Source organism: Nostoc sp., from assembly GCF_036917655.1.
Taxonomy (GTDB): domain Bacteria; phylum Cyanobacteriota; class Cyanobacteriia; order Cyanobacteriales; family Nostocaceae; genus Nostoc.
Genome location: NZ_JBALCY010000065.1, coordinates 57,672 through 115,342, shown reverse-complemented (window position 1 = coordinate 115,342; position 57,671 = coordinate 57,672). Strand labels below are relative to the sequence as shown.

48 protein-coding genes, 1 tRNA gene and 2 pseudogenes are annotated in these 57,671 nt (G+C 42.1%); 26 read left to right on the top strand and 25 right to left on the bottom strand.

What is annotated here, in order from left to right; genetic code table 11:
• The first annotated feature begins 700 nt into the window (after positions 1 to 700).
• The 6 genes from V7K30_RS22480 (at position 701) to V7K30_RS22455 (ending at position 6,412) form a co-directional block, all read left to right on the top strand.
• On the top strand, positions 701 to 865 hold the full coding sequence (locus tag V7K30_RS22480) for a hypothetical protein (protein ID WP_335003027.1): 165 nt from the start codon (positions 701 to 703) through the stop codon (positions 863 to 865).
• Positions 866 to 1,100: 235 nt separating this feature from the next.
• Positions 1,101 to 1,448 (top strand): PepSY-associated TM helix domain-containing protein, encoded by a 348-nt coding sequence (locus V7K30_RS22475; RefSeq protein ID WP_335003025.1) that lies wholly within the window; start codon positions 1,101 to 1,103, stop codon positions 1,446 to 1,448.
• Between the two features lie 115 nt (positions 1,449 to 1,563).
• The gene (locus V7K30_RS22470) at positions 1,564 to 2,862 is read left to right on the top strand and encodes an MFS transporter (RefSeq protein ID WP_335003023.1); all 1,299 of its coding nucleotides are present in this window, start codon (positions 1,564 to 1,566) and stop codon (positions 2,860 to 2,862) included.
• A gap of 56 nt (positions 2,863 to 2,918) precedes the next feature.
• The gene (locus tag V7K30_RS22465) at positions 2,919 to 3,920 is read left to right on the top strand and encodes a sucrase ferredoxin (protein WP_335003021.1); all 1,002 of its coding nucleotides are present in this window, start codon (positions 2,919 to 2,921) and stop codon (positions 3,918 to 3,920) included.
• A gap of 118 nt (positions 3,921 to 4,038) precedes the next feature.
• Positions 4,039 to 5,403: a glycosyltransferase gene (locus V7K30_RS22460; protein WP_335003019.1), complete on the top strand. Its 1,365-nt coding sequence runs from the start codon at positions 4,039 to 4,041 to the stop codon at positions 5,401 to 5,403.
• A 55-nt stretch (positions 5,404 to 5,458) separates the two neighbouring features.
• Complete coding sequence (locus tag V7K30_RS22455; protein ID WP_335003017.1) at positions 5,459 to 6,412, top strand: class I SAM-dependent methyltransferase; 954 nt, start codon at positions 5,459 to 5,461, stop codon at positions 6,410 to 6,412.
• Between the two features lie 198 nt (positions 6,413 to 6,610).
• Here the strand turns inward: V7K30_RS22455 and V7K30_RS22450 are convergent.
• The 4 genes and pseudogenes from V7K30_RS22450 to V7K30_RS22435 all read right to left on the bottom strand — a co-directional run.
• Positions 6,611 to 6,799, bottom strand: a pseudogene (locus V7K30_RS22450) (ISNCY family transposase); the annotation flags it as partial.
• 153 nt (positions 6,800 to 6,952) lie between these two features.
• The gene (locus V7K30_RS22445) at positions 6,953 to 7,180 is read right to left on the bottom strand and encodes an MbtH family protein (protein WP_335003015.1); all 228 of its coding nucleotides are present in this window, start codon (positions 7,178 to 7,180) and stop codon (positions 6,953 to 6,955) included.
• Between the two features lie 156 nt (positions 7,181 to 7,336).
• Entirely contained in the window at positions 7,337 to 7,663 is a 327-nt protein-coding gene (locus V7K30_RS22440; RefSeq protein WP_335003014.1) for an MbtH domain protein, read from the bottom strand.
• A gap of 43 nt (positions 7,664 to 7,706) precedes the next feature.
• Positions 7,707 to 8,057, bottom strand: coding sequence for a hypothetical protein (locus tag V7K30_RS22435; RefSeq protein WP_335003012.1), 351 nt, complete (start codon positions 8,055 to 8,057; stop codon positions 7,707 to 7,709).
• 400 nt (positions 8,058 to 8,457) lie between these two features.
• Between V7K30_RS22435 and V7K30_RS22430 the strand changes: the two genes are divergently transcribed.
• The 3 genes from V7K30_RS22430 (at position 8,458) to V7K30_RS22420 (ending at position 12,023) form a co-directional block, all read left to right on the top strand.
• A complete protein-coding gene (locus V7K30_RS22430) occupies positions 8,458 to 8,685 on the top strand; it encodes a hypothetical protein (RefSeq protein ID WP_335003010.1) in 228 nt (75 codons plus the stop codon).
• Between the two features lie 716 nt (positions 8,686 to 9,401).
• Entirely contained in the window at positions 9,402 to 11,507 is a 2,106-nt protein-coding gene (locus V7K30_RS22425; RefSeq protein ID WP_335003276.1) for an acylase, read from the top strand.
• 288 nt (positions 11,508 to 11,795) lie between these two features.
• Entirely contained in the window at positions 11,796 to 12,023 is a 228-nt protein-coding gene (locus V7K30_RS22420; RefSeq protein WP_335003008.1) for a hypothetical protein, read from the top strand.
• A 22-nt stretch (positions 12,024 to 12,045) separates the two neighbouring features.
• Here V7K30_RS22420 and V7K30_RS22415 read toward each other — a convergent pair whose 3' ends face one another.
• From V7K30_RS22415 to V7K30_RS22355, 14 genes and pseudogenes are all read right to left on the bottom strand, one after another.
• Positions 12,046 to 13,089, bottom strand: a complete 1,044-nt coding sequence (locus V7K30_RS22415; protein WP_335003006.1) for an aliphatic sulfonate ABC transporter substrate-binding protein — start codon at positions 13,087 to 13,089, stop codon at positions 12,046 to 12,048.
• A gap of 577 nt (positions 13,090 to 13,666) precedes the next feature.
• Entirely contained in the window at positions 13,667 to 14,308 is a 642-nt protein-coding gene (locus V7K30_RS34345; RefSeq protein ID WP_442941095.1) for an ABC transporter substrate-binding protein, read from the bottom strand.
• An 18-nt stretch (positions 14,309 to 14,326) separates the two neighbouring features.
• On the bottom strand, positions 14,327 to 14,776 hold the full coding sequence (locus tag V7K30_RS34340) for a hypothetical protein (RefSeq protein WP_442941091.1): 450 nt from the start codon (positions 14,774 to 14,776) through the stop codon (positions 14,327 to 14,329).
• 668 nt (positions 14,777 to 15,444) lie between these two features.
• Entirely contained in the window at positions 15,445 to 16,551 is a 1,107-nt protein-coding gene (locus V7K30_RS22405; protein WP_335003004.1) for an aliphatic sulfonate ABC transporter substrate-binding protein, read from the bottom strand.
• A gap of 312 nt (positions 16,552 to 16,863) precedes the next feature.
• Complete coding sequence (locus V7K30_RS22400) at positions 16,864 to 17,685, bottom strand: class I SAM-dependent methyltransferase (RefSeq protein WP_335003002.1); 822 nt, start codon at positions 17,683 to 17,685, stop codon at positions 16,864 to 16,866.
• A gap of 102 nt (positions 17,686 to 17,787) precedes the next feature.
• Positions 17,788 to 19,032: an acyl-CoA dehydrogenase family protein gene (locus V7K30_RS22395; protein ID WP_335003000.1), complete on the bottom strand. Its 1,245-nt coding sequence runs from the start codon at positions 19,030 to 19,032 to the stop codon at positions 17,788 to 17,790.
• Between the two features lie 277 nt (positions 19,033 to 19,309).
• A complete protein-coding gene (locus V7K30_RS22390) occupies positions 19,310 to 20,791 on the bottom strand; it encodes an amidohydrolase family protein (RefSeq protein ID WP_335002998.1) in 1,482 nt (493 codons plus the stop codon).
• Positions 20,792 to 20,946: 155 nt separating this feature from the next.
• On the bottom strand, positions 20,947 to 22,449 hold the full coding sequence (locus V7K30_RS22385; RefSeq protein ID WP_335002997.1) for an amidohydrolase family protein: 1,503 nt from the start codon (positions 22,447 to 22,449) through the stop codon (positions 20,947 to 20,949).
• A gap of 242 nt (positions 22,450 to 22,691) precedes the next feature.
• Complete coding sequence (locus V7K30_RS22380; RefSeq protein ID WP_335002995.1) at positions 22,692 to 23,699, bottom strand: ABC transporter substrate-binding protein; 1,008 nt, start codon at positions 23,697 to 23,699, stop codon at positions 22,692 to 22,694.
• Positions 23,700 to 23,955: 256 nt separating this feature from the next.
• Positions 23,956 to 24,285 (bottom strand): ferredoxin family protein, encoded by a 330-nt coding sequence (locus V7K30_RS22375; RefSeq protein ID WP_335002993.1) that lies wholly within the window; start codon positions 24,283 to 24,285, stop codon positions 23,956 to 23,958.
• A pseudogene (locus V7K30_RS22370) lies at positions 24,282 to 25,929 on the bottom strand (FAD-dependent oxidoreductase). Before V7K30_RS22370 ends, V7K30_RS22375 begins: the two are co-directional and overlap by 4 nt.
• Before the next feature lie 1,189 nt (positions 25,930 to 27,118).
• Positions 27,119 to 28,933, bottom strand: a complete 1,815-nt coding sequence (locus V7K30_RS22365; RefSeq protein ID WP_335002991.1) for an iron uptake porin — start codon at positions 28,931 to 28,933, stop codon at positions 27,119 to 27,121.
• Positions 28,934 to 30,408: 1,475 nt separating this feature from the next.
• Positions 30,409 to 31,425: a glycosyltransferase family 2 protein gene (locus V7K30_RS22360; RefSeq protein ID WP_335002989.1), complete on the bottom strand. Its 1,017-nt coding sequence runs from the start codon at positions 31,423 to 31,425 to the stop codon at positions 30,409 to 30,411.
• A 107-nt stretch (positions 31,426 to 31,532) separates the two neighbouring features.
• The gene (locus V7K30_RS22355) at positions 31,533 to 32,243 is read right to left on the bottom strand and encodes a TVP38/TMEM64 family protein (protein ID WP_335002987.1); all 711 of its coding nucleotides are present in this window, start codon (positions 32,241 to 32,243) and stop codon (positions 31,533 to 31,535) included.
• Between the two features lie 539 nt (positions 32,244 to 32,782).
• Here V7K30_RS22355 and ssuD point away from each other — a divergent pair.
• From ssuD to V7K30_RS22310, 9 genes are all read left to right on the top strand, one after another.
• The gene (gene ssuD, locus V7K30_RS22350) at positions 32,783 to 33,931 is read left to right on the top strand and encodes an FMNH2-dependent alkanesulfonate monooxygenase (protein ID WP_335002985.1); all 1,149 of its coding nucleotides are present in this window, start codon (positions 32,783 to 32,785) and stop codon (positions 33,929 to 33,931) included.
• A 124-nt stretch (positions 33,932 to 34,055) separates the two neighbouring features.
• Complete coding sequence (locus V7K30_RS22345; RefSeq protein WP_335002983.1) at positions 34,056 to 34,883, top strand: ABC transporter permease subunit; 828 nt, start codon at positions 34,056 to 34,058, stop codon at positions 34,881 to 34,883.
• A 132-nt stretch (positions 34,884 to 35,015) separates the two neighbouring features.
• Positions 35,016 to 35,789: an ATP-binding cassette domain-containing protein gene (locus V7K30_RS22340; protein ID WP_335002981.1), complete on the top strand. Its 774-nt coding sequence runs from the start codon at positions 35,016 to 35,018 to the stop codon at positions 35,787 to 35,789.
• A 258-nt stretch (positions 35,790 to 36,047) separates the two neighbouring features.
• Complete coding sequence (locus V7K30_RS22335) at positions 36,048 to 36,572, top strand: GNAT family N-acetyltransferase (protein ID WP_335002979.1); 525 nt, start codon at positions 36,048 to 36,050, stop codon at positions 36,570 to 36,572.
• Between the two features lie 99 nt (positions 36,573 to 36,671).
• The gene (locus V7K30_RS22330; protein ID WP_335002977.1) at positions 36,672 to 37,619 is read left to right on the top strand and encodes a D-2-hydroxyacid dehydrogenase; all 948 of its coding nucleotides are present in this window, start codon (positions 36,672 to 36,674) and stop codon (positions 37,617 to 37,619) included.
• A gap of 122 nt (positions 37,620 to 37,741) precedes the next feature.
• Positions 37,742 to 38,692 carry a D-2-hydroxyacid dehydrogenase gene (locus tag V7K30_RS22325; RefSeq protein ID WP_335002975.1) on the top strand — a complete coding sequence of 317 codons (951 nt, stop codon included), beginning with the start codon at positions 37,742 to 37,744 and terminating at the stop codon, positions 38,690 to 38,692.
• Between the two features lie 53 nt (positions 38,693 to 38,745).
• Positions 38,746 to 38,910: a hypothetical protein gene (locus tag V7K30_RS22320; RefSeq protein WP_335002973.1), complete on the top strand. Its 165-nt coding sequence runs from the start codon at positions 38,746 to 38,748 to the stop codon at positions 38,908 to 38,910.
• Complete coding sequence (locus tag V7K30_RS22315) at positions 38,850 to 39,095, top strand: hypothetical protein (RefSeq protein WP_335002971.1); 246 nt, start codon at positions 38,850 to 38,852, stop codon at positions 39,093 to 39,095. Before V7K30_RS22320 ends, V7K30_RS22315 begins: the two co-directional genes overlap by 61 nt.
• A gap of 313 nt (positions 39,096 to 39,408) precedes the next feature.
• Complete coding sequence (locus V7K30_RS22310; protein WP_335002970.1) at positions 39,409 to 39,759, top strand: hypothetical protein; 351 nt, start codon at positions 39,409 to 39,411, stop codon at positions 39,757 to 39,759.
• 499 nt (positions 39,760 to 40,258) lie between these two features.
• On the opposite strand, the gene V7K30_RS22305 is transcribed toward V7K30_RS22310, so the two are convergent.
• Positions 40,259 to 41,458, bottom strand: coding sequence for an acyl-CoA dehydrogenase family protein (locus V7K30_RS22305; protein WP_335002968.1), 1,200 nt, complete (start codon positions 41,456 to 41,458; stop codon positions 40,259 to 40,261).
• Positions 41,459 to 42,048: 590 nt separating this feature from the next.
• Positions 42,049 to 42,122, bottom strand: a tRNA-Val gene (locus V7K30_RS22300).
• 440 nt (positions 42,123 to 42,562) lie between these two features.
• On the opposite strand from V7K30_RS22300, the gene V7K30_RS22295 reads away from it, so the two are divergent.
• Both V7K30_RS22295 and V7K30_RS22290 read left to right on the top strand, forming a co-directional pair.
• Positions 42,563 to 42,982, top strand: a complete 420-nt coding sequence (locus V7K30_RS22295; protein ID WP_335003274.1) for a DUF1636 domain-containing protein — start codon at positions 42,563 to 42,565, stop codon at positions 42,980 to 42,982.
• A complete protein-coding gene (locus V7K30_RS22290) occupies positions 42,979 to 43,725 on the top strand; it encodes a cobalt-precorrin-6A reductase (protein WP_335002966.1) in 747 nt (248 codons plus the stop codon). The genes V7K30_RS22295 and V7K30_RS22290 overlap by 4 nt, the downstream gene beginning before the upstream one ends.
• A 90-nt stretch (positions 43,726 to 43,815) precedes the next feature.
• Here V7K30_RS22290 and V7K30_RS22285 read toward each other — a convergent pair whose 3' ends face one another.
• Positions 43,816 to 44,658, bottom strand: a complete 843-nt coding sequence (locus V7K30_RS22285; RefSeq protein WP_335002964.1) for an SDR family oxidoreductase — start codon at positions 44,656 to 44,658, stop codon at positions 43,816 to 43,818.
• A gap of 249 nt (positions 44,659 to 44,907) precedes the next feature.
• On the opposite strand from V7K30_RS22285, the gene V7K30_RS22280 reads away from it, so the two are divergent.
• Together V7K30_RS22280 and V7K30_RS22275 are read left to right on the top strand one after the other, a co-directional pair.
• Positions 44,908 to 46,626: a sensor histidine kinase gene (locus V7K30_RS22280; RefSeq protein WP_335002962.1), complete on the top strand. Its 1,719-nt coding sequence runs from the start codon at positions 44,908 to 44,910 to the stop codon at positions 46,624 to 46,626.
• Positions 46,627 to 46,819: 193 nt separating this feature from the next.
• Positions 46,820 to 48,373, top strand: coding sequence for a sensor histidine kinase (locus V7K30_RS22275; RefSeq protein ID WP_335002960.1), 1,554 nt, complete (start codon positions 46,820 to 46,822; stop codon positions 48,371 to 48,373).
• Positions 48,374 to 48,528: 155 nt separating this feature from the next.
• On the opposite strand, the gene V7K30_RS22270 is transcribed toward V7K30_RS22275, so the two are convergent.
• The 3 genes from V7K30_RS22270 to V7K30_RS22260 all read right to left on the bottom strand — a co-directional run bounded on the left by V7K30_RS22270 (position 48,529) and on the right by V7K30_RS22260 (position 52,178).
• The gene (locus tag V7K30_RS22270; protein ID WP_335002958.1) at positions 48,529 to 50,013 is read right to left on the bottom strand and encodes a DICT sensory domain-containing protein; all 1,485 of its coding nucleotides are present in this window, start codon (positions 50,011 to 50,013) and stop codon (positions 48,529 to 48,531) included.
• 329 nt (positions 50,014 to 50,342) lie between these two features.
• Positions 50,343 to 51,845, bottom strand: coding sequence for a UDP-N-acetylmuramoyl-L-alanyl-D-glutamate--2,6-diaminopimelate ligase (locus V7K30_RS22265; protein WP_335002956.1), 1,503 nt, complete (start codon positions 51,843 to 51,845; stop codon positions 50,343 to 50,345).
• A gap of 42 nt (positions 51,846 to 51,887) precedes the next feature.
• Entirely contained in the window at positions 51,888 to 52,178 is a 291-nt protein-coding gene (locus V7K30_RS22260) for a glutaredoxin family protein (RefSeq protein ID WP_335002955.1), read from the bottom strand.
• Between the two features lie 170 nt (positions 52,179 to 52,348).
• On the opposite strand from V7K30_RS22260, the gene V7K30_RS22255 reads away from it, so the two are divergent.
• The 4 genes from V7K30_RS22255 to V7K30_RS22240 all read left to right on the top strand — a co-directional run bounded on the left by V7K30_RS22255 (position 52,349) and on the right by V7K30_RS22240 (position 56,653).
• A complete protein-coding gene (locus V7K30_RS22255) occupies positions 52,349 to 52,537 on the top strand; it encodes a DUF4089 domain-containing protein (RefSeq protein ID WP_335002954.1) in 189 nt (62 codons plus the stop codon).
• Positions 52,534 to 53,928 carry an AtzE family amidohydrolase gene (locus V7K30_RS22250; RefSeq protein ID WP_335002952.1) on the top strand — a complete coding sequence of 465 codons (1,395 nt, stop codon included), beginning with the start codon at positions 52,534 to 52,536 and terminating at the stop codon, positions 53,926 to 53,928. Before V7K30_RS22255 ends, V7K30_RS22250 begins: the two co-directional genes overlap by 4 nt.
• Before the next feature lie 299 nt (positions 53,929 to 54,227).
• Positions 54,228 to 55,316: a type III-B CRISPR-associated protein Cas10/Cmr2 gene (locus V7K30_RS22245; protein ID WP_335002951.1), complete on the top strand. Its 1,089-nt coding sequence runs from the start codon at positions 54,228 to 54,230 to the stop codon at positions 55,314 to 55,316.
• A gap of 104 nt (positions 55,317 to 55,420) precedes the next feature.
• Positions 55,421 to 56,653, top strand: coding sequence for a hypothetical protein (locus V7K30_RS22240; RefSeq protein ID WP_335002949.1), 1,233 nt, complete (start codon positions 55,421 to 55,423; stop codon positions 56,651 to 56,653).
• A 70-nt stretch (positions 56,654 to 56,723) separates the two neighbouring features.
• On the opposite strand, the gene V7K30_RS22235 is transcribed toward V7K30_RS22240, so the two are convergent.
• Complete coding sequence (locus tag V7K30_RS22235) at positions 56,724 to 57,419, bottom strand: Uma2 family endonuclease (protein ID WP_335002947.1); 696 nt, start codon at positions 57,417 to 57,419, stop codon at positions 56,724 to 56,726.
• Between the last annotated feature and the right edge of the window lie 252 nt (positions 57,420 to 57,671).

Genomic DNA, 57,671 nt, shown 5'->3' with positions numbered 1-57,671 from the left:
TCCCGTTTATTGAAAGTTAACGTATAGATCACTCAGAAAACTCAAACAACAAGGTTTTTTTGCAAAGTACTGAGTGCTATTGCAAATATAAAACCAAGATTTTATTGATAGTCTTTTTCAATTAGTTATGCTTAGCTTAATAGAATAGATTCTTTTAAGCAACTACTCATTAATAAATATTAATTATCATAAAATTTTTTACTATCAGTTTTATATATATCGTGTTGTTTTGTGGTGGTTTGATTTCTCGCTAAATCTTAGTATCAGTAATCTATAGGAGACGCAGAATTCAAAATTTAAAATCCTTTTTTCTCTGGGCATTTGACATTTTGTTAAATGGTTTTTGATTTCCTCAGCCATGTACTAAGGAATTCTCAAGCCATTTTTTATCTTTTGTAACATAACGTAATACTAACAGTTAATTTACTTAACATCTCTTGGAACCCTGCAAATGTTCACAACAAGAGCGTTTTCACTAACGGTACTTATCTTGTAGTTGTATCAATTTGAGTCCATCTGCTCAAGAGACTAACTATCTTGTGGCTTTAGAAGACTGAAAATTTTGAGAATGACTGTCAAATATCTTGCAATATATTCTCACTTTACTTTATGGCTAAAATAGTTTAATTTCAGATTTGAAGTGAAAAAATTTTCTATTAAGCCCTAAGGGTACTAGTAGACCGTGAGGATCTGAATTGGAATGAAACTGAAAAAATTGCTTCCCTACCTGTTGTTAACAAGCTCTTTGACTGTGTTGATGGCAACTGCTGCTAGTAGTCAAGAAGTAGGGATAGGTGTATCAGAGCATCCCAAGTCAACTCCAACAGATGCTAATTCCAATCAACCATTCAAAGTAAAAAGTTAAAAGGCAAAAGAAAGAAAATAAGGAATGGTTGGAGAGCAACTAAATTTATTTATGGGGATTATGTTTTTACTTTTTAACAATGGATTGGGGAGGTAGTCTAATTCTTCGCCCCAATCCATCGCGAGGATTGAGAGGGGTAAAAATCCAACTTGCTTTCGTGGCGATTATGAATCGGAAAAAACTACGTTCTATCGTTTTTTACCTGCACAGAACTATCGGTTTTTGTGTTTGACTATTGCTAATTGTTATTGGGTTAACAAGTAGCTTGTTAGTGTTCGAGCAAGATTTTGACCACTTTATGATTAGTCAACAATATGGACACATTACTCCCCAACAGGTGGAGTTATCCCCAGAGTCTGTGGTGAATGCAATTGAGGCGAAGTATGCTGCGCGAGGTGATCTCCATCTTTATCGGATTTATTTGCCAGATACTCCTTCTTCTCCCTACCTGGGGCAGTTGTCATCAACTGATGAGCAAGGGATAGAGGTTTTTGTCAACCCTTATACAGGCAAAATTATCGGTGGGCGATCGGATAAAACCCTAATTAACAGAAGCTTTGAGCTTACAGGGCTTTTCAAATAATTGAATTACACCACTCTCTACTCCCCATTCCCCGTCTTAGTCGTGGTTTAAATACCTGAAAACTGCTGTAACTGATAACTGATCACCGCTAATCCATAATCGGAAATTGATATAAGTGCGTACCCTCATTATTGTCTGGCTCGGTCAAATTCTTTCGATCATTGGCAGTGGCATGACCGGATTTGCTTTCACTATCTGGGTGTGGGAACTCACGCATCAAGCTACGGCATTAGCCTTGTTTAGCTTCTTTGCACAAGTGCCGCAAATTTTAATTATTCCCATAGCTGGGGTGATTGTAGATCGCTGGAATCGTAAATACTTAATGATGGTTGGTGACACGGTGAGTGGGCTGTTGACCATAACTGTGTTACTGCTTTACATAACTCATAATTTGCAACTATGGCATTTATACTTAGCTGTGGCTGTCAAGGGGACTTTTCAGCAATTTCAAACACTGGCATTCTCGGCATCAGTATCAATGATGGTGCCCAAGCAGCAGTACAATCGCGCTAGCAGCATCAGCTTCCTGGCCAGTTCCAGTTCTATGATCATCGCACCAGCACTGGCAGGTGCCCTCTATGCAGTCATTGGTCTTGTGGGCATCTTAACTATCGATATCACTACTTTTGCGATCGCTTTACTCACAGTGCTGTTAATATCTATCCCGCAACCTCCCATGACAAAAGTGGGTAAGCGCAGGAGCATAAACCTGAAGCCGGATCTCTACTTTGGCTGGCGCTATGTTGCCGCACGCCCCAGCCTGTTTGCTATGCTAGTATTGGTGTTGGTGTTCGTTTTTGCCGATAAATTTGGCGATTCACTTGTTACTCCCCTAATTCTGGCACGCACTGGTAATGATACTAAAGTATTAGGTGCTGTATATTCGGCAGCAGGGTTGGGCGGCATTATTGGGGCTTTGATCGTGGGCGCTTGGGGTAGTTTCCAGCCCAGAATACATGCAGTATTGCTAGGTATGGCGGGTGCTGGTTTGAGCCAAACAGTGTTTGGTCTGGGGATAATACCGTTGATTTGGATTCCTGCCCAATTCTGTTCATCTCTAAATTTCCCAATAATGGGCAGTGCCCATGATGCTATATGGTTGAGCAAGGTAAAACCTGAGTTACAGGGACGTGTTTTCGCAATGCGTTCTATGGTAATGCCGGTCAGTTCGGCTTTAGCAAGCTTGATAGCTGGACCACTAGCCGATCGTGTTTTTGTACCTGCAATGAAGCCTGATGGTACTCTTGCCCCCATGTTGGGTTGGATATTTGGCACGGGAAGTGGTGCAGGCATAGCACTCCTGTATGTTATTTCTTCACTAAGTATGTTAGTTGTTGGCTTAGGTGGATATGCCTTTCGTGTGTTACGTGAGGTAGAAATTATCCTGCCAGATTATGATGCCAGTGCGGAGTAGTAGGTGGCGAGGTGTAACAGTAACTTTGAATCGTTTTCAAGGAAGTGAACATGATTATGCAAGATTCTCTAAGTAATTGTCGTTTCTGCTGTATTGTCTCAAAAGCTAATGGTGAAGACCCCATTGGTTCAGCACCCACTTACGAACACTGTCTAGCTCTTGAGATGCAACTTCCTTGGACTGAAAAACGTTGGCAGGAAAATCCCATGCTCCAGTCGGCGATGACTCTGATAGAAAAGCTGATTTTTGAGCATGGGATCAAGATTGGAGGTCAGTTGCTCGTTCCAGATAGCGAATACTCTCATCCTGGTTATACTCGCGTGCTGTATTATCGCCGATCCGCAAAGCTTTTTGCGAAGTTTGAAAAGCATGAGTTTATCATTCCCGATTCTAAAGTTGGCTCTTTCGTCATGGCGTTATTGGAAACATTGCTTCACTCGCCAACTGTCCTGCCTGATTGGAAGCAGTATCGGCAAAAAACCAGTCAGATTCGTGAGTTAATGGTCTGTACTGATGGTAACGTTGACGTTGCTTGTGCCCGGTTTGGTTATCCCATCTATCGCAAGTTGCGCTCTGAGTTAGCTACTGCCTGTAGTGGACAACTGCGTGTGTGGCGATGCAGCCATTTTGGGGGACACCAGTTCGCACCCACCCTGATTGATTTGCCTTATGGACACTACTGGGGTCATTTGCCGCCAGAAATATTGGAACTCCTAATTTGGCATAATGGTTCCGTCAGTGGGCTATACCCGTTCTACCGAGGTTGGGCTGGTTTATCAAAGTTTGAGCAAATCGCGGAGCGGGAGATATGGATGCAAGAGGGTTGGGACTGGCTCAATTATCACAAATCGGGTCAAGTGCTGGCAATGGATGAAGCAGATGAAGAGTGGGCTGAAGTATGCATTAATTTCTCGGCAGAAAATGGAAGTATTAAGGGTACTTATGAAGCTAGAGTAGAGGCAAGCGGTTCTGTAATGACAGCTTGGAACTCAGGTAATCAGCTACCTTTAGAGGAAGTTAAGCAATACCGCGTCAGCCATCTAGTAAAAGTAGCGTAGAAATATAATTTTTAGACATGCTAAATGTCAAGTTTTTGTCTGCTTTGAGTACATCGATAGCTTGAGGTTAAGCACTAGTTTCAAGCGCAATAAAAACAGTTTTACTGGAGTTTTAAACATGGCAACTATTATGTTTTACGTTAGTACTTTGCAAGGCGAATTTAATGGCAGTCTCAAGCTAGCAAAAACACTAAAATCACTTGGTCATAAAGTATTTTATTTAGGAGTGCCAGATTCTGAAGAAAAAGTTCGTCAGCATGGATTTTCATTTTTGTCAATTCTAGAAAAATGGTTTCCTAAGGGTTTTTTCCAACAGCAAGACAATAATAACTTAAACTTAAGCGGACTAAGGCTATTACTAGAACAAAAAAAAGACATGAAACTTATGAAGTCTTTGATTGATTCCTTATATAAAGGAGAAAACAGAGAAATACACAATGTACTGAAAGAAATTGATCCTGATTTGCTATTAATAGGTACAGCTACCCCTACGGATGCTTCAGTAATAACGTTGATAGCTTATGAATGCAAAATTTTAACTATTTATTTGACAGATACATTGATATCATTACCATCACAAAAAAATCTAATCCAACAAGATAAAAATATCAAGTCCACCGAGAATTCTGGATATTCTCTTTTATCTAATAAATATCAATTTAAACATTGGAAACAAGCAATTATAAACAAGTTCCCTTGGTTGATAAAAAGAGGTTTTTATGAAAAATTTATGAGAAAATTTGCTAGAAGCAGGAAAATCCCTCAAGAATTATTAGACTTCTCTAATAGCCTTCCTTTGAAACTACCACATCTATTTTTATTTCCGGAGGAATTAGATTTTCCTGACTCTTCTAAAGAAGGATGCTATTATGCCGAAGCTTCTATAGATTTACAAAGAGAAGAACCCTCTTTTGATTGGTCAAAACTAGATAAGAATAAAGCCTTAATCTATTGCTCTTTGGGAACTACAGGAGAAACTTTTCAAACTCTAAGTAAAAATAAAGTTCAATTTTTTTTTCAGAATGTAATTGATGCTGTATCCTTTAAAAAGGAATACCAATTGGTCGTATCTGTAAGCGATCATATTAATCTTGAAGACTTTCACTCTGTCCCTGAAAATGCGATAATCATTAACAGAGCACCACAGTTAGCACTTCTAGAAAAAGCATCCTTAGCAATCATACAAGGAGGAGCACATACTGTTAAGGAATGTATATTTTTTGGAGTACCAATGATAGTATTTCCTGTAATTGCTGACCAACCTGCAAATGCAGAAAGAATAAAATATCATGGGTTAGGCCTAGTTGGTGACATTAAGAATACATCTGTCAGTCTGATCATGGATTTAGTTGAGAAAATAGAAAATGATTTTTTGTTGAAGCAGCGATTAGAAACATGGAAAAATAAATTTAGAGAAATAGAAAACTCTGGAAAGGCAACAAAATTTATCTTGGAAATTTTAGAAGAGAAGAAACGCATCTAAAATTTATCAATAGATCCACGATTCATAAAATATCATGAAGATGAGGAGAAAAAAGGTGAGTAATAATTTAGAAGAAAGATCCTCTTCAAATGGAGCTAAATATCTAGCTCAACAAAAGTATAGTGAAGCAATAGCTTTCTATAAGCAAGGCATTGAAACTGATCCTACTTTTATGTCTAATTATTGGCATCTATGTTTAGCACTATTGCTTCAGGAACAAGAATCAGAAGCTATGGCTACTTGGCTATCTATTCTAGAGAAAGCAGACATAGAAAAAGTTAATACTTGGACATTAGATCTAGTTAAAGTGCTAATAGCAGAAGCTATCAGATGCGAAGCAGTCTCCGACTTTAAGTCTGCCCGTAAAATGTACGGCTATGCTGCTATTGCCCGGAGTCAAGCCTGGAAGAAAGTAAAAGGTTATGAGTTCATAACTGATTGGTTTAGTCAAAATCTCCCAATCTGGGAACAATATCTAATACACTTAGCTAATAAGCCTGAAATTAATATTCTAGAAATTGGTAGTTGGGAAGGCATGTCTGCCTGCTGGCTACTAGATAACATCCTCACTCACGAATCCTCAAGAATCACGTGTATAGATACCTTTGAGGGAAGCATTGAACACAAACTTGAATATAACGATAGTTATATAAAATCCGTTGAAGAAAAATTTGATTTCAATATTTCCCAGACAAAAGTGCCAGAAAAAGTAACGAAAATTGTTGGTAGCTCGCAAGATATGATGCGATCGCTTCCTCTTACCAATTATGACATGCTTTATATTGATGGCTCTCACTTAGCAAGTGATGCCCTCACGGATGCTGTTTTAGGTTGGGGACTTGTCAAGGTCGGAGGTCTCATTGTTTTTGATGACTACGATTACACATTTCCAGACGACCTTGAGCAAGACACAAAAATTGGCATAGATGCTTTTTTGCAGGCATTTTGCAAAAAAGTCAACATTATTCATCAAGGTCATCAAGTTATAGTTGAAAAGACATCGTGTTAGAAGGCATGTTCTTCATAGGTCGCAGACTTCACCAACTATCAAAATAAAGATTGGCAAATGTTTTTGGAGAATGACAGAAGAGGGATATTCAAGGATGCTAACAATAGACATCTCCAGAAATTAAATATACGTTATCCAGAACCCTTGTAGAGACGTAGCACTGCTACGTCTCTACATTCATTTTCGGAGATGTCTAAATGAAGACAAATGCTTTTTACCATGCCCAAAATTGCGTTCTAAATTGTAGCCTTTAGTTTGCAGTGTATTGTTATTTTCATTTTCAATCTTCCATCTGATGCAACCAGTTAATACAATTGCCTCGACATTTTGAGTAGTGATATGATGATTTGTGGCAAAGGGATTCTTGTAGATTAGAGTGCCATCAGAGCGATATCCTGCTCTCAATCGCATGATTCAGCTAGGTGAAGCAGTAATTCACCACTCTATTGAAAGAAGGTGTGTCTTTTTCTGTTTCATGCAACAAAATCGTTTGAATCTGTAACATTTTTTTGGCAAATTGGTATTACTCAATCGGTAGTGCTAGGTCTGACTCCGAACAGCTTCTTCCATCTTTTTCCTTAAACTGAGTGGTCTCATGTCAGTCCACACTTGCTTGATGTACTCAAGACATTCTGCCTTCAAACCGCTTTTGCCTGCATCCCTCCAGCCGAGTGCATTTTCTCGGTCAGCAGGCCAGATGGAATACTGCTCTTCGTGATTGATTACAACTTTGTAAATCGTCGTGTCCTCTTTGTCGTCTTGATACATTTTTGCCTCCTGTTAGTTATTTTTAATGCCTAGTATCAGAGTGTTGCATCTTGCTTGGAACCTAAGTTCAGGGTTGCGTAAAGACATATTGGACTAGCGTTATTGAAAGGAATAATTTCGCGTCTATACATCTATTGGAATGGAGTGAAACTGCTATCACTGTTCTATCGGTTCAAGGTATCCCTTGCCTTCTAAGGTTTCGAGGTTAATGTCTGCAATGCATTGAACTTTTACGTAATTTAGGGTCAGGTTGCCAACCAAGTGAACTTTCCCCGTTTGATGCTCAAAGTCAGCTTCATTGAAATTGGATAGCTCTGGATCTAGCCTGACACCTAAATCAGTACCTCCTTTAGTATCCGTGAATTTGATATGAACATAACCTGTGTCGATACTTTCTTTGAAGACAGTAGCTGTTTTTTCGGGTCGTAAGCTTACTTCGACAGGATGTTGACCTTCTGACAATCGTTGTACTAACTCGTTCATCGCAGTTTCTCCTATTTTAGGACTCAACTTTTTCTTGACCCACTCATGCTTTGACTTGTATAGGTTCGTAGACTGGAATCTCAAAAGCCAGGGTCTTGTGGCAAAACTCTTTCCAATCGGGAGTTACATTGTCAAAAATGATATTCTCATTCTTGAAAATTCCATCTGTGACTACGTAGTTTTCTTGCAGGTAAAGAAAGTCATCATCAGCTAGCTCCCTATTAATTTCGACTTTCTTGCCCTCAACTTCCTTGTTTTCTTTCCTTGTATTTTCAGCACACTCCGTCCACTGACTGAACTCACGTAATTTTTTCAAAGAGTAAGCTTTGCAATACTTTCCCATTGTTGCCATAGTAATACCTCTGTTCACATTCTTTTTGGCTGTAGTTTTCATCCAAAGGTTAATGTTATGACTGATCCCACAAATGTTGTGCTATCAACTAGGAATATTATTCAATTAGATATACCCTATTTTGGTATTAAAAGCCAACTTTTTTCTTTTTTCATCGTTGAGCGAGGAAATTACTTAATTAGAAATATTATCATTAAGTTGAGAAAATATCAAGCTACTTATACCAATTCACACTTTAGTAGGGACGAGGCAAGATGCTCTCTGTTACCCAGGCACTAAAACGCACACAACCCTGCTGATAATTTTCAATGGTGACAGTAGCAAAATACATTCACTGGCTTCCAGTTGATGCACTGTGGCAGATCCAAGGACAGTGCAACGATTCAGATTAAGTATGCCACTGTTGAGAGTAATTACTTATTCAGTAGCTAAGGATTGCAGAATGCTGTCAGTAATCGTCAAAATGGCGATCGCACCATCGGCACGGGTGCGAATCGGGCCGAGAATGCGGATATCATGTGCGATTCGTTCAGTTTGGGCGATCGCTGCCAAGGGAAAGACCAGAGCAGTGCCGCCCCCAATGACATTCTGTTTAGGCGCTGGCGTGGTAGTAGCGGGATGGCGGAGTATCCGGCGATTGAAAGCACCAATGGTGGAAGAAAAGCCATAATGATAAGTTACAAGTACAGGACTTACGCAACATAAGCGACAATTAAGGTAAAAAGTTAGGAGTGAGTAGTAGCCCTGTCAAGGTGACATGATCTCGTTCCTATGCAGAGGAATAGGAACGAGAGGTTGATAGTTTTTAGGCGGTCAAAAAAGAATACATAGGAAACTTGCAAAACCAAATTTAACTTCATAACAAAGGTTTCGGGATACTTGCGACCACTAAGACGCGGGCTAGAGTGAGGAGTCAGGAGTTGTCATAATATCTTATCCTATTTACTATAAGATTATTGCTAATTAGTAGCATTAAATTGACCATCAATCGCCAGCAATGACTATTACAATGACAGTGCAGGAAGAAGACGAACTCTGGGATCAGGTTGCTCTGAGTATTGTATGTGATGCTACCTCAGACACCTTTGAATTCACTTAATTGAATAAATGCTGTTTCTGGTTTTTTTGGAATAATTTATTTTTTAGAAGTCCCTTAAAGGATACCCTTCCATCTTTGATATAATTTCTCAATAAAGTGGTATTGTTAGATCAACTTAAATCTGCTTTGTCAAAGTCACTTGCGTGCAGCTTTGGCTTGTGACCAAGAGGCCGCTCTTAGCAGATGTGCAGAAGGGCAAAGGGAAAACTCTTCTCCTCTTCTTTCCTGCTTCTTTGACCAATAGCAGTTTTAGTCACCAGGCGTTACATCTGTACATGGTGGTGTTAATGAGGATTGATATTTTACTCAGAGTTTACAAAAGAAAATCAATACGCGTTTTACCCTTTATACTCAGTTTAATACTGGTTTTGTTGGTAGGAAGCCGCACTATAGCTGTACCAACAAAATCCACAGAGATATTATGGGATACCTATGGTGTGCCGCACATCTACGGAAAAGATGACCAGAGTGCATTTTATGCCTTTGGTTGGGCACAAATGCAAAGTCATGGAGATTTGCTTTTGCGTCTCTATGGTCAAGCACGGGGACGCGCAGCCGAATATTGGGGAGAGAAATACCTGGATTCAGATCGTTGGGTACAGACTGTGGGAGTACCAGAACGCGCTCCTTCTTGGTACAAAGCACAGAGTCCAACTTTTCGCAGTTATCTCGATGCTTTTGCTGCTGGGATCAATGCTTATGCTTCTCAAAATCCTAACTTGATTGATGATCAAGTTGAAGTGGTGCTACCAGTCAAGGCAGAAGATGTCATGGCTCACTTACATCGGGTACTCAATTTCACCTTTGTGGTCGATCAGGAGGAAGCATTAGACCTGAGCAAAGAAAAATTGCAAGCAGGATCTAATGGTTGGGCGATCGCACCAACTCATACTGCCAATGGGAACGCTATGTTGCTAGCAAACCCACATCTACCCTGGTCAGATTTATTTTTGTGGTATGAAGCCGAAATCACCACACCTGGAATTAATGCTTATGGGGCAACACTTGTAGGTATTCCCGTATTGGCGATCGCATTTAACAACAACTTAGGTTGGACTCACACCGTTAACACCTATGATGGTTGGGATGTTTATGAACTCACACTGGCAGGTAAGGGTTATCGCTTTGATGACAAAGTTCATAACTTCCTTTCCAAAACTCTTTCCTTAAAGGTGAAGCAGAAAGATGGCTCCTTGCAAGAGCAACCATTAGTAGTGAAAAGTTCTGTCCACGGGCCTGTGATAGTTGAAAAAAATGGTAAAGCCGTAGCGCTGAGGGTTGCAGGTCTTGACCGACCAGGTGTACTCCAGCAGTGGTGGGATATGGCACGAGCAAAAAACCTTACCCAGTTTCAAACAGTACTTAAGCGCTTGCAATTGCCAATGTTTACGGTGATGTATGCGGATAGAGAAGGACATATTATGCACCTATTCAATGGTCAAGTTCCAGTGCGCTCCTTTGGTGATTTTAAATATTGGCAAGGCATAATCCCAGGAAATACATCTAAAACCTTGTGGACAAAAATTCATCCTTACCAAGATTTACCGCGCATAGTTGACCCTAAGAGTGGCTGGTTGCAAAATACAAATGACCCACCTTGGACAACTACATTTCCAGCCGCCATTAAAGCAGATAATTATCCACCTTACATGGCACCTCGTTTCATGGATTTCCGCTCCCAACGTTCTGCGAGGATGTTGGCTGAGGATAACAAAATCTCTTTTGATGAAATGGTTGCAGATAAGTACTCTACTCGCATGGAACTAGCTGATCGGATTTTGGATGATTTAATTCCGGCTGCACGCAAGTACGGTAAGGACTTAGGGCAGCAAGCAGCTAATGTTCTAGAAGCCTGGGATCGGCAAGCCAATGCAGATAGTCGGGGGGCGGTATTATTTGCCTTTTGGGTACAACAGATGCACTTAGATAAGGCGTTTAGTAAACCCTGGAATGAAAATTCTCCACGCACCACACCCGATGGTTTAGCTAATCCTGAAAGTGCAGTTGCAACTCTGCAAGCAGTCGCAGCACAGGTAGAAAAGACTTATGGGGCGCTTGATGTACCGTGGGGCAAGCTTTTTCGGCTACGATTGGGTGATGTGGATTTAGCTGCCAATGGTGGGGATGGCAAGCTGGGAATTTTTCGTGTACTCAAATTTGCCCCAGGAGCAGAGCAAACGTTCCAAGCCGTTGGAGGTGATTCCTATGTGGCTGCAATTGAATTTTCCAACCCTGTACGGGCAATGGCACTCACCAGTTATGGTAATGCAACTCAACCCGGATCGCCCCACATTAGTGACCAGTTAGAGATGTCCGCCAACAAAAAGTTGCGGACTGTGTGGCGCGATCGCTCAGATATTCTTGCCCATCTAGAAGAACGTAAAATATTCTGAGGTCAATAATTCTTATTAACAATTAAAATGCGTTTGCCCTGTGCCACTATCTGTTTACCGTTGGCTTAAAGATTGAATTACGAATTAACCTCCCAGCTCGGTTTTTGCTATAACTACATCTTGTCAATGCGTAAGTCATAGGTACATCAGTACTGAGTAAGGGAAATCCACCCACCATCTCAATTAACCAGACAATAGGCTTAACAAGTTGGTTGAGTAACTTGTTAAGCCCCTTGTTAAAGGTAGGCAAACTGACGCCACAGTGTACTAGCTGTTTTAACCCAATCTTTGCCAGATATACTTTTGAGCGATATTGGGACGCCAAAAGTGGATGTATTGCGACAGTTGAGAATGCTGCCATCAGAGCAAGGAGGGCAAATTCGCGCGATGCCTACGGCGGTAAACTACGCACTTACTGCTTATGCTAGAGAAATTAACGAAAAAGAAGTACTAAGAGCCGGATTTTACAAGCATCTTGCTAAACCAGTAGAGCCAGCCAACTTAATACCTGAATAAACTTGCCGCTACCTGTTTACCGTTACTTGATATTATCAGGTGTGATGGCTTGATATTGTAGAGTAGGAAGAATCCCTTGGTTGATATCTATCTTACGTGTAATGGCTTTTTGTGCAAAATAAAAATCAGCAACGCTCTGCTGTTGGGCAATGATCGCAGGTGTCAGTCTTCTCAATTTATAAGCACTACGGCGGACCACATTTTCTACAATTGATACATCTAATTTCAGATCGGGAGCTAACTCATTGGCAATTATAGTTGGGTTTTTTTCAGCAAATTCTCCTGCCGTCTCTGCTTGCTCTAAAAACACTCGCACCAATGCCGGATTTTGGGTGACAAATGAACGCCTGCCAAGATAAAATCCGCCTAGAGTGTTAATTCCGGCTGCATTTCTCAAAATCCGAATTGGAGTAGTATTAGTACTTTGCACAACAGCTAACAACGGATCGCCACCCACCCAGGCATCAGCATTGCCTTGAAGAAAGGCGTCGCGGGCAAGAGATGGAGTCAAAGCAACGATTTGAATATCGCTAATTTTTAACCCTACCTCTTGCAAAGCTTTTGCTAGTAAATACTGTGCATTGGACCCTACCTGAAAAGCAATTTTCTTACCTTTAAGATCCGCTACTTTCTTAATGGGAGAATTAGCTTTCACCACAATACCTTGGTTTGTCCCATCGGTGGGCGTGCGTCCAGCAATATAGACAAATTGAGGGATGCCTGCCGTTGCGGCTTGGGAAAATATTGGAGGTGTCTCTCCGACACTACCGATATCCACCTGACCTGCATTCAGCGCATCTATTAATTGCGGCCCTGCTGCAAATGGCCCAACCCAATTCACGGTTACACCTAATGCTTTGAAACGTGGCTCAACAATTTTTCTGGCTTTGACAATATCACCAGAACTTTGATAGGCCAAGTTAATTACTTTGGTGTTTGTCTGCGCTTGGGTGTTTTGCACAAGGCTACCAACAAAGGGAGATAATAAACCAAACAGTCCCAGTGCTGAATATTGGACAATACGCTTTAAAACTGTGCGGCGTTGTGGTTTAAATGGCTTGTTCATCAGTTGTGATTTTCCTCGTAAGTTTTAGCTTTTAAGTTGTAACCCATATTCTGCACTTCAAAATGTATTCTATGAATAGTTCAAAAATTATTACCAATAATGGTCATGTTATTAAATATTAATACTGACGATTATTGGTAGTTGGGCTATGCTTGTGATCAGATTCCGTAGGCACAGCCCAACCTAGTCATCGCTATATTTCCTAATCTTCATATATTACAAAATGAATTGCGGAATGTGGGTTGTAAGTCTTACTTTCAAAAGCAAGTAAGATAATTGGAAGTTGTTCTCTCAACCTCCTAGAACACCAATTTAGTATTAAAACTTGAGATTGCACTAATTCAACAAATCTCTTTTTGGTTTTAGTAAATTGGTATTTTAGTTGGTTTGAAAAAACTTAGCGATCTTTTTAGCTATTTCTAAAATGATTCGCATTTATTAAAAAATCAAGTCTGGAGATTTGTAAAAAGTGGTTTTTCCTCAATTAGGCTTGTTTAGCATGAAGGATTTAAAGGGATTCGAGATTTGGTAGTGGAAAACTATTTCCTAGTCCCCAGTCTTCATATCTGATTATTTTCTACTTTTCACTTATAAGTGTTGGTGGAGTAATAGCTGCATATTCTTTGGGTGTAAGCAAAGCTTCTTGAACATCAATCTTTTTGGGTAATATTTTTTCATGATAAAATAAATCTGCCACACTTTGTTGAGCTTTCATCAATTCTGGAGTAATTCCTTTAAGTCGATAATTAGCGCGTCCACAAATTATTTCTTGAATGGGGAGATCAATTTTAAGTACCGGTGCTATTAGTTTGGCTACCTCTTTACGATTTGCTTCTGCCCATTGACCGTTTTTATCAATCTCTTCCAGGATAATCCGAAGTAATTCGGGATTTTCCTTAGCAAACTGGCGTGTTCCTACATAATATCCACCTGGAGTACCAATATTTGTGGCATCTCTCAGCACCCGCGCACCGTGGAGTTTTTCCACTAAAGCTAAGTGAGGATCACCCGTTACCCAAACTGGAATAGTGCCTTGAATAAATGCACCACGAGCTTCGACATTGGGCATACTCAAGACTTTAATATCACTATATTTCAAGCCGACTTCTTCTAAAGCTTTGATGATAAAATAGTGAGAAGCAGAACCTTTTTGAAAGACAACTTTTTGTCCTTTAATATCAGCTAAAGTCTTAATTGGAGAACCTTTAGGAACTGCGATGCCTACGGCGGGCTACGCCTACGCACTCCCTTTACCCGAAGTAGCAGTAATTCGTCTACCAGCAAGATAGACGATTCTGGCACCAGCAGCTTGAGCAAAAATGGGAGGAGTTTCTCCAACTAAGCCAATATCAATTTTATCTACATTCATCGCTTCCATTAGTTGCGGTCCTTGAGCAAATTGTGCCCACTCAACTTTCACACCCAAGGGTGACAAACGTTTTTCTAAAATTCCTGTCACTCTAACTAAATCACCAGAGCTTTGATACCCCATTCGCAGCACTTTTGTTTTAAAAGTTATAGTCTTTGCCCCGGCTGGATCTGCTTTAGGATCAGTTCCTGTATTTGTATTAGATACACTTGACGTACAACTGATTAAAGTAGTAGACAAAGCTAGAAAACCAGGCATCACAAATAAGGCTAATTTCCCGATTATTGTTGTATGAGTTTTCACGAAATTATTAAACATTTTTGCACCTCAATTTGTGATTAACTACTGATATAAAAACATCAGCTAACAATGTAAATTCCCAATTTTTTAAGTTGATTATTCCAAGATTTTTTTGAAATTTCTAGTAATGTAAGGTTCGCAAAGGCTATATTCATATACCGTTTTTGTCTTTTTTATGTTTGGTTTTATCGGCTTATTGCTAGACAAATTGAGGCTATGCAAAGATTTCAAAAATGCCATTACATTTATTGTATATTTAAATTTAAAAATTTTCGTCTCAGCGTTTTTAATGAGTGACAACAACTATCAATTTCAGTCTAGATTTTATCGGATTTTTTCTTAAAATAAAGTATTCATAAACACTAGTTTTAAAAAAAATAATACTTTTAGTTACTTGTATTTTTATAAGCATATAATGTGAAACTTAGACAAATTTTATTAGGTTTTTATTTGTTTATATAAAGATAACTATAGCAATCTTATTTGATTTGTGAGAATTGCAGCCTGCAGCTCCCCGACTTATTTGAGAAGTCGGGGAGCTTCTTTTTCACGAATGATTTAGTATTGCTATAGGACTCGTATTTGATTTTTTAAAAAATCAAATACGAGTCCTATTTTAACTTTTCTTAAGGTCAAATTAGACATAACATTTTCCTGTATTTTAGTTTGTTTATTCTTGGGGATAACTACTTATTCGCTAACACGTCTGACGGAGTAATTTTGGCGTACTCTTCAGGTGTCAAAAACCCGTCTCTAACATTCACCTTTTTGGGGATAAGTCCTAAGCTGTACCACTTGTCTGCAACTTCCTGTTGCTTGTTAATAACTTTCTCTGTAATTGGTACTAGCCCATAGTCATATTTATCATGCATTATTTCTAAAGTTGGTGGATCTAGCTGAGTTACAGGAGCAAGCAGTTGTGCTACTTCTTTGGGATGATCCTTAGTCCAGATTTCTGCCTTTTCTAGCTCCTCTAGAAACACTTTGATCACATCAGGATGAGCCTGGTAAAACTGGCGCGAGGTTGAGTAAAAGTTGCCAGTATCCCGCAACTTACCGCCATCTGCTAAAACACGAGCTATTTTATTTTGTACATTTCTGGTAGCGAATGGCTCCCAAATATACCAAGCATCCACCTTGTTCTGACTGAATGCCGCATTTGCGTCTGGCGGCGTTAAAAAAACTGATTGGACATCGCTCAGTTTCAGTCCCGCGTCTTCTAATGCCTTAACTAATAGGTAGTGACCGATAGAGGCTTTTTGGAAAGCCACTTTTTTTCCCTTCAAATCGGTAACACTTTTAATCGGAGAGTTTACAGGAACTAAAAGTGAAATAGCTTTACCACTGGGGTGTGTAGTAGCTAGATAAACAAGAGGCGCTCCTGCTGCTTGTGAAAATACAGGAGGTGATTCGGCTGTAGATGCGATATCCAGTCCATTTGCATTCAAGGCTTCTAGTTGTTGTGGGCCAGCCGCAAACTCAGCCCACTGTACTTTAAAACCCAGAGGCTCTAATCGCTTTTCTAAGGAACCCTGCTTTTCTAAAACTGCTAAAGCAGTAAGTTGTTTTGAACGTACAATCCGCACTACTTGCTTCTCAGTTGACTTTTCTGTAGTACTAGATAAATCCACCGATTTAGGGGAAGCTGCCGACTGCTGAGTGTTATTTTTAGCTTCACTACAACTCGATAAAACCGTCGATAGCATTAAGCAATAGCCCAGAGCAAACAGCAAATAACGACGTGTTATTCTCTGGTTTTTCCTGAATTCAAACTTTCCTTTTAAAGCTGGCATGGGTTGTTTTATTTATTCCCTCTAGGTGGTTAGAACAATTATGATTAATTGCCATATAAATAACAAAAAATCTTATCTATTAATTTATTTGGAGCTGATAAAAATTATTTTTTTGTATGTTTATAAACTTTATTTATGAAATTAGGAAAGAGAGTGGGTATAACCCACCCTGCAACGACTCTAGGAACTGAAAATTTAATAGTGAGGAGGGCTAAATTTAGGAAGTGGAGTGAGAAAGGCTCACTCCAATGTCGTGCTAGTGGAAGATTGAAATTTGTGAGTGAAACTCTGTCTTGTTAGCGTTCAATTTTGCTAGTGCTTCCAAGCGACTAGGATTGTAGCTTTGAGTTCTTCTGTCAAATGTCCAGACGGCTCAACTGCTAGTAGTGCTTCTCTGAGATCCTTTTCAAATGCTGGGGCGTTATCGCCATAGAAAATTTTCAGAGAGAAAGCTGTAGTGTATAAGTAGCCGAGATAGCTATCGACAGTCCAAGATTTTTCAAATGGCACTTCATAGGTTTCTTGACGAGCAAAAGCCGAATTGCCAATTACGACTTCATGGGGAGGATCGACTGGCTTACGAGTGCCTTGTCCTCGTTGTCCAGTCCGCCGTTCTTCACCTAACCATTTCTTCACTACTCCAACAGCAGCTTGTTTCCAAGGTAGATTGCTTTGCCAAGGGTTGTCACTAGTCTGAAGCAGTGCTAGTCCACCATCATCAGTAAGCAATTCATAAAGGCGTTCAAGTACTAATTCGCGTTCCATCCAGTGGAAGGCTCTACCAATAGTGGCTAACTTAAATGTCCCTAAACTAGAGTCAATTAATTCGCCTCCTTGTTCTAACCAAGTAATATTATTTGCTCCGACTGCTGCTGCTTGCCGTTTAGCTTCTGCAATCATTTCTGGATCGGGATCGATCGCCACAACTTCTTCAAATTTGGTTCGCAAAGCAATTGAAATTAATCCTGGGCCAGTGCCTAAATCAAGGAGTCGTCCTTGACCATTGAGATTAAATATTTCGGTTAGTTTGTCGAATACAACCTGTGGATATTTAGTTCTATATTGAGCGTAGCCCTCTGCGGCTCCCTCAAATAAACTTGGGTCGTAGGTAGGAAGTGTTTTTAGTTGGGTCATATTAATTTCGGATTGGGGATAAGGGGTAATGGGGAGTGGGGAGTGGGGAGTGGGGAGTTAGGAGTTAGGAGTTATTAAGAATTCTTCCCAATGCCCAATGCCCTAAGAATATTGCGTGATGACGGGTAGTTGATCGTTGAGTACCCAATCGCCGATCGCTCGCAATTTGTAGTCCACTGGATCGTGGAGGGTAAAGGTTCGCAAATCCCGCCAGTAACGATCAAACCCATATTTGGTTGCAGTGGCGCGAGTTCCCGTAACTTCAAAGATGCGGTTGGTAATATCTATACCTACACGGGTAGCTAATGCCTTGGACGCGGAAACTGCGATCGCAACTTCTCCCCTTTGTTGATGAGTAAGTTCTGAATCCTTGTCCCAGGCTGCTTGTACTTTCTCTGCTGCTTGATCAGCTAGAGCGATCGCGGCTTGGATTTCAATCCAAAAGTCACCGTAATGATGCAGAATATATGGATCTTGAGTAGCACTATCTACCCCTGATGTAATCCACGGTTTAGTAGTAGTTTTAGTGTACTCACGAGCAGCGGCGAAGGCTCCTTTAGTAATTCCCAGAAAAACGTTGGTTTTTGTTAGCTGGGCAATAATAGCAAGAAAAGTTGAGAAGGCAGTATCAGGGGAATTGGGTGGCCCCAAAATCTCATCTTTCTCTACTAGGACATTGTTAAATGTATAACTACCACTATCAGTGCGACGTTGCCCGATGTTGTCCCAATCTTGATTAGAAACTACCCCTTCCCTGTCTTTGGGAATTATGAATATGAAGGGCAACTCTACACCATCTTCCAAAGCGGAGAATACCCGATAATCTGCCACGGAAATACCTGTCCCAAAGCTTTTAACACCATTAACACGAAAGTTCTCACCTTCTGGGTTAATTTTAAGCCTAGTATCTTTTGTGTTAATAGCATTTGCCCAAAATAAGTTCTTCTTAGCAGTTTCTCTATAATATTTTTCCTTTTGCGACGGCGTGCCGGAAACGTGACCCAAAGCTGTCAAGTTGAGATGATTACCATACAACTGACCAATTGAACCATCAGCTTTTGACAGTTTTCTGATAATTTTTAAGGCATCAATCCAAGTTGCACCAATGCCACCATATTGCTTAGGTACAATCAGTGGTAGCAAGCCACTTTCACGCAATTTATTAATTTCCTCTTCTGGAACTCCAGCTTTCGCATCCCGTTCAACTGCGGATTGAGCAAGTTCCTTGGATAGAGAAGCTGCTACATCAATGTAATCCTTTAGTTTTGTAATTTCTAGCACCATAATCAAATCATCCTTATAAGTCGTAATTAGGAGTAGGTTGGGTTGAGGAACGAAACACAACACCAATAATCCTTGATTTTATTGGGTTTCACTTTGTTCAATCCAACCTACAAATATTTTATTTTTTCAGAGTAGTAAAAGAGCGCTAATCCGTTGCTCTGTGAAAGTTAAACAAGACATCGTTTCACAATTTGGTATTAGATGCAGAGTTTATGAGAAATGTAGAGTGGGCAAGGCCCACCCTACAAATGAACAGAGGAAATGGAACATGGAACGTTGTAAAGAATGTCTTTTGTCATTAGTAATTTGTCCTTTGCAAATGACTAATGACTAATGACAGTTATTTCTTAGCCGCTAGATATTCATTTGCGGTTTTCTCAACACCTGTACCTTTGAAGAAGTCTTGATTGAGACTGGTGTACAACTCCAAGGGATGGATTGAGAGGAAGTAGCGAAGGTCTTCTTCGCTAATGATTTCGTGTTCTGCCATTGAGTAAGCGTTGGCAGTAACGGCGGTGATATCAGGCACATCCCAGTGACCGGAATCGGAACCTAAGAAGGCTTTAACGCGATCGCCAAAGGGATTAGCAGCACGATTAAATGCTTGGCTTACACGGGTATCGTCTGATTCTGTACCGAAGTAGAAATGATTCAAGAAGCGATCGCGCACATCTTCCGGTTTCTCAATTCCTGCTAGTTCAAATTCATCGAGTTCGCCTGGATCTTCTGGAGCCAATAGTTGATGGTGGAATCCTAAACCGTCACCAATCTTATCTAAGCGTCCTTCTACCAGTTCGCCACCGTAACGAGTATACAACTCTACCAGTGCCTCCTTGTCGATAATGGCAGGATTGTTATTTGACAATAAATGTTGTTTGTTACGGGTTTCCCAATGCCAAATAATATCAGCGTATAGACTAGCACCCCAAGCTGAACCACCTTCTAAGAAGGCAAACTTTAATTGCGGGAAGCGGCGGGTAACTCCACCAAAGAACAGCGATTTGCATAATGCTTCTGCTGCAAAGGCAAAGTGATTAATGTGATTGTACTGGGCGTTGGTGACAGATCGCTGAGTTGTCCAACCTTGGCTAGAAGCGTGAGTTGTGGGTACAACTTTCAGTTCTACGCACTTAGCCCAGAATGGATCGTAATCATACTGGCTATCTAAACCAAAGTTATCAATCCAAACTACTTCGTTAGCGACTTCTTTGCCATACTTCTCAAAGGCAGGAATTGGACGACGGACGTAACCGGGGATTTGAATTGCTTTGAGTCCCAAAACATTCACTGCATATTCCAACTCTTCGATCCCTTCTTCGGGAGTGTGGAGGGGAATGGCGGCAATGGGTGTTAAGCGATCGCTATAAGGACGGAAAATGTCAGCATGGTAGGTGTTAACTGCGCGACAAACAGCCCGCCGCATTTCTTCGTTGCCGATATTCGGGGCCATCGTTGCCAAGTTGGGGTACACAACCGCGAAGTCTGTACCTGCTTCTTGCAAGCGCTCATGCAGCAATTTGGGTAAGCTAATGGTAGCCAAATTCAAAGTATTTTTTGTGGGACGACCCCACCAGTTAGGGCGATTGGTGCGATAAGCAAAACGTTCTTCCCAACTTTGTTTGTACCACTTAAAGCGGGAAGATCCTGGCAAGTTCTCTTTGAAACGTTCGACAAGTGCAGTTCCACCAACTTGCTCTAAATAATCCAAGACTGCTGGTTCAAATTCCTGGGTATGTACATCGGTGTCAATGATCGGATAACCAAGTTTTTCCCGAATTTGAGCAGACCTAGTTTTTTGTGGGCGGTCTAGAGCGATCGTCATGATAGTTTACCCTTAATTATTCAAATGTCTATGGACATTGGGCATAGCCTCGTTCCCAGTCTCAGACTGGGAATGCGGTACTGGAGGCTCCGCCTCCCTTACTAGCGGCAGAGCCGCTTTGAGCGCAACGAGTGAACGAGTGAAAACAATAATCCTTAAGCCTTGCTTGCCAAAAATTCATCTGCCGTTTTCTCGACAGTCGTACCTTTAAAGAAGTCACGATTTAGGCTGGTGTACAACTCCAAGGGATGAATTGACAGGAAGTACTGCAAATCTTCTTCGGTGATAATCTTGCGTTCTACCATTGAATAGGTATTAGCTGCGATCGCAGTAATATCAGGTACATCCCAGTGACCAGAATCGGAACCCAAAAATGCTTTAACGCGTTGGCTTTGCCCGCCGTAGGCATCGCCATAGGGATTAGCTTTGCGGTTAAAGGCTTGAGCTACACGGGTATCATCTGATTCTGTGCCGAAATAGAAATGATTCAAGAAGCGATCGCGGATATCCTCTGGCTTCGTAACTCCTGCGACGGCGAATTCATCCAAATCACCTGGCTCTAAGGGAGCTAGTAATTCGGTGTGGAAACCTAGACCGCTACCTAGTTGATCCAAACGACCATGTACTAATTCATCACCATAACGGGTATAGAGTTCTAGCAGTTCTTCGCGATCAATATTCGCGGGATTGTTATTTTCCACCAAATGGTCTTTATTGCGGGTATCCCAGTGCCAAATCAAATCGGTGTACAAACTAGCACCCCAAGCTGAACCTCCTTCTAAAAAGGCAAACTTGAGTGTGGGGAAGCGGTGAGTTACACCACCAAAGAATAGAGATTTACACAGTGCTTCCGCAGCCGAAGCAAAGTGACCAATATGGTTGTATTGGTAATTGCTAATGGAACGCCGATTGATCCAGCCCATACCGGAAGAGTGGGTAGTGGGTACAACTTTCAGTTCTACGCACTTAGCCCAGAATGGATCGTAATCATACTTACTATCCAATCCAAAGGTGTCAATCCAGATGGCTTCGTTGGCGACTTCTTCGCCATACTTCTCGAAGGCGGGAATCGGGCGGCGGATATGTCCGGGAATTTGAATGGCTTTGAGTCCCAGCACTTTCACTGCATATTCCAACTCTGCGATCGCCTCTTCGGGCGTATTCATGGGGATGGAAGCAATGGGTGTTAAGCGATCGCTATAAGAACGGAAAATCTCAGCGTGGTAAGTGTTAGCTGCACGACAAACAGCCCGCCGCATTTCTTCATTCCCAATGTGTGGTGCCATCGTTGCCAAGTTGGGGTACACAACGGCAAAGTCTGTACCAGCTTCTTGTAAGCGTTCGTGCAGCAACTTCGGTAAACTAATCGTAGCTAAATTTAAAGCGTCGTTAGTGGGACGAGTCCAGAAAGGAGGGCGGGCGGTGCGGTTAGCGCGGCGTTCATCCCAAGATTGCTTGAACCATTTAGAGCGAGATGCACCGGGTAAGTGTTCTTGAAAACGTTGTGCGATCGCAGTTCCAGCAACTTGCTCTAAATAATCCAAGAATGCTGGGGGAAACTCTTGGGTATGTACATCGGTATCGATGATGGGATAACCCAGTTTTTCCCGAATTTGAGCAGACTTAGTTTTTCTGGGATGGTCTAATGCAATAGTCATAGTGTTCTACCTGATTTTTCAATTGGATTGGGTAGATAGTCAATGCTGATTCAGAAGTTTGTTTACTCTCTTCTCAACAGCAATTATTTTGAAGAAGTTGGGATTTTTCTTTACATATAATGTGGCGTGATTAGTAAAGATAAAATCTCGAAAATCAGCTTTACTGATAATTTCCTTCTCCATAAATACTCTCTGCGCCTCTGCGTGAGTTTTCATATCTTTAATTAACAAGGCTAATAAAATTAACGCGGTTGTTCATTAGCAGCCCAATCTGTTAATTTAAAGTCCGACTTTGCTAAACCCTGCGAGACTAAAAATTTCTTTGTCCCCTCTAAAAGTTTCACACCCTCAGCTGGTAATGGTTCTTCTGATATCTGTTTGAGTGGGAACGATACTTTGATAATATCGATGGGATATTTAGTAGTTTGGGCGTGGTAGTGATAATATTCTTCAGAATTAGCTTTTAAATCTTTGGTTGCTTCTGTGAGAATTGCATTAAATTTCTGGGGAAAATCAGGCTGTTTAGCCAGAAAGCTTTCGGTCGCTATAACTAATGATGTCCCTGACAAACCTTTATGATTCGCAGAAGAATCAATCACTGGAAACCCTTGCGATTTCAGAAAAGGCCCCAGATCACTTGAAGTTGCATAAGCCGCGACATCACCACGTTCTAAAGCCGCTTTTGCCTCAGTAGTCATTAAGTGGACAACTTTTACATCCTTGGCAATTTTAGCTTCAGCTAACAGACCCAGCAGATATCGATGCATATAAGAGCCTTTTTGGGTAGCTATTTTCTGACCTTTAAGTTCAGCGAGCGATCGCGGGCCATTCTTTTTCGCTACTAACCAGGCGATTGTATTAAATTGAGTAATCCGCAGCAGTCGGGTTTCAACACCCCTAGCTCTCAAAACTATGGCTGGTGTATCGCCTAAAGAGCCAACATCTAGTTTCCCTGCGACAAGAGCCTCATTTAGATCCGGCCCATTAGGAAATCGTGCAAAAGTAATATCTTTAAATCCCGCTTTTTGCAACTCACGATCTAAAATTCCCTTCTTCTTTGCCCAACCAAGTGGCCCTGTAGGTTCTGTACTACCTACATAACCTATTCGTAAGGTAGAAATGTTGTTAGATGCAGCTACAGCACTATTAACATTAATCGATTGAGCAGATTTAGTTTCGCCTTGGCTACATGCTGTAGTCAGTAGCAATAGGACATAAGCCACTGAGGTTGATAATCTTGTAATAGACATAAGGTGTCTAGGGCGTGTTTTCAAACCTCTCGTTAAGCACCCCAGTCTTTGTAGATCCCCCCATCCCCCCTTAAAAAGGGGGGATTTTAGAGTTTCTTTTTCCCCCTTAAAAAGGGGGGTTAGGGGGGATCTACGAGTTTGAAAACAGTCACTAGGCTCCAAATCCCTAACTTTTCTAGTTATAGGGCTACCTTCTGCTTCCTGCTTTCTGCCTCCTGCCTTCTTTAACGCCAGCATGACTCTTTTCCCCACGATGCTATTTCATCTGCTTGAGAATTTGGAATGTTTGATCGGCTTTTGCTGTTGATGTACGTTTATGTCCCCAACCAACGTTTTCACGGTAACTACCCAGTAAACCGACTTCTGCCAATTCTGCCTCGTTGACTGAAGTCGTCACATCACTTTCTGGTGCTACATAAAGAGCATCAACTGGACAATACAATTCGCACATATAACAGGTTTGGCAGTCACTCTGTCGGGCAATGGTTGGTGGCGCATTAGGTACACGGTCAAACACGTTGGTTGGACAAATGTTCACGCAGATATTACATTTTATGCACCGCGACTCGCTGACCAACTCAATCACACTGCTGCTCCTATTTTAGATTTTGGATTTTGAATTTTGGATTGGGAAATATCTTCTGTATTTAGTAGCGGCTGACTCTTCACCCAGACTTGATCTAATCCGCCACTAATCAGGTGATGTTGCTGGTTAGCATCAAGTTCTGGATAATCTAAGTGTCTGTGCATACCACGAGTTTCTTTACGTTCGATGGCACTGCTATACATCCATCGCGCTGTCGCTACCATCGCCGCAGCTTCTCGCGCCCGGATTAACTCTTTATCTGATGTTACCTGGCTACTGCGGAGTTCTTGCCAAAGATGATTTAGCTTACCCAAAGACTCGGTTAAGCCTTGTTCTGTACGGAAATAGTTCTTTTCGTAAGGGAATACTTCGGCTTGAACTGCTTGAATAATTTCATCAGTTGCTAAGGAGCGATCGCTCCCACTCTGTAATCCTACCTCTCCAACACCCTTAACATGGCGTTGAGTTTTCTGTTCTCCCAAACTGCGCGTATATTCATTCAGCAGCCGATTTCCCCGACCAATAGCCAGAAGATATTGCCCAAGCTGCATTGTGACTACCACCGCCAGTAAATCCGCCACAAATCAGTTCGCGTGTAGCCGCATCTCCAGCCGCATAGAGTCCGCGTACAGAACTAGCGCAACTCTCATCTACAATCCGAATTCCCCCCGTACCGCGCACAGTTCCCTCTAACCGCAGAGTCACAGGGAAACGTTGAGTAAATGGATCAATACCTGCACGGTCAAAGGGTAAAAAGAAGTTGGGCTGCGCTAGACGCATAGATGCCCGCATCGATTCTGCCGCTTTGTCTATGATGGCGTAAACTGGCTGTTGCAGCAATGTCTCGGCAATTACTGACCGTCTATGAGAACTTGCCCCCGGAATTACAGTCCCGTCTTCGTAGGTGAAGGTTGCCCAATTATAAAACAGGGTTTTGGTGACTGAAGAAAAGGCGAGAGAGATGCCGTAAGCATTGGAGAATTCCATACCCGACATCTCGGCACCAGCTTCTGCCGCCATTAAATAACCATCCCCTGTCAGGACGTTGCATCCTAACGCTTTGCTGAGAAACGCACAGCCGCCTGTAGCAATGATCGTGGAATGCGATCGCACTATCCATTTCTCACCAGTCTGACGATTCACACCTGTTGCACCAGCAACAGCACCATCGTCATCTACCAGTAGTTCTAAGGCGGGGCTGTTGTCTAAAATTTTGACTCCTGCCCGTTGAATTTGCCGCCGCATCAGCCGCATATACTCAGGCCCTTGCAGCGATCGCCGATAGGGTTTACCTTCATCGTCGGTAGGGAAGGGATAACCCCACTCTGCTAACTGATTGACGTTGACGTAGGTCTGATCCAGTACCCGATCCATCCAATTGCGATCGGATAAAAACCCACCCAACGATTCCCGACTTGCCTTTGCTGTTTCTCGTGCTTCTGGTTCAGGTGGCACATACCATACACCATTCCCAGATGCAGCAGCGCATCCAGTTGTACCACAATATCCTTTGTCTACGAGGATCACCCTAGCTCCACTTGATGCAGCACTCCATGCCGCCCAAGTTCCCGCTGGCCCACCTCCAATCACAAGCACATCCGCTTCTAAGTTGAGTTCAAAATCGGTTGTTAACGTCTTCAGCATCTACCATTTCCCCCCATCGATAAAGTCTCAAGCATCAAGTCTTCACCCCATCGATTCTGCAAAATATTTAGACATCTGTTTGCCTATCACAGGTTAACGGCTTACTAGTAGGCTTAAATTGTGGCTCCTTAAGATAGGTTGCCACCAGATTGGCATTAAACTAATTACATTATCTTGATCGATGAACCGTAGTTTATACTACAACAAAGCTTTTCACAGTTTTCGACAAAAAGCAAGCATCTTAGCAAATAAATTTAAACGTAAAGTTATGTAAAACAAACTTTGTTATCTCTCCAAAGAGACTTGCTTTTTACAGCATTTTGTGTATTTATCCAAAATTACTACATAAAATACTTAATTTCGATAAAATTACCGTATTTTAATAAATTTTTCCAAACAAGAGCAAGGAATCCCGTTCCAGCTTAAGGCATGTACCAATGTTTTTCAGAGTTCGAGCAAGAGTGAAAGTAGCTGATAGCTGATAAACTGTTTTGCGTCTAAAGTTTATAAATTCAAAGACTCTCGCTAAGAATGGCGAGGGTAAAAAATTGCTGAGGTGCATTGGCACAGAGGGAACCAGAAATATCTAGTTTCTGGAAATAACCATTTGGCAAAAATCTGTAAAAGACTGAAAGTTACAAAACGCCCAAAACTAATACTTACAGTCGGCTGTAAGCAACTGTAAGTATTAGTTATTTAGCCTGTTTTAACTGACTTCAGCTACTAGTTCCATAGCTGAATTGTATGATATCTCAAAAGTTTTTGCCAGAAGCATTTCGTGAAAATTACTTTTTTGAAAGTAAATGCGTGCCAGTGAAACAGCGCTAAATCTTTGTAACAATTGAATCGACTGTATGGGCGTACATCTGTATGCCCATACTTGGAAACCGAAGAAATTCCAAGAAACCCAACTCATCAATTAAATCTACTCCGAAATTTTGAGTACTGACTTTCGGGACTCAGACTTTTCTCTACGCAGACTCAGGGGATTTGAAACCTGCCTACGAGGGTTTTGTGTATAAAGCCCAATACGCATCGCTAGAAAACCTCCAGCAGTTTGCTTTTTAAGTGAGGTACAAAATGTAGGACTCACGCATCAGATATAAAGAGTTTCTACCTCCTGCCTCAAAATCCGTAGCTTTGTACTTCATGCAAAAGAAAACTGCTGTATATCTCTAGTTTTTACAGGTTAAAACCTAAAGACAGTACGAACCCAAGCAAATAAACTATCAGGATTGCTGGCATCAGAGTTCGGTGCAGTAATCCAGATCAAACCCGGCGTCACCTCAATATGATCTCCGATTTTATATTGGTAGAATGCCTCAACGTGTAGGGAAGTATCTTTGTCCGCTTGTCCTGCACCTGCTCCCAAATCTACACTCTTACTGAGATTGATGAGTTTCGGCTCCATACCAACTAAAAACCCCCCTAAAGCACCTTCACTAAAAAGATCCGGGAATGCCAGTCCTACCGCCCAATCCATAGCCTCGCCATCTCCGCGCCCCAAATAGCGGTGTGCTGCATAACTTACCCACGCATTGATTGCCAACTTGGGATTAACTTGATAGAACGCCTGTAGACCATAAAGGTTGCCCACAGTTCCCGCTCCAGCCACGGTGCTGTTTACCAGGTTACTGCCGACAGCTGGGCCGAAATTTGTTCCACTAAAACCTATGGTATTTGGTGGGCTATAGGTATTAACGTAAGTTGCCGCCACCCGAAAATTCCGATTAGAAGAGTAGTATATTAACTGTGCTAAAGCTAAATACCTGCCTGTAAATAAGCCATTATTAGGTGTCGCATTGTTACCGTTTGGTGCGCTATACGCTATCCCGAATTGAAGCTGTTTGCCTAATCCCTGGAGTATGGCAATACCGGGGCCGCTATCTCCATAGTTATAGACCAAAGACCGCCGTGAAAATCGTGAAATCCCATTAGCACCAGTCGCAGAAGACGATTCAAAATATGGGTTAATCGGGCCAGAAAGCCCTATCTCACTAGCTCCATCGGATAAGGGATAAATGTTGACTTGGGTATTTGGATAAGGTAAAAACCGATAGCGAACACCAGTGAGAGTAATAGTGTTGCGTGCAAAAGTAATACTGGAGTTATCAGCAGTTCTCCCCTCATAAGTTCCCAATAATCCAGCTCTTGTTTGTCCCAATGATTCAATATTTCCACCTCCTATTGTTATAGCTAGTGAATCTTTACCGTTAAAACTGGTATTTAACCGTAAAGAAGTAGAGCCTTGAAGTGTAGCATTGTGAGGTGCTGGTCTCTTGTTGACGACGTTATTGCCTGTTATAACTTCGCCAAGGACAATCTGAGATCGACCTATAAGTTTGGTTGTGGTCGTAAACTGAGTTGCTTCTAACTTCGCAGATCGCGTTTCCAAGCTATCTAAGCGTCCCCGAAGTTGAGCGAGTTCTGGAGAAAACTGTTCTTGTAGCTTTTTGATGGTATCCAAGTCTTCCCGTTTGACTAAATCTGTCGTTGAAGTCGCTATTAGTTCATTGAGGCGATCTAAAGCTGCATTCAACCCAGCTGCAAATTCATAGCGCGTTAGAGAACGATCGCCTTTAAATGTACCATCTGTATATCCTGCAATTACACCGTAGCGCTCAACTAGAGACTGTAATGCTTGAAATGCCCAATCTGTCGGCTTAACATCTGACAGTTGTGAGACGGATGTCACTTGCCCTGCTACATTATTTGTAGCTTTTTTACTAGTTAGCGGTGCAACTTCCAACAATTGTGAGACAGGTGTCACTGTTCCCGTAACATTATTTGCAGCCTTTTCACTACTTAACGGTGCAATTGAAGTTTCTACTGTTTGATTGACAACTGCTTCTGGAGCTTTGTTTACTTCTACTTGGACAGTAGCTGCATCAGATTTAGGCAGTTCAGCCTTACTTTTTGCCGGATAAAAAACTAGGATAATTAGAATATCTAGCAACGAAAGCAGCAACATTAGGCATCTATAATTCCAGCGAAAATTCGACATGACTCCTCAACTCCTCAACCTTAATGACGAATAAACTAGCTCTAAATTGGACAGAAAAACCAGCATAAAACCTTGATCTAATATTTCTGCTAAACCATTAGATAATAGATTTAGCAAAGGTTTGGCTGGTGAGAAAAGTACAAATCTCCGATAAATATTGAAATCAGTACTATAGCGGTTCTCAGTTGAGTGAGGTACAAGAACCCCACCCCCAACCCCCTCCCCGCTCTTCGAGAGGGGGCTATGACGTACCTCATGTGATTAGGAAACGCTATAAGCAGTTGAATGGACAATCCAAAATTCGCAGTAGACTATGAATTATGGCGCTTGAAAGAATCCTAGAAATGTCTTGGATGAGACAATCACTGCCTTAGCAAAGACTCCTCTCCTTTTAAGGGAAACTCAACCACACGCTATGTGAACTGATACTTCTGAGACATCCTAATGCCGTTTTTATTGGTTATGCTGTACAAAGTTCATCAATGGCTACTAACATTGACTAAAGGTTGATTTGGATTCAAGTTATTATTTGCCAATTAACATTAGCTGAAAACACTAATTTGTAATCAGCTATATTTTGACAGCATCAATTGTTAGATAAATACAATAAGTCTATCGATTTACCGTACTTTTGTAGAATTATCTTTGCATAGAGCTTGCTACAATGCAAGACCCAGTACTTTTTCATGAGGCGAAAATATGTCAAAATTCTTGGCTAAGTCAACTCAAGCAACTGCGATCGCGTAGCGTGTCGTAGACAATCACCGCAGATAGTCAGTTTGTATCTTTGCGTCTTTCTGGCGATCCGATTTATGCTACTTAAAGGCACATCAGCCAGTTTGGTGAGATATTGTTAGCGGGGAAACAGTCGATTTTCAAGGCAATTAGGGACTCCCACTTAAAAAAACATCCCATCGTAGGGACGCAAAGCCTTCATACGTGTCAACTTCAGCCCAAACCCCTTTAAAACCTCGTTTCCAGCTTCTGGTTGGAAATGCACTTCAATTGCGGCTCTGCCACCAGTCTTGAGGTGGCAGCCCCGATAGGCATTCCCAGTCTCCGACTGGGGGAACGAGACAAGCTCTAAAAGCTTTTTTTAGGCAGGCTTTCACGTGAAGTTGACACCAATGTAAGGCCAAGATCCCCTAGAAATGTACAAATAATTTTGGATAATTTATTTTTTGTCAGTCCCTATAACCTCTCTATAAAGCAATATGCTTGGGTTAAAGCCAAAAACCTATAACCTGCGTAGGTTGGGTTGAGGAACGAAACCCAACATTTTTCGTGGTTTGTTGGGTAACACGAACGTTCAACCCAACCTACAACTATCCTTAACCCAAGCGTATTGCTCTATAAGGGTTTCAGGTAACGCATCATTAATTTCTGGAGATGTCTATCAAATATATGGATGAGGAAGCGATCGCTAAAGCTAAAAAAGACTTTGCTAGTTCTGATTCTGAAGGACAGTACCAATGTCAAGACTTGTCTAGATTTTGAATACTAATATCTTCTAAATTATCTAGTTTGTCAGAATTGTTCGTTGAGTTGGAGGATTTGTAATAGAAACCACCGACCTCAGCCAAAGTGTAGAGGGGTCTGGCTTTAACTTCTTCGTAGATGCGCCCTACATATTCGCCTAAGATGCCAACACTGACTAACTGCACAGATCCGAGAAAGAAAATTGCCATCAATATAATCGTAAACCCGGTTAAAGGCGAATGGGGGACAAAAAGACGCCAATACAAGACTAATAAAGCCATGAAGATGGCCACCGTTGCCGCCACTAAGCCTAAGTAGGTTGATAACCGCAGTGGCACTATTGAAAAGGATACTAAACCATTAATAGCAAGCGCCAAGGATTTGCTGAAAGTGTATTTAACTTCCCCAGCAAAGCGGGGGTTGCGCTCAAACCGAATTGCTGTTTGCTGAAAGCCAACCCAAGAACGCAGACCACGAATGTAGCGGGTGCGTTCTGGCATAGAATTGAGAATATCTACGATCTGCCGATCCATTAAGCAAAAATCACCAGTATCAGTAGGAATCTCTACATCTGCAAGCTTCTTGAGGATGCGATAAAAAAAGTAAGCAGTAAAACGCTTAAACCATCCTTCCTTGCGGCGTAGAGTGCGTTGAGCGTAGACGACCTGATAGCCTTGTCGCCATTTTTCAACCATGTCGGGGATTAGTTCTGGTGGATCTTGCAAGTCAGCATCAAGGATGACAATAACTTGACCCCGGACAAAATTAAGACCAGCAGTAACTGCAATTTGATGACCAAAGTTACGAGCAAAGCTCAGATAGCAAATGCGCGGGTCTTTTTGATGGAGGTCTCGTATTAGTTGTAGGGAGCGATCGCGGCTACCATCATTGATTAAAATTAATTCTACAGGGCCGTCCATCCGATTCATTACTGCACTCAGTCTGCGGTATAATTCAGGAATAATTTCTTCTTCGTTATAAATTGGAACAATCAATGAATACTTTGGTACCATCTAAAAATCCCATTTAATTTTTGAATAGCCAAGCTGACCGACTGCTTGTGATCATCAAGGTTTGGTTCTCAGTATACCTAGCAAGACTCAAGTCAGATTCCCATAATTTATTTATTCTTCGGATTTTTATAATCTGAAGAGTCCGATTTTTTCAGGCTTTCTACAGCTTTTTTGGGAAAAGTCCGACGATGGCGATACCAAGTAGACCCTGCTACCAGCGTTCCAGTTAAGCCTAAGGCGAGTACTAGCGGCAAGAAATCGCCTGTTTTGACTGCCTTCAGACCAGAACTACCTAATAGTACAAAAGGTAAGACACTAGGAACAGTACCAAGTGTTGTACCTAGAACATAATCTTTAAAGCTGATCGAAGTTAGTCCAGCGACAAAGTTGACCAAGCCATAGGGCATAATCGGTACTAGTCGGATGGCAAACATATAAAAAAGCCCTCCACGACGCACCTCAGCATCCATAGCTTGCCAGCGTCCTGCTAGTCGTTTTGCAACTGTTTGGCGTCCAATAGTCCGAGTAAAAATAAAGGCAATAATTGCCGCAATAACTGCTCCAACACTAGTCCAGACAGTACCCAGCCAAGGGCCAAAAATTGCCCCTCCAGTCAAATTTAGCACCGTTGAGGGCAAAACTAACATCGTTGCCACTACATACAAAGCAATATAAATAACAGGTGCCCAGATACCAGAAGATTTTAGCAAAGCTTGAATTTGTGCTGGTTCAATGCCGCCAATCAGATATACTGCTATACCAGTCGCAATTATGCAACTCAGTGTGAGTAGGATAATACCAGCTTTCAAGTTCCACACTAGAATACTCCTACTTTTTTTGTAACCCAACCCATCTTTCTCAAATTTCCCCTTTAATAAATTCTTGAAAACTTTGGTTCTGGAAACTAGTACAGCTTGAGGGAAATCTAGTTACCATCTCAATTAACCAGACCAGTTGCTCAGAGCAACTGGTTAAAGGTAGGCAAACTGACGCCACAGTGTAGAGGAAATATTGGATTAGACAGTCTGGACATCAGTGATTATAACCTTTATCCAAGCAGAGACCAAAAAACCGCAAGGTAGAAAGGCTTCTGTCGATGAAACCGGAAGCTCACACTTCAAAGTCGCAAAAATGTAGGTAATTAATATACAACTTGTGTTCTTCACGACAGCCATTGTTGCAACAAAAGTGTCATGATTATCAGGATTATCCGCGAGAAAGTCAATTTTGTGGGCAGTTATTTTTTATGAATCGTTAATCAATACTGGTTTTTTAAATAATTTCCTGTAAAATACTGATTAGTAACTACGGTAATTCTGTCGGCTTGCCGTAGTTCTGCCCTGACCCACTGACAAACATGCAAATTCTCTGGTTTATTCCTACTGGATCTCATGACGGACGCTATTTAGGCACAGATATTGGCTCTCGTGTTGCCACACCTGATTATTTGCAGCAAATTGCCCAAGCTGTGGATAGTTTAGGCTACACGGGTGCATTGTTACCCACAGGGAGTTCTTGTGAAGATGCTTGGATAACTGCCGCTGCTTTTATATCTGTCACCAAGCAGATGAAATTTCTGGTAGCAATTCGCCCAGGAATTACTTCCCCAGGTGCAGCAGCACGGATGGCAGCAACATTTGACCGGATTTCTAAAGGAAGATTGTTGATTAATGTGGTTACAGGTGGAGATCCTGTGCAACTGGCTGGGGATGGCTTGCATCTTAGTCATGACGATCGCTATGATTTAACCGATGAATTTCTCACAGTTTGGCGGGGTATTGTCAGTGGAGAAACAGTTGATTTTAAAGGAAACTACCTGGATATCAAAGGTGGTAAACTCCTATTTCCACCAGTTCAAAAACCCTATCCACCTTTGTGGTTTGGTGGCTCATCTGCTGCTGCCAAGCGAGTTGCTGCTAAACACATTGATGTTTATCTGACTTGGGGCGAACCTCCACAGCAAGTTGCCCAAAAGATTGCCGAAGTCCGAAAATTAGCGGCTGAACAAGGCAGAACAGTCCGTTTTGGGATTCGCTTGCATGTAATTGTGCGAGAAACCGAGTCTGCGGCTTGGGATGCTGCCAATGAGCTAATTAAGTATGTGGATAAGGATGCGATCGCAAAAGCTCAGAAAGACTTTGCTAGTTCTGATTCTGAGGGACAGCGGCGCATGAGTCAACTACATAGTGGTAGTCGAGAAGCCTTAGAGATTAGCCCCAACCTGTGGACAGGAATTGGATTGGTGCGGGGTGGTGCTGGTACAGCCCTAGTTGGAGATCCCGACACCGTTGCCGCTAGGATGCTGGAATATCGCAATTTAGGCATAGAAACTTTCGTTTTGTCTGGATATCCCCATTTAGAAGAAGCGTATCGCACCGCTGAATTATTATTTCCACGCCTACCTTTGCAGAGCGAACCTGCACCTTTAACGCCACCAGTCTTGAGTTCTGTTGGCGAAATCGTCGCCAATGAAAAATTTGCTAAACAACTAACGAGTGCCTCATGACTATACCAATTTTAGATTTGGGATTTGGGATTAAGCAAAAACACCAAATTTAAAGTCTAAAATCCCAAATTTATGTTTCTAGATTCATCCTTGTAGAAATCTAAAATCCAAAATCCAAAATTCCATGACTATTACCTTTAAACACACCAAAAGCAACAATAATATATCCCTGAGCGAGGTGTTAGACAACCCGCAAATCGAGAAAATAATTCCCTGGATTGTGCCCGTTTCAGTTCTAGTACTTTGGGAACTTGCTTCCAGAACTGGTTTACTCTCAATCAGAATTTTACCAGCCCCTAGTGGCGTAATCGCTACAGCGATTAAACTAGCCTCCACCGGAGAATTGTTCCAAAATATCGGAATTAGTGCTGGGCGGGCGATATCTGGTTTTATAGTTGGTGGCAGTATTGGCTTCGGTTTGGGATTACTCAATGGCTTTTCTCGTGTTGCAGAAAACTTATTAGATAGTTCCCTGCAAATGCTCCGCACTATCCCTAATTTAGCATTAATTCCGCTGGTAATTCTCTGGTTTGGTATTGGTGATCAAGCTAGATTATTCCTAGTGGCTATGGGGGTATTTTTTCCGTTATATCTCAATACATTTCATGGCATCCGCAGTGTTGATCCTGAACTGATTGAAATGGGAAAAGTCTATGGATTGAAAACACCACAACTTCTGTGGCAAATCATTTTTCCAGGAGCCTTGTCTTCGATTCTCGTTGGTGTCCGCTTTTCCTTGGGGATTATGTGGCTGACACTAATTGTGGCAGAAACGATCGCGGCAGATTCTGGTCTTGGTTATATGGCAATGAATGCCCGTGAGTTTATGCAAACTGATGTTGTGGTCTTGAGTATTGTGATCTATGCATTGCTGGGTAAATTAGCAGATGCTGTTGCCAGAGGATTAGAAACAAAATTCTTGGCTTGGAACCCAAATTATCAAAAGTCATAAATGCTAAAGTTACCAAAGTCAAAAATTGAAACTTCTTGATTTTCAATTCTATTCATTTTGAGTTTGATTTAGAAATTCAACGTTTCATCAAATAATTAAATTTCGATTGTTCTGAAAAAGGAGGTTTTGCAAGTGAGTTATAATGATGTAGAAGGTACACGACTAAGTATTTTGGATTTGACGAAGGCTTTTGGCAAGAAAACTGTTTTAAACTCAGTCAATTTAGAAGTCGAACCAGGTGAGTTTGTGGCTATTGTCGGACGCAGTGGTTGCGGTAAGAGTACCTTATTACGTCTTGTGTCAGGATTAGATAAAGCGACTTCAGGCGGAATACTACTGAATGGGGAACCACTGCGTAGACTCAGCCGCTCCGTAACAGTGATGTTTCAAGATTCACGCTTGCTGCCGTGGAAGCGCGTTGTTCAGAACGTGGGGTTGGGCTTGGAAGGTAATTGGCGTGAAAAAGCTTTGTGGGCACTCGATAAAGTCGGACTCCAAGATCGGGCTGATGAGTGGCCATATGTCTTATCTGGTGGACAACGGCAACGGGTATCATTGGCAAGAGCGTTAGTCAGTCAGCCCCGTTTGTTGTTGCTAGATGAACCTTTGGGAGCATTGGATGCTCTAACTCGCCTAGAGATGCAGCATTTGATTGAGAACTTGTGGCAAGAGCGGAGATTTACTGCGTTTTTGGTTACTCATGATGTGGAAGAGGCTGTGGCATTGGCAGACCGAGTTATACTGATTGAAGAAGGACAGATTACTCTAGACCTACCTGTGAAACTTTCACGCCCGCGAGATAGAAGTAGCGAAGTGTTTGTCAATATCAGAGAAGCAGTTTTACAGCGAGTAATGAGCAATGAAGCTACTCAGGTAAATAACCACTTGTTGCAGTTGAGTAGTTGAGATTTAAGCTTTCTTAGTCAGTTGATATTAAACTTGAGGTAGCTGAGGTAAATAGGCTACTTCGAGATTAGAACTTCCTCTTAAAAAGCAGCTATACTATAGCAATCAAAAATTATTTTGAACACTCAAAATACCTCTATGCGGCTCTGGGTGCTTTTTCTATATTCACAACCTAGATAAACGAGAACATAATAACTATTAATTTATATTGTTTTATTGAAAAAAAACGATAAATATCTATTATTTATAATTAATCTAATGATAATTATAAAATTAACAAAGTATGACGCAGAAGGTTATAGACAGATCAGATTAGAAGCTTTATATAGAAATCCAGATTCATTTGGCACAATATATCATGAAGAAGCAATTAAGACGATAGAACAATTTCGGGATAGAATCCCAATAGATAACAACAACTTTATTTTGGGCTGCTTTGAGGATAAAGAGTTAATTGCAATAGTCGCATTTCACCAAGAATCAAGAATAAAACTCAGGCATAAAGCATATATTAGTAGTATGTATGTTCAAGAAGAATATCGAGGAAAACGTATAGGTAAATTATTACTAAATGAATTAATTGAAGGAGCAAAAGCTATTATTGAGGTAGAAATATTATTACTTGATATTGTTCAAAATAATTTCTTCGCAAAACAACTTTATTTATCATTTGGCTTCCAAATATATGGACTAGAGAAAATGGCGTATAAATTTAATAATCAATATTTTTATCTGGAGCTTATGTGTTTAAGGATTAAAGAAAAAGAGCTAAATTTTTACTAAAAATCATAATTTTTTCCAAGAAAAAATAGCACTCAATTTTTTATAAAACAGAGGCAATTTCTAGAGATAAGCCTGTAAATAAAGAAGAGGTAATCTACAATGAAGCTCATTTTGCCGCTCGATTTGGTTGCTGAGATTGAGCCGCATCTACCACCTGATACAGAGGTTGTCAGGGTAGATGTTGAAGGAAATTTAGACGAAGATGCTAGCGATGCTGAAGTCTATTTTAGTTGGTTTTTATTCAGAAGCCCGACGCTGCATAAAATAATAGCAGCAGCACCTGCACTACGTTGGCATCATGCACCAAATGCAGGCGTGAATCACATCCTGACACAAACTTATTTGGAAAGAGATATTATCCTCACAAATGGGGCTGGAGTGCATGGGATTCCGATCGCAGAATTTGTGATCACTTATATACTGGCTCATGCCAAACACCTGCAAGAATTATATACTTTACAAGCAGAACGTCACTGGAAAAGAGGCTTTGCTATCCAAGAGTTGACAGATGCAACCTTGCTAATTATTGGCGCTGGCGGCATTGGTCAAGAAATTGCCGCCCGTGCTAAACCCTTCGGCTTAAGAATTATTGGCAGTCGCCGTCATCCCCAAGAGCTACCAAATTTTGATAAAGTAGTGGGTGTTGATGAATGGCGATCGCTCCTGCCAGGGGTTGATTATGTAGTTATTGCGACACCACTAACTCCAGAAACCAAAGAATTTATTGATGAATCTGTATTGCGATCGCTACCAAAACATGCATACCTAATTAATATCGCTCGCGGCGGTGTAATCGATGAATCTGCATTAATAAAAGCGCTCACAGAAGGTTGGATTGCAGGTGCAGCATTAGACACAGTTAATTCAGAACCGTTACCACCAGAAAGTCCTTTGTGGTCACTTCCTAACATCTTTATCACACCTCATACTTCCGGTCATTCACCAAAAAGTAAACAGCGTTCAATAGCGCTATTTATCGACAATCTGAAGCGTTACCAAGCTGGTCAGCCGTTACGAAATGTAGTGGACAAAGAAGCAGGATACTAAGTATTGGGCATTGGGCATTGGGCATTGGTAAAGAATTTAACTTTTAATCTTCCCTCTCTGCTCTAATACTTAATCTGTTAATTAACCCTCTGAAAATTTACAATGAAATGGGAGAGTAGCAAATGGTGAAACTAATTTTACCCGATCATCTCATTGCTGATATTGAGCCACACCTACCATCTGATATAGATGTTGTGGAGGTGGATAGTGAAGGTAATCTGGATGGTGATGTTAGTGATGCAGAAGTTTATGTCAACGGGTTCTACCTGAAAACCTCTACCCTTGACAAAGTGCTGACAGCAGCACCCAGACTGCGTTGGCAACAATCGCCCAGTGCTGGCGTGAATCACATCCTCACGCCAACTTTTTTGCAAAAGGACATTATCCTTACTAATGGCGCGGGGGTTCACGCAATTCCAATTTCTGAATTTGTACTAGCATTCATGCTCTATCACGCTAAGAATTTGCGGAAATTGCAAACTTTGCAGGATGAACACACTTGGGTAAGAGGAGTGTTTCTCGAAGAGTTGGCAGACGCGACTTTATTAATTCTCGGCACAGGAAATATTGGTCAGGCGATCGCATCTCGTGCCAAAGCCTTTGGAGTTAAAGTTTGGGGTAGTCGCCGCCATCCCGAACCCCTAGCGAATTTTGACAAAGTTGTCGGTGCCGATGAGTGGCGATCGCTCCTACCTGCCGCCGACTATGTAGTTATTGCTACACCATTAACTCCAGAAACTAAAGGCTTGATCGATGAAGCTGCATTGCGCTCTATGCGTCAATCTGCTTACCTAATTAATATTGCTCGTGGTGCGATCGTGGATGAACTTGCATTGCTCACCGCACTACGGGAGGGATGGATTGCGGGTGCTGGATTAGATACAGTGGCGACAGAACCTCTGCCGCCGGAAAGTCCCTTGTGGTCGCTACCGAATGCCTTTATCACACCCCATTGTTCAGCCCTATCACCACGGTTGAGAGAGCGCATAGCACAACTGTTTATCGACAATCTCAAACGCTACCAAACCGGTCAGCCCTTGCGGAATGTCGTAGATAAGCAAGCAGGATACTAAAGGATGGCGCGAGAGAACTGAAGTCTGCAAAGGATATTTTGAGTGGTAACTTCATGATTGTAGGCGCTCCCAGTGCGATCGCAGACCCAGGTAAAAATGCTGCGATCGCTGACTTCCTCTGTAGGATAAAAAAGTCGCAAGCTTGGCGCGAATCAATTTGGAAACCTGGGCAAAAAGTTATGCTTCAGCCATCGGTGTACATGAAAGCATTGTCCTAGAACAAGTAAAGCAGGAAGAAAAACAACGCCATGTTCAGGTTCTCCCTACCTCCGATGAAGCGATCGCCTCACAGCAAGAGGTAGCTGACACCTTTGCGGAAGCTGGTGTCCTCCCAGCTAAGGTTAATGTGAAACCTCTGTGGGACACTACTTTTAATGATGCGATCGCTAAGTGCAGCATTTGACACTGCCACTTACTTGCATTCGTCGGGGAGCATAAAGGAAAAACCAGTGAACAATATCAACTCTAAAGACTTAACTGCTTTGCTTGCGGTGGCTTTTTAGCTTCGTCGAACTCACGTAAAATATGTCAAATTATTAACAAAGGTTGTATTAAACATCAAGTAAATGTATTTTCCTAGCTAGTAATCTCTCTGTCTACAACCATTTGATCCCCAATTAGTCAAATTTTATACAATTATAATCTTTAAAAAATCAAATTTTATGCTATTAGAATCTTTGAAAAAAGGCAAATATTTTGTAGTAACTGTCTCAGTTATGACTTTATCGTTTGGCACTATCATGCCCCAAGCGTTTATAGAACAGGCTGAGGCAGCAACCTGCAATGTTCAAATTGGCAAGACCATCCGTAGCGGGAATACAATTATTGGGTACGGAAGCTTAAGTAACTGTCCATATACATCATCAGCAAACTTAATAATTCAACGCAGCCGTTTTTATGGTTGGCAGGATATGGCAACTGTCAAGGTTACTGGATCTAAAGATGTGTACGTAAGCTATAACTGTAGCGGCACTGGAACCCACGATTTTCGTACCACTATCAGTGGATATACAGTTGGTGGAAAATTCAGATTTAAAGAATCGAATCACATTAAAGCCTCCTGCTAAAAGTGAAAGATGCGCTTAAAGTCTTACATTCAGTAGATCGAAAAGTTTTCCAAAACCCTTACCAGCCACTCATTCGAGTTTAGAAACGCAATTAATTTGCCGCAATCCTTTTAGAGTCTGGTTTTCGAGGAACGAGCGTTGTTAGTGGGTTAAGAGTTGAGTGCAAGCGATAGCGATCTTCAACTCCAAACGTCGCCTAAAACCCTGATTATTTCGTCAACTTATAAAAGTTTTCGATCTACTGAAGTTCGTAGTAAGCACTTTAGTCCTTATTTTCTAAGCACTAAAGTGCTTACTACAAACTCTCTAAACTGAATGGCACTAAGTTAAAATACAGCTCTTGCCCATCCTTGGAGGCGGAGCCTCCTCTTTCTTGACCAGAGGCAGCAGCCCTCTGGGAATACATTCCCAGTCTTAAGACTGGGAACGAGGGGACACACAAGCCTTTGGGCTTTACAAAAGTGCCATTCGTCCCTGGTCCCTAATCCTAGATGCCCAATCACTTGACTTTCAGCACCGACTTCCCTAATGACTGGCAAATAACATCATTTTGTGGTGTATGGATACGGCTGCACAGAACGTCACGGTAGTGTCGCTCTAAAGGATTCCTTTTTAACAGACCAGGATTACCAGTCAGTTCTAAGGCAATCTCTACAGCCCGAATCGAGTTAGTTGTGGTGAGATATTTAACAGCTTGTGCCTGTAATCCTACGTTATGCTCATAGTCGCCCTTATCAATATCTTGAGCCAAGCTATAAATCAATCTATTGTTAGCAAATAGCAGTGCTTCTATCTCACCCACGGCAGTTTGGAAGCGTGGCAGAGTTGCCAGTGGCTCTTTAAGATTAGAAGGCGATCGCTCCCAAAGATATTTAGCAAGCCAGTCTCGCGCACTAGTAGCAACACCGAGATATAAGGCACTCACTGTCAAACTGCCCCAAGTGGAAATCAGCGGATCAAAGGATGGCGCAACTGATATGGGACTGATATTCAGGGCATACTCTGAGGGGATTAATACATTCTCCAAAATCAGATCGTGGCTGCCTGTAGCTCTCATCCCCAAGTGATCCCAGGTTTCGACAATTTGCAAACCGGGCAGATCGCGCGGAACCAGAAAACTCCCAACTTGTGGTTCATTCTCAGTTGTCCGGGCCCAAACAACAAAGTAACTGAGGATGGGACTGCCCGTGGTGTATTGCTTGTGACCTGTTAAACGCCAACCCTCCGTTGTCCGTTCGGCAATTGTCGCAGGCAATCCGCCTCTAGCTGGTGTCCCTAACTCAGGTTCGACACGGGCCGCATTGAGCAGGGCAATGCCTTCAATCGATTCACGACACAGCCGTTTATATACTTCTGGATGCCAGCGACGGCTACGGGCCGCATGAGCATGTTGAAGATAGTGCATTGTCAGTACTAGCGCGGTCGAAGCATCACCACGCGCTATCCCTTCAATCACTCGGCAGATAGTTGGCAGCCCGAAATCCTGACCACCTAATTCACGGGGAATGGTGAGGCTGAGTAATCCTGCCTGATGCAAAGCTGTAAAATTCTCGAAGGGAAAAGAACCGTCTTTGTCGTGTGCCCCTGCACGGGTGGCAAAGTCCTTGGCCAGAGCCTCAACCTGGTCGAAAATATTGGGGAGAGTTTCTAAGCTTTTGGTTACAAAGGTATCTGGCACTGCTTGCTCCAACTGTGACATAAATACTCCTTCAAACTCACTTTACTAGTGCTGAATTAGAGATGTTTTGCAATAAAAAGGGATTCAGGACTGAGAAAGAATTCTTTTAATCTCTAATTTTTCATCTCTATTGAATGTATCTGAATTTTTACCCCGCCCTTGAAGGGCATAACTTTGCAGCCGAGGGTAAACTCAAATCTTCTGGAGACGGGCGAGACTTCCATCCTGCGAAAAATTGATGTTACTGCAAACTTAAGATGCTTTCATCGGAGTTAAGCGATCGCAACTACTTGTAGTCTAAATCCTGCTTTCTTTTCTTCCTCAGTTTCTCACCTCGAACTCAGGTCTTCTGCTGCTCGTTACTAATACTACTTAAAGTCAATCGGAATTTAGTAATTACTAAGTTTTGTAATTATGACATGAACAGCTTTTTAAGAGCAAGCCAAGCAGAGGATTTAGCGATCGCCATTATATACCCCTGTTTTTGTTTCAATATTTGAAACTGACAAGCATAAGTTATCTACTGAGCATTTCAAGCATAATATGACCATTTTGGACAACTTATGCTTGTTGTCGCAATCGTAGCGACTACTGGTAAGGACTTCCCAAAGTGGACGTAACTGGATTCGAACCAGTGACCTCTACGATGTCAACGTAGCGCTCTAACCAACTGAGCTATACGTCCTTAACCACACAATTATCAATAATAGCATATACTTCTGTGATCAGGCAAAATAAAGACCCAAATCAGGCGAACTCTATAATTTGACATCTTGCATCTGTGGCAAAAACCGGGTTTCAAGCAATTGAGTAAATGTCAAAACCTAGATTTTGGGTTCGGAAAACCGGTTTATTTCGTCTTGTTAAGAATGGTGCAATATCTCAGTAATCTGATTTATGGACTTAGGTAATATCCTTTTCTTAGATGACCCTAGTGTATGATCGATAAGGTTATTCGGTTCTGGTGGGGAGCAGCTACCAGAGGTAACTCTTAAAGTTCGGTGTAAATCCGGCGCTTGGGAGCAACTGTAAACCAATTTGAGATGTAATCTAAAATCCCAAATAGAGTGAGTCAGGATGCCCGCCGAAATAGATTTATCAGTTCCACATATCTGCGAGGTACAGATGACTACGACTGTAAATATTTCCTCAACTAGCCCCTTGAATGTTGCTCACCATACTTTATTTGTTTGCAAAACTTGTGCTAGCGTTTGGCAAGAGGGAAAACGCTTAGGCGAAAGTGGTGGTCAAAAACTTCTACACCAACTTCACCAGCTTGCACAAGATTGGGACTTACGAGATGAATTCCCCATTCAAGAAGTTGAATGCATGAGTGCTTGTAATCGTTCCTGTGTAGTTGCCTTTGCTGCCAAAGGCAAATTAACATATTTATTTGGTGATTTAGCCGTTGATGGTAGTGCATCTGCGGTACTAAAATGTGCTAGTCAATACTATGTCAAAGCAGATGGTTTACTGCCTTGGTCAGAGCGTCCAGAAGCCCTGAAGAAGGGCATTTTGGCAAAGATTCCACCTTTATCTCAATGATCCGCGTTTTGATTCTGGGTGGGACGGGAGATGCCGCAGAACTAGCTGCCAAAGTGGCGACTATCCAAGGGTTAGAAGCAATCACGTCTCTAGCTGGTCGCACCCGTGAACCATCAGTTCCGTTGGGCGATTTACGGGTTGGAGGCTTCGGTGGTGTGGCTGGATTGGCTAGCTATCTGCGAGTAATGCAAATCGACTTATTAATTGATGCAACCCATCCTTTTGCTACGCAGATTTCCTTGAATGCGGCAGATGCTGCAACCGAAGTCGGAGTAGCCCGTCTGATGTTAATCCGCCCGCCTTGGGAAAAAGGAAGTGGCGATCGCTGGATTGAAGTTGACAGCGTTGAAGCCGCAGCAGTATCTCTGCAAAACCAGGCACAGCGGGTATTTTTGACAGTTGGAAGGCAAGAACTCGCCGCCTTTGCTCACTGCGAGAAAATTTGGTTTCTGATGCGGATGATTGACCCTCCTACGGATGATGCTTTAGTGCCGCCGGGAATGGTATTGTGCGATCGCGGGCCCTTTACCCTCAATAATGAAAGGCAAATCCTGATTCATAACAAGATTGATACCATAGTGAGTAAAAATAGCGGTGGCGATGCAACCAAGCCCAAAATTATTGCAGCGCGAGAACTGGGCGTGAAGGTTATTATGGTAAATCGTCCAGCCATACCACCAGGAGAGCAGGTTACTGATGTTGATGGTGCTTTGGCATGGCTATTTGACAAGTTGCACGATTAGTGCAAGAAGGCGGAAGCCTCTCCCTTTGGGAGAAGGGGAGACGCCCGCCTTAGGATACCCGGTAGGGCGAACAGTGACTCACAACTCACTCTAGGAATCAGAGGCAGAGGATTTGCCTAGCCCAGAAAAAAGAGTTTCCCAATCAATCACAGGCGGTCTTTGTCCCTGGTTGACTATTTCAAAAATCTGTCTCGAACTACTTGGCTGAAATAGGCATTCTACACAAGCGTTTGCTACGTCAATCCGGCTGGCATCACCCGAAAGTGTATCCCCAGTGCCTACTACCACACCGTATTTACCCCCTGTTTTTGCCTTCAAAAGCGTGTTGAGGTCGGATGAGGTATATGGCCCGTCAATGAGGCGTCCTGCGCGAATAATAGTGTAGGGTAATCCTGAATGAATAATGGACTCCTCGCCCTTTTGTTTGGCATCCAATACGCCAAAAGCATTAAGAATACTAAAAGGAAACTGATTCTTACGGAGAATTCCGCAGGAAGAGACGAAAACGAATCGCTTCAAATTCCGGGGTGCTGCTGCTACTAGGTTGCTGACACCTTGGGCATCGACCTTTGCCGGACTATTCTTTGCTTTTGCTTCACTAGATTGGGGGTTAAGAAAAATTATTCCCCATTCAAGCAAGTTCGGGGATTGGTCAAACTCCCATTTCGGAGAGGGAAAGGCAGTGGTTCCAGTACAACTTATGATGTGGGTGACATCTGGCGTTGCGGCTGGCAGTGTAGCTGGCTGGCGGATGTCACCAACGGCAATTTGCACTCTCTGGTTAAACATCTCTTCAGCTTTTGCGGCATTGCGTGTCAGGACGCGAACTTTCAAACCCTTTTCCAGCAGCTTCCCTACCACTAGTTGCCCTACTCCACCAGTAGCACCAGCAACTAGTACCAAATCTTCAACTGACGTTTCAAAAGAAGTCATAAAGTGCCTTTAAGATAGAGTCTATTGTTAATCTACTTAAAAAAATGCGTTAGCGTACCCCTACGGGGAAGCAAGCTACGCGGAGCGGATCGTAGAGAAGGTATCACCAAAATAGACCCAGATTAAAGATTTGGCTAATGGCTGTTGACTCTGTAGCTTACAGGCTGACAACTGGGAATTTTAGAATCAGGGTAAACTCCCTAAAACTAAATCAGCACAGTAGCCAGCACTTGAGGTTTCGAGCAAGGAATGAAAATTAGTCAAAAATTAATTTCGGGTATTCTAGGAATGGCCACTCTCTCAGGAATGATTGGTGCGATTAGTGCTCATCAACAATTGAAGATAGCTAAGTATCTTGCTCTACAAGAGGCTGAAGAAGTTGCTGGACTACTTGGATATTTCGTAAGTGATGAGTTTAAATACCACGAAATGCGATCGCGAGATGAGATGCTAGCCCAGTTGCAAGAGAATGTTCAAGCACTACACAAGCAACGTCAGCGTGATCTGGAGATTGTAGACCGCAATAAAATCATCCTGGCAGATGTAGTTCCGGAAGACATTGGTACGCGATTAGATCACGATCGCAATAATGAAGTTGGTAAAACTATTCAAGATGGTATACCAAGAACATATATTGAGTCCAGTCCCGAATACCCAAATGGGATTCAATTGATTGCTGTTGCTTTTAAGACTAGCAACGGTGAAACGATTGGTGCAGTAATTTTGGAATATACACCGCTTTATAAAGCAGCGCTAGCAAAAGCCCATAGAAATATTGTTGTCACGTCGGTGATCAGTTTAGGATGCGGCATATTTGCATTATTCGCAGGTTATCTGGTATCTAGAAGCATCTCAAAACCGATTAAACAACTCCAGCAAGCTGTGGTAAATGTGGCTGAAGGTAAGCTGGATACCAGAGTTAGTATTCGCTCCCACGATGAGATTGGCGAGTTAGCTACTTCGTTCAACAAAATGGCGGACGATCTGCAACATTCTAGACATGAGTTGGTCAATGCTAACGAACAATTACGAGACGAAATTACCGAGCGCCAACAGGCAGAAGCAGAACTTCAGCAAGCTCTAAAAGACCTGCAAAAAACCCAAATCCAATTAATTCAATCAGAAAAAATGTCGAGTCTGGGTCAACTAGTGGCAGGAATTGCCCATGAAATCAACAATCCGGTTAATTTTATCTACGGCAACCTCCAATATACTGATGATTACACTCAACAGCTGCTGCTATTAATTAAGCTTTATCAAAATTATTATCCCAACCCAGAGCCAGAAATTCAAAATGCTAACCAGCTGGCCGATATTGAGTACTTAACAGAAGATTTGCCTAAGATGTTAACTTCAATGAAGATGGGAGCTAAACGCATCCGGGAAATTGTTCTCAGTCTCCGAATTTTCTCTCGTTTGGATGAGGCTGAATTTAAAACGGCTGATATCCATGAAGGAATTGACAGTACCCTGTTAATTTTGCAACACCGACTCAAGGCACAAAATAATCGTCCTCAAATTCAAGTGGTCAAAGAATATGGTGATATTCCTCAATTCCAGTGTTTTGCAGGGCAACTAAATCAGGTATTTATGAACGTCTTGGCAAATGCAATCGATGCTTTAGAAGAGGCTTTCCAAAAAGAACTTTGTCCAAATCCCTTGATTGGCATTTCTTCTGAACAGGTAAATGAAAATGCGATCATTCGGATTGCTGATAATGGAGCAGGAATTTCAGAAGAAATCCAGTCGCGTTTATTTGACCCTTTTTTTACTACGAAACCAGTTGGTAAGGGGACTGGTATGGGATTATCGATCAGCTACCAGATAATTACTGAAAAGCATGGTGGATCTTTGCAATGCATTTCATCACCGGGACAGGGTGCAGAGTTTGTAATTGCAATCCCGATTCGAGCAGGCAAATCAGCACAATTATCAATCTGCGATCGCCATGAGCGGGTAACAAAGTAAGCGCAAGTGTTTTTCAGCCCCTAAGTGCGTAGGCGTAGCCCGTCGTAGACATCGCACTTAGAGGGGAAATTGCGCCCGAATTGTTCGGTTCTACCACTGTCACCAGTACACAAATAGCTATAACCTCTTAGGTAGTAGTGAAATGTCTACCCTAGACGCTGTTAGTCGCTCTTGAATTAAGGGGTGAAAACTTGTGTACGAATGGATATTGCCAAGCCTGAGCGAAATCTTGGCTGAAAATCAATCAAGTGTGGCTGAATGTTCACCTGGTAAAGCAGAGCGGCAGTGGCGTGTCAGCCTAGCAGCGACAGAACACTTGCTATTAAATACTTTAGCAGCTGTTTCAGTTGACACAACCCAAGGATTAGTTTTAGCTGCACCAGCACCCTTATTTAGTCAGCCAAAACTGACTCAAAGCTTACAAACAGTAACTTTTACGGCAAAACCATTTAATCCCTTGGCATTGATGCCATTTCAGATGCCAGATGCAACCGTATCTGTAAATGAAGAAATTGCTCCCCATGAATCGGTACTTCCCTTATTACCTACCGATCCGCTAGGGGCAGAACAGTTTTGCTTAGTTTTTACAGATAAATTTAGATTAGTGCTGGTTTTAGCAACCCACAAGAACGGTAAAAAAACCTTTTCATTTTCTTTTGAGCCAGAAGTAGTGCAGCAGGCTTGGCGATCGCTAGGAGCAAGGGTAATGCTGGCTAATCCAGAATTTTTTGCCCGCCTGGATGCATTAGTACAACAGTATTCTCCGGTAGCACCAGATTGCCGGATCATGATTCAGTTTAGCCAGTTGTTGCTTCAGGAATTAACAGAAGCAGAAGAGACTAGGGACTCTTTACTAGGGACTGGAGAAGAAGCTCTTGAGCAAGGAACAGGGAGCAAGGGAGAAAAGTTTTCCTCTCAGCCCCCTGCACCCCGCCCCTGTGCTTCTTTTCAATCCTCAATGCCCAATACTTCTCTACGAGACGCTACGCGAACGCTCAGTACAAGTGCCCAATCCCCAAATCCTGATGTGGAATTGCTCCAAGCCTTCGCTCACGAAGTCCGCACACCTTTAACAACTATTCGCACCATGACTCGTCTGCTGCTGAAGCGGCAAGATTTAGATGCCAGCGTGATCAATCGCTTAAAAATTATCGATCACGAGTGTACCGAGCAAATTGACCGCATGGAGTTGCTGTTTAAGGCAGCAGAATTGGAAACTACTGCTTCAGCAAAATCTTCAAAAACTCAACTCACGCCGATGTCTTTAGATCAAGTGTTGCAGCAGAGCATTCCCCGTTGGGAACAAGCAGCGCATCGGCGGAACTTAACTTTAAATGTTGTTTTACCCCAGCAATTACCAACAGTGGTAAGTAATCCTATGATGCTGGATCAGGTACTGACTGGTTTGATCGAGAATTTCACTCGCAGCTTACCTGCTGGTAGCCATATTCAAGTACAAGTTATCCCGGCTGGAGATCAACTGAAGTTACAATTATCGCCGCAATTCGGGTGCAAAGATTCAAGTAAAGCCGCCACACCTGCAACGCCACCAATTCGCAAAGCTTTAGGTCAACTGCTGATGTTCCAACCAGAAACGGGTACGATTAGTTTGAATATCGCCGCAACTAAGCATTTGTTTCAGGCGATCGGTGGCAAACTGATTGTGCGCCAACGTCCACACTATGGGGAAGTTTTGACGATTTTCCTGCCTTTAGAAGTTAGCAAACAGAAGCCAGCAGTTAGGTAGGAGTTAGGAATTAGGAGTTAAGGGTTAGGAGTTAAAAGTTAGGAGTGAGGAGTTAAAATGTGAGGAGTGAGGAGTTAAAAATTCATAACTCATAACTCATCACTCATAACTCATCACTCATAACTCATCACTCATAACTCATCACTCATAACTCATCACTCATTTTCTGTAGCGATCGCTTTTGGGATATTGCCAATACTTTTCAGTTGCACTGTAAATGTGGAACCTTCATATAATTTACTTTTTACAGAAATAGATCCGCCACAGCGCAGCAGCAATTGCTGTACAATTGTTAATCCCAACCCAGCACCACCATAATCTTCAGTTGCTGCTGTACGCACACGATAAAACCGATCAAAAATTTTGGAAATCTCGTTTTCGGCAATACCGATACCTGTATCGCGGAATTCTAATTGGACATAATCGCCTTGAATCCGGGCACGCACCCATACTTGACCACCATTAGGGGTAAACTTAATGCTGTTGTGCAGCAAATTAATCACAATTTGCCTCAGGCCACCACTCACGCACCAAACAGATGGAAGTTCAGTGGGTACGGTGTAGGCTAGCATAATCCCTTTCTCTTGGGCTAGAGGTTGGTAGGTACTGACTACTCCAGGGACAATCTCTGAGAGCCGCACCGACTCCAAAGCCGTTCCCTCCAAATTCCGTTCTAGCTGCACCAGTTCCAACAAACCAGTAATTAGGGAATTTTGCTGATCGCACTGGGTATTTAACATCTGTAAATAACGTTGTCGCTGGGGGGGTTTGAGATTAGGGGAATTCAATAATGAAAGTGCTGTCTTGATATGCGTCAGGGGTATACGCAGTTCCTGACAGAGATTTTTCAGATATTCATCTTGGAGTTGCTCTTTGTCGTGCAGTTGTTGATTTTGCTGCTGCAACTTGGTAGTGCGGACTGTGATGATTTGACGATTAATTTCATCTTGTCGCAGGAGTTGTTTTGCCAACAGTTGATTCATAAGTACAGCTTGGGGCACAGTTGGACAAATAAAACTAGCAGGTAAAATTGGGGATGATTCTGGCACGATCGCTCGTTGGATACCATTTAATACTTGCTGAATTACTCTCCCCTCAACAGTAGTTATAATCAATAACGGCTGGTTTTTATTAGTATTTACCTTGCCCGATGTCTGATTTTTGCGTTTTTTAAGTGGTCGATGAGCCAAAATTAAACTGCAAAACTGGGGCGATAACACCATCACAAAGTTTTCGCGTCGCAGTTGGCTATCTGGTGGTAGGTGAACGGTGACATGATGAGAAGATGAGGAAGAGGTAGGGGGGAAGGGAGCAGGGAGCAAGGGAGAAGATTCTCTTTGCTCGTTTGCGTCCTCATCTTCTCCTGCTCCTTCTTTGCCACTCTCGTCAATCTGGCAAGTATAAATGAAACTAGACGCACCTACCGAAGATTGATAACGCCCTAATTCTGATTGCCAAATTTTTTCTGGTGGTAGCTTTACCCATAAAGTGGCTGCAATTTGCTGCTCAATTAACAAGTCAATTTGCGCTCTCACCAGTGATAGCAGAGTAGCAGGACTGAGGGACAATGGTTTTGGAGGCGCTTGCACTCCCATAACCAGTTGATAAACAGACAGATCCTTAGCTAGAGAAACATTCATGAGTCAAGCACAACAAGGATGAAGCAAGAAATAATTCTGACTTTTCACTTTTATCTGGAAAACCTCGCTTCCATTCCTCTCAAGAGCAGGAGAGAGGTTTTGAATTCTCCCAACCCTTGTAGGAAAGAGGACTGGGGAGTTAGGTTTCGTGTTAGATTTTCCACATGACGTGAAAAGTCAAGAAATAATTCTGTCTTAGATTTTCACCTTTCTGTGTGCATTTTCTACAAAATCCCCACGGAAAGAAACATGAACTATGAATTATGGGCGATTTTTGTTGTGTAGAATACAGATATTAGGGTAGGACAATTGTGCTACCCTACTTGGAATTAGGCTTGTATGTTCAGTCTTTGGTGTAAAGCATCGCGTGCGTGTTCTCGGTCATCAAAATGGATTTTTTCAGTACCGAGAATTTGGTAGTCTTCGTGACCTTTACCAGCAAGCAACACTCCATCACCTGGTTGTGCTTGTAAAATAGCGGTACGAATTGCGATCGCCCGATCGCAAATTACAGTTGGCTGCACTCTATCAGCAATTCCCGCCACAATATCTTTCAAAATCCGTTCTGGGTCTTCAGTCCGGGGATTATCAGATGTCACCACTGCTACATCGGCTAATTCAGCAGCAATTTTACCCATTATTGGGCGCTTAGTGCGATCGCGATCGCCGCCACAACCAAACACGCAAATCACCTTCCCAGGTATAAACGGACGTGCAGCTTTCAGTAAATTTTCTAAGCTATCGGGTGTGTGGGCATAATCCACAATCACGCTAATATCTTGCTCAGGACTAATCTGTACCCGTTCCATCCGTCCGGGAACTCCGGGAAACTCAGGGATTACAGATACGAGTAACTGCAAATCTAGCCCTAAGTGTAAAACTGCTCCTACGGCTGCGAGAAGATTTTCTAAATTATATTGTCCAACTAGAGGCGATCGAAAAGCTACGTCACCTTTTGGTGTATGTAATGTACCACTGACACCATTCGGCTGGTAACTTAAATCACTCATCCATAAATCAGCGCTGTTGTCGTTGACACTGTAACTCCAAACCCGTTCGGCATCCAACGAGGCGATTAACCTTTTGCCATAGGAATCATCAGCATTAATTATTGCCCGTCCCTTGAGATAATCCGGGCTAAACAACAAAGCTTTGGCAGCAAAGTAATCTTCCATGTCGCTATGATAGTCGAGATGGTCTTGGGTAAGATTACTGAACACCGCTACCTCAAATTGACAACCCAACACTCTACCTTGCGCCAAAGCGTGGGAACTTACTTCCATCACCCCGAACTCACTACCAGCATTTACAGCCTCTGCTAGTTGCTGTTGCAGTTCCACAGCAAAGGGCGTAGTGTGGGCAGCAGTTTGCTCAAAACCTGCCCAACGAGTGTAGAGAGTTCCCATCAAAGCTGTAGCTAGATTAGCTTTGATCAGCAAAAATTCAATTAAATGAGTAGTTGTAGTTTTGCCATTTGTACCCGTCACACCCACCAGCTTGAGTTTTTGTCCCGGATAACCGTAAAAAGCACTGGCTATCTGGGCACAAGCTTGAGTTATGTTACTTGCACTGATGACCACAGCCTCATTTGTGGGAGGATTTTTTTGTGCTGCTTCAGGGGAGACGATCGCAGCTACAGCCCCCGATGCGATCGCACTTTGCCAAAATTCTCCACCATCAACCCGTGTTCCTGGCATCCCAATAAACAAATCTCCCACAATACAAGCATGGGAATTCGTCTTCAAACCCTTAACTTCCACATCCTCCAAACTAGGATGGTTAGGCAATTGCTCAACACTGTCTACCGCTATTAGTAATTCCCGCAATTTCATCTTGTGAACCTCGTCACATGCTTGTCTTGCGCTTATTCTGCATTATTTTTTTTCAAATTGGATAAATTTACACAGCATTTGCTCCAACTGCTGCACACTAGCACGAGGAGACGGACGCGGCAATAATTTCTCACTCCCCTCTTCTTCCTTGGAGTCTTGGCGGTTCGATAAATAAAGTACTGGCACCTCATACTCATACGCAGCGAACCAATCTTCACGAGTCGTAATATCCCTAATTTCCAACTCGAAACTAAGATTTTGGATTTGTTCTAGCTTTTCTTGCAAACCTTCACATAAATGACAGCCCGGTTTACTGTATAAAATTAATCGCATTGTTTATTTAAGAAGTTATATAGCGTTTCCTAATCACATAAGGTACATCATAGCCCCCTCTCGAAGAGCGGGGAGGGGGTTGGGGGTGGGGTTCTACCTCATTCAACCGAGAACCGTTATAAGTTTAGAATAACGAACCGCCAAGACGCTAAGGGCGCAGAGGAGGAAAAATGAGAAGAGAAGGGTTTAATGTGGGTGAGTATGTTGATCAAATGGCGTTGTTGTTGGATTTGCAGCTAAGAGATGAGTATCGAGATGGTGTGGTGGCAAATTTTGAGAGAATTAGGGCGATCGCTAATCTTGTAAATGAGTTTCCCCTAGCGGAGGATATTGAAGTTGCACCAGTTTTTGAACCATGAATGATGCTGTATCAATAGCTGCTGCTGTACGTGAGGGTAAAATTAGCGCGGTGGAAGTTACCAAAACTGCGATCGCCCGAATCGCCGCGCAGGATAATCAACTCAACTGTTTTACGACTATAACTGCTGAGACAGCTTTAACAGATGCAGCCCGCATTGACTCAGAAATTGCCCAAGGTAATCATCCGGGAAGGCTTGCGGGTGTGCCTTTTGCGGTGAAAAATCTCTTCGATATCGCTGGTTTAACGACTCTGGCGGGATCGAAAATCAATGCAGAGAACCCAGCAGCTAGCCAAGATGCAACAGCAGTAGCCAAGCTGAAACAAGCGGGTGCGGTGCTGATTGGCGCTTTGAATATGGATGAGTACGCCTATGGGTTTGTGACGGAAAACTCCCATTACGGTGCTACTCATAACCCCCATGATTTACAGCGAGTTGCTGGTGGTTCATCGGGTGGTTCGGCGGCGGCTGTTGCTGCTGGGTTAGTACCCCTGACGCTGGGTTCTGATACTAATGGTTCTATTCGCGTTCCGGCGGCGTTGTGTGGCGTTTTTGGTTTCAAGCCGACTTATGGACGCTTATCTCGTGCTGGGGTAGCTTTATTTTCTAGCAGTTTTGACCATATTGGATCTTTTGCGCGTTCGGTGCAGGATATCGCCACAGTGTTTGATGTGCTTCAAGGAGAAGACGATCGCGATCCAATTTGTACAAAGCGTCCGCCTGAATTATGTTTACCACAACTTCAGCAAGATATTTCTGATATCAGAATTACTATTGCAGCTGATTATTTCACCAAAGGCGCAGAACCGGAAGCTTTAGCAGCAGTGCAAAAAGTAGCTGATGCTTTGAATGTCACTGAATATATAACCATACCAGAAGCACACCGCGCCCGTGCAGCAGCTTTTGTGATTACAGCTAGCGAGGGCGCAAATCTGCATTTGGATAAATTGCGTAGGTGCCCTCAAGATTTTGATTCAGCTACGCGCGATCGCTTTTTAGCTGGGGTGTTAATTCCAAGTAGCTGGTATCTCCAAGCCCAACGCTTTAGAAAATGGTACCGCGATCGCATTCGAGAAATATTTCAAAATGTGGATCTAATTCTTGCCCCAACTACACCAATTTCTGCACCGCTAATTGGTCAACAAACGATGATTTTGGATGGCGAAGAAATTCTTGTCCGTCCTCATTTAGGGCTATTTACTCAACCATTATCTTTTATAGGTTTACCCGTTTTATCAGTACCAATTCAGCGCCCAAAAGCTTTACCTTTAGGTGTGCAATTGATCGCAGCACCATATAATGAAGCATTGATTTTACAAGTTGCGGCTACATTAGAGGCAAAAGGTATAGTTTCAGCACCAATTATTTTCAACCCTCTCAACGAAAGCTAATTCTTTAAAAAACTGGCATTCCTGCGATACAAAACCTCACCCCGTCCTATCTTTAATCCCTCTCCTTACTAAGAGGTTGTTTGAAAAGTGGTTTGTTGTGCTTTTAATCGAATTATTACCCCCCTTAATCCCCCCTTATAAAGGGGGGAAACAATAAAAAAATCCGGTTCCCTCCCCTTTATAAGGGGAGGGTTAGGGTGGGGTAATAACATTTGATACATCAATCATGACTTTTCAAACATCCTCTAAGGCTACGGTGTACACACAAGTATGACCAGCATAGGTTTCAACTCTTCTAGTTGTTTCGTAGGGTGCGTTATGGAGATGCCAAAATAACAAATGAGTTCGCCGAAATAACAAATGCGCTCGCCGAAATAACAAATGAGTTCGCCGAAATAACAAATGAGTTTGCCGAAATAACAACTGCTATCACCTTTGCACCTGTACAGGGATTTATCGAGAAATCCCGTAAACTCCGAGATTTATATGGTGCATCTTTAATCCTGTCTTATCTCAGCCAGCAGCTAGTATTAGAAGCTGAAAAAACGACGGTAGTAATTTCCCCAGCCCTCGCCAACGTCCACAAAGGGATGCCTAATCGTATCCTTCTCAAGGGAGAATTTTCACCAACACAAATCAAACAAACTCTGTTATCTGCGTGGAAGAGAATATTGCAAGAATGTCGAACTTGGATAGAGGCGAAATTACCAGACTATAAATACCACTGGGAAAGAGAGTGGACGAACTGGGGAAACCATACGTGGGAATTCTTTTGGGGAGATGGGGACAGCATTCAACAAGCGATGGATAACTTAGAAACGCGCAAACTTTCTCGTGCGTGGACTGCTGTCAACTGGATTGGTGAGAGTTCTAGTTTAACAGGTACAGATGCGATCGCATTTCCGGGATTGGGTGCAGAAGATAGAAATCCTCAAAATCGCCAGTGGACAAAAGAAAAAAATGAGATTAAAACCTTCTATCACAGCCTCGCCTGTGTTTTAGAAAATCGTCGCCAAGATGCAGAACCAGAAGGTAAATTTTTCGCACTCAATGAGAAATTAAGTATTCCCGAATTAGTGAAACGTTTAGTCACACTACCAGAAATTGCTCACAAATTAGAGATGTCTAAACTAGAAAGCTTCAGCGAAATTTATCGAAGTTCCGAAGCCAAAAATGAGTCAGAAAAAGGACGCTGGACAGGTTGGTTTATGGGTGATGGAGATGAAGTCGGGAAACACCTGAAAGAACTGGCAAAAAAAGAAAATGGTGATGATGAAATTAAAAAGTTTAGTCAAGCCATGCGTCACTGGGGGAAAGAATTTAACAGAGACTTCCTCAAAGAAATCGGTCGAGTAGTATATGCCGGAGGAGACGACTCATCAAGCTAGAAAGAATTATAATTCTACTCACAGACCAATCTCAAATATTCAATCAAGAGAAAATAATTTATGAACAATGTCCCTATTGGCAAGATACTTGTACACTTAAACCTTTGTTAGAGTGGTATTTTCAAGATAAGTTTGACTATCAGCCAGAATTCTTATATTTAACACCAACAAAAATAGGTAAAGGTATAGATAATTGGAATGAAACCCTTTCGCTAGTAGAAAAAACATTATGTAAGTTAGACGATAATCCCCTAAAAACGGTATATGTCAGCCATCAAGCCGGAACACCTGCGATATCTTCGGCTGTGCAATTTATTAGCTTAGGTAGATTTAAAAATGTTAAGTTTTTAGTCAGTAATGAATATTTTGATGAAAATTATGATCTGCAATCAATATCTGAAACTATCGACAGTTCTAACTATTGGCGTGGTATGCAGATTCAAAAAGCAAAGCAGCTAATCATTAAAGGATTACCGGCTGCGGCTAAGGAAATATTGACAGGAATAGCTAATCAACAAACAATAGAAAAAATAAATAAGATAGTTGATTTATTTAATATTAATAATTCTCTAGTCTCAGGTCAAGAGTTTGAAGTTAAAGCGTCTATTGATAGAATAGTTACTGCTCTTGATTTAGTTGAAATCTTTTTTAAACAAGAAAATTATATTCAGGGAGTAGCTATTCTAAATGCTACTCAAGAGACATTTTTAAAAGCTGCGATTATTTCCCAAACTAAAAAGATTAATGATTATCCTATAGAATTGTCAAATATTGTAGGCTGGGACAAGCATGGTTTATTTATTAAGTCTCAAAACACTATCAACAACTTACTCAATCTGCAAAAGCCATTGGAAATTTTAAATAAATTAAAATTTCCTAATTCTATTATCGGTGATGTTAATTCTAAATTCTGGGAAGAATACCAGAATCAAAAACATAGGATTTTTAAATTAAATAATAGCACACAGTTACAATGGCTATGTGAACTCAGACAAGATTTTCAAGCATGGAGACTTTTGGAATGGTCATGTCAATATAAGAGAGAAGAAGATGACCTTCGCAACCAATTGTTACATAACTTAGTAGGTGTAAATCAGCAAGAAGTACGTAATTATTTATTAGGATATAATAAGGATTCCCTTAAACGGTTTTTAGGAAACATTAAGCAGTTAAGTAATGATTCTGAACAGATAATTAATCAAGCTTATGAAGCTTATCGCCAAGATATAAAATCACCTTTTTTCAAAGCTTTAAAGCTCTTTGGACTGTGGAGACAAGAAACAGATGATAATAAATTAGAGATGAAACTTCAAGAAATAGCTGATTCTCTGATTTGATTGCTGAGAGGATGTTTAAAAAGCGACATCTGCTTTCTTTGCAGAAGCGGCGCTGGTTTCTTAGAGGAATTCAAATAGAATCAGGATCTACACCAAGCGATCGCAACCTTTCTGCTAATAATCGGGCGCGTTGTTGGGCTTGCTGGGCTTCTTGTTGGGCAAGTTTTACCTGTTCTTCTGGTATTAAAAGCCGTTCCCCTTGCTGGTTATACCAATATAACCACTCGCGCGGAATACCTAAATAAGTTCCCCGTTCTATACCAATTCCTAAATCAATCTCTGATAGCCAAACGGGATTTCCATCTTGTAATTGATAAAGATTATTAACCAATTTGTAAACTTCTAATCGGGCTTTGCGGCGACGAGTCGGGTTGTAGACTACATAATATAAAATCCCTAGTTTTGCATACTCTTGCTTCTTAGTCGAGTATTCACCGCGATACTTTTGAGATATTACTTCCAGTGCTAATATTGGGACTCTCCTCTCTTCCCAAAGCACATAACTGGGGCGGAGGTTTTCATCATAAAATCGCTCAACGCCCAGACTCAAAAACCCATCTGGTACTATCGGCGGTAAATCTGGGTGATAATAAATACCCATATCAACGCCAAAAAACCAATCCATCCGTTCTGCCCAAGCCATAGCCAATATAGCTTTGAGTAAACCGGGAATCAAATCTTGTAATTCATTATCCACAGGAGTATCGTCAGAGTCTGGCAGTTCCTCAGAAGAGGGGAAGCAAGCTAATGGATCGTACTCTAACATGATGAATTTACCGATTCTCTGAATAATTCGATCATAATGCGATCTCCAACTTTTTCTGACCTCTCCCCTTTTAGATTACCGTGTACACACAAGGACAAAGAAACCTCACCCTGGTTCTGCTACGCAAAACCTGTCCCTCTCCTTAGTAAGGAGAGGGATTAAAGTTAGGACAGGGTGAGGTTTTTGGGTAATTCTCGGTGCTTATTAAGACTCAATATTGAGATCCGATCCAAGGGTGAGGGACATTATACA

Excerpts from the sequence above, each read along its gene's own strand:
- V7K30_RS22480 (WP_335003027.1), top strand. The coding sequence starts at position 701 with ATGAAACTGAAAAAATTGCTTCCCTACCTGTTGTTAACAAGCTCTTTG.
- V7K30_RS22465 (WP_335003021.1), top strand. The coding sequence starts at position 2,919 with ATGCAAGATTCTCTAAGTAATTGTCGTTTCTGCTGTATTGTCTCAAAA.
- V7K30_RS22460 (WP_335003019.1), top strand. The coding sequence starts at position 4,039 with ATGGCAACTATTATGTTTTACGTTAGTACTTTGCAAGGCGAATTTAAT.
- V7K30_RS22445 (WP_335003015.1), bottom strand. The coding sequence starts at position 7,180 with ATGTATCAAGACGACAAAGAGGACACGACGATTTACAAAGTTGTAATC.
- V7K30_RS22440 (WP_335003014.1), bottom strand. The coding sequence starts at position 7,663 with ATGAACGAGTTAGTACAACGATTGTCAGAAGGTCAACATCCTGTCGAA.
- V7K30_RS22435 (WP_335003012.1), bottom strand. The coding sequence starts at position 8,057 with ATGAAAACTACAGCCAAAAAGAATGTGAACAGAGGTATTACTATGGCA.
- V7K30_RS22430 (WP_335003010.1), top strand. The coding sequence starts at position 8,458 with ATGCTGTCAGTAATCGTCAAAATGGCGATCGCACCATCGGCACGGGTG.
- V7K30_RS22425 (WP_335003276.1), top strand. The coding sequence starts at position 9,402 with ATGAGGATTGATATTTTACTCAGAGTTTACAAAAGAAAATCAATACGC.
- V7K30_RS22415 (WP_335003006.1), bottom strand. The coding sequence starts at position 13,089 with ATGAACAAGCCATTTAAACCACAACGCCGCACAGTTTTAAAGCGTATT.
- V7K30_RS34340 (WP_442941091.1), bottom strand. The coding sequence starts at position 14,776 with ATGTTTAATAATTTCGTGAAAACTCATACAACAATAATCGGGAAATTA.
- V7K30_RS22405 (WP_335003004.1), bottom strand. The coding sequence starts at position 16,551 with ATGCCAGCTTTAAAAGGAAAGTTTGAATTCAGGAAAAACCAGAGAATA.
- V7K30_RS22400 (WP_335003002.1), bottom strand. The coding sequence starts at position 17,685 with ATGACCCAACTAAAAACACTTCCTACCTACGACCCAAGTTTATTTGAG.
- V7K30_RS22390 (WP_335002998.1), bottom strand. The coding sequence starts at position 20,791 with ATGACGATCGCTCTAGACCGCCCACAAAAAACTAGGTCTGCTCAAATT.
- V7K30_RS22385 (WP_335002997.1), bottom strand. The coding sequence starts at position 22,449 with ATGACTATTGCATTAGACCATCCCAGAAAAACTAAGTCTGCTCAAATT.
- V7K30_RS22380 (WP_335002995.1), bottom strand. The coding sequence starts at position 23,699 with ATGTCTATTACAAGATTATCAACCTCAGTGGCTTATGTCCTATTGCTA.
- V7K30_RS22365 (WP_335002991.1), bottom strand. The coding sequence starts at position 28,933 with ATGTCGAATTTTCGCTGGAATTATAGATGCCTAATGTTGCTGCTTTCG.
- V7K30_RS22360 (WP_335002989.1), bottom strand. The coding sequence starts at position 31,425 with ATGGTACCAAAGTATTCATTGATTGTTCCAATTTATAACGAAGAAGAA.
- ssuD (WP_335002985.1), top strand. The coding sequence starts at position 32,783 with ATGCAAATTCTCTGGTTTATTCCTACTGGATCTCATGACGGACGCTAT.
- V7K30_RS22345 (WP_335002983.1), top strand. The coding sequence starts at position 34,056 with ATGACTATTACCTTTAAACACACCAAAAGCAACAATAATATATCCCTG.
- V7K30_RS22335 (WP_335002979.1), top strand. The coding sequence starts at position 36,048 with ATGATAATTATAAAATTAACAAAGTATGACGCAGAAGGTTATAGACAG.
- V7K30_RS22330 (WP_335002977.1), top strand. The coding sequence starts at position 36,672 with ATGAAGCTCATTTTGCCGCTCGATTTGGTTGCTGAGATTGAGCCGCAT.
- V7K30_RS22325 (WP_335002975.1), top strand. The coding sequence starts at position 37,742 with ATGGTGAAACTAATTTTACCCGATCATCTCATTGCTGATATTGAGCCA.
- V7K30_RS22320 (WP_335002973.1), top strand. The coding sequence starts at position 38,746 with ATGATTGTAGGCGCTCCCAGTGCGATCGCAGACCCAGGTAAAAATGCT.
- V7K30_RS22310 (WP_335002970.1), top strand. The coding sequence starts at position 39,409 with ATGACTTTATCGTTTGGCACTATCATGCCCCAAGCGTTTATAGAACAG.
- V7K30_RS22305 (WP_335002968.1), bottom strand. The coding sequence starts at position 41,458 with ATGTCACAGTTGGAGCAAGCAGTGCCAGATACCTTTGTAACCAAAAGC.
- V7K30_RS22295 (WP_335003274.1), top strand. The coding sequence starts at position 42,563 with ATGACTACGACTGTAAATATTTCCTCAACTAGCCCCTTGAATGTTGCT.
- V7K30_RS22290 (WP_335002966.1), top strand. The coding sequence starts at position 42,979 with ATGATCCGCGTTTTGATTCTGGGTGGGACGGGAGATGCCGCAGAACTA.
- V7K30_RS22285 (WP_335002964.1), bottom strand. The coding sequence starts at position 44,658 with ATGACTTCTTTTGAAACGTCAGTTGAAGATTTGGTACTAGTTGCTGGT.
- V7K30_RS22280 (WP_335002962.1), top strand. The coding sequence starts at position 44,908 with ATGAAAATTAGTCAAAAATTAATTTCGGGTATTCTAGGAATGGCCACT.
- V7K30_RS22270 (WP_335002958.1), bottom strand. The coding sequence starts at position 50,013 with ATGAATGTTTCTCTAGCTAAGGATCTGTCTGTTTATCAACTGGTTATG.
- V7K30_RS22265 (WP_335002956.1), bottom strand. The coding sequence starts at position 51,845 with ATGAAATTGCGGGAATTACTAATAGCGGTAGACAGTGTTGAGCAATTG.
- V7K30_RS22260 (WP_335002955.1), bottom strand. The coding sequence starts at position 52,178 with ATGCGATTAATTTTATACAGTAAACCGGGCTGTCATTTATGTGAAGGT.
- V7K30_RS22255 (WP_335002954.1), top strand. The coding sequence starts at position 52,349 with ATGAGAAGAGAAGGGTTTAATGTGGGTGAGTATGTTGATCAAATGGCG.
- V7K30_RS22250 (WP_335002952.1), top strand. The coding sequence starts at position 52,534 with ATGAATGATGCTGTATCAATAGCTGCTGCTGTACGTGAGGGTAAAATT.
- V7K30_RS22235 (WP_335002947.1), bottom strand. The coding sequence starts at position 57,419 with ATGTTAGAGTACGATCCATTAGCTTGCTTCCCCTCTTCTGAGGAACTG.